This is a genomic window from Paraburkholderia sp. SECH2, from assembly GCF_030464795.1.
GTDB classification, from domain to species: domain Bacteria; phylum Pseudomonadota; class Gammaproteobacteria; order Burkholderiales; family Burkholderiaceae; genus Paraburkholderia; species Paraburkholderia aspalathi.
Window position 1 is genome coordinate 115,343 of the sequence record NZ_JALPRH010000009.1, and the last position, 57,671, is coordinate 173,013.

At 59.6% G+C, this 57,671-nt stretch carries 51 protein-coding genes (2 of these 51 running past the window's edge); 23 read left to right on the plus strand and 28 right to left on the minus strand.

Translation table 11 applies throughout. From position 1 onward, the window contains the following. The 3 genes in view from M0D66_RS17490 to M0D66_RS17500 are tightly spaced (at most 38 nt apart) and all read left to right on the plus strand, a layout consistent with a single transcriptional unit that may run on beyond the window. On the plus strand, window positions 1–657 hold the 3' portion of the coding sequence (locus tag M0D66_RS17490) for an intradiol ring-cleavage dioxygenase (RefSeq protein WP_266211078.1). It extends 228 nt beyond the left edge of the window; 657 of the gene's 885 nt are visible here — the last part of the coding sequence; its start codon lies beyond the left edge, outside the window; the stop codon is at window positions 655–657. 27 nt (window positions 658–684) lie between these two features. Further along, window positions 685–1,758: a maleylacetate reductase gene (locus M0D66_RS17495; RefSeq protein ID WP_211705458.1), complete on the plus strand. Its 1,074-nt coding sequence runs from the start codon at window positions 685–687 to the stop codon at window positions 1,756–1,758. A gap of 38 nt (window positions 1,759–1,796) precedes the next feature. After that, entirely contained in the window at window positions 1,797–2,480 is a 684-nt protein-coding gene (locus M0D66_RS17500; protein WP_093640028.1) for a TetR/AcrR family transcriptional regulator, read from the plus strand. A gap of 74 nt (window positions 2,481–2,554) precedes the next feature. On the opposite strand, the gene M0D66_RS17505 is transcribed toward M0D66_RS17500, so the two are convergent. The 8 genes from M0D66_RS17505 to M0D66_RS17540 form a co-directional block, all read right to left on the minus strand. Next, window positions 2,555–3,472, minus strand: coding sequence for a hydroxymethylglutaryl-CoA lyase (locus tag M0D66_RS17505; RefSeq protein WP_211705460.1), 918 nt, complete (start codon window positions 3,470–3,472; stop codon window positions 2,555–2,557). A gap of 89 nt (window positions 3,473–3,561) precedes the next feature. Further along, window positions 3,562–5,316: an FAD-dependent monooxygenase gene (locus tag M0D66_RS17510; protein ID WP_211705462.1), complete on the minus strand. Its 1,755-nt coding sequence runs from the start codon at window positions 5,314–5,316 to the stop codon at window positions 3,562–3,564. A 119-nt stretch (window positions 5,317–5,435) separates the two neighbouring features. Continuing rightward, entirely contained in the window at window positions 5,436–7,172 is a 1,737-nt protein-coding gene (locus tag M0D66_RS17515) for an AMP-binding protein (RefSeq protein ID WP_266211080.1), read from the minus strand. 111 nt (window positions 7,173–7,283) lie between these two features. Further along, window positions 7,284–8,072 (minus strand): enoyl-CoA hydratase/isomerase family protein, encoded by a 789-nt coding sequence (locus M0D66_RS17520; protein ID WP_211705464.1) that lies wholly within the window; start codon window positions 8,070–8,072, stop codon window positions 7,284–7,286. 64 nt (window positions 8,073–8,136) lie between these two features. After that, window positions 8,137–9,876, minus strand: coding sequence for a CocE/NonD family hydrolase (locus M0D66_RS17525; protein WP_211705466.1), 1,740 nt, complete (start codon window positions 9,874–9,876; stop codon window positions 8,137–8,139). 258 nt (window positions 9,877–10,134) lie between these two features. Further along, entirely contained in the window at window positions 10,135–11,538 is a 1,404-nt protein-coding gene (locus M0D66_RS17530) for an MFS transporter (RefSeq protein ID WP_266211081.1), read from the minus strand. An 85-nt stretch (window positions 11,539–11,623) separates the two neighbouring features. Next, entirely contained in the window at window positions 11,624–12,724 is a 1,101-nt protein-coding gene (locus tag M0D66_RS17535; RefSeq protein ID WP_211705468.1) for a porin, read from the minus strand. A gap of 329 nt (window positions 12,725–13,053) precedes the next feature. After that, window positions 13,054–13,845, minus strand: a complete 792-nt coding sequence (locus M0D66_RS17540) for an enoyl-CoA hydratase/isomerase family protein (RefSeq protein ID WP_211705469.1) — start codon at window positions 13,843–13,845, stop codon at window positions 13,054–13,056. A gap of 454 nt (window positions 13,846–14,299) precedes the next feature. Between M0D66_RS17540 and M0D66_RS17545 the strand changes: the two genes are divergently transcribed. After that, entirely contained in the window at window positions 14,300–15,058 is a 759-nt protein-coding gene (locus tag M0D66_RS17545; RefSeq protein ID WP_093640048.1) for a TetR/AcrR family transcriptional regulator, read from the plus strand. 219 nt (window positions 15,059–15,277) lie between these two features. Continuing rightward, a complete protein-coding gene (locus M0D66_RS17550) occupies window positions 15,278–15,883 on the plus strand; it encodes an FMN-dependent NADH-azoreductase (protein ID WP_200619069.1) in 606 nt (201 codons plus the stop codon). 182 nt (window positions 15,884–16,065) lie between these two features. On the opposite strand, the gene M0D66_RS17555 is transcribed toward M0D66_RS17550, so the two are convergent. Continuing rightward, a complete protein-coding gene (locus M0D66_RS17555) occupies window positions 16,066–16,770 on the minus strand; it encodes a Crp/Fnr family transcriptional regulator (protein ID WP_200654625.1) in 705 nt (234 codons plus the stop codon). 194 nt (window positions 16,771–16,964) lie between these two features. Between M0D66_RS17555 and M0D66_RS17560 the strand changes: the two genes are divergently transcribed. The 3 genes from M0D66_RS17560 to M0D66_RS17570 all read left to right on the plus strand — a co-directional run bounded on the left by M0D66_RS17560 (window position 16,965) and on the right by M0D66_RS17570 (window position 19,155). Next, window positions 16,965–17,732 carry a class II aldolase/adducin family protein gene (locus M0D66_RS17560; protein ID WP_093640057.1) on the plus strand — a complete coding sequence of 256 codons (768 nt, stop codon included), beginning with the start codon at window positions 16,965–16,967 and terminating at the stop codon, window positions 17,730–17,732. A gap of 47 nt (window positions 17,733–17,779) precedes the next feature. After that, a complete protein-coding gene (locus tag M0D66_RS17565) occupies window positions 17,780–18,823 on the plus strand; it encodes a 2-dehydropantoate 2-reductase (protein ID WP_211705471.1) in 1,044 nt (347 codons plus the stop codon). Between the two features lie 95 nt (window positions 18,824–18,918). Beyond that, the gene (locus tag M0D66_RS17570) at window positions 18,919–19,155 is read left to right on the plus strand and encodes a hypothetical protein (protein WP_211705472.1); all 237 of its coding nucleotides are present in this window, start codon (window positions 18,919–18,921) and stop codon (window positions 19,153–19,155) included. 53 nt (window positions 19,156–19,208) lie between these two features. Here M0D66_RS17570 and M0D66_RS17575 read toward each other — a convergent pair whose 3' ends face one another. Then, the gene (locus tag M0D66_RS17575; RefSeq protein WP_211705474.1) at window positions 19,209–20,063 is read right to left on the minus strand and encodes a LysR substrate-binding domain-containing protein; all 855 of its coding nucleotides are present in this window, start codon (window positions 20,061–20,063) and stop codon (window positions 19,209–19,211) included. Between the two features lie 106 nt (window positions 20,064–20,169). Between M0D66_RS17575 and M0D66_RS17580 the strand changes: the two genes are divergently transcribed. Further along, window positions 20,170–20,874, plus strand: coding sequence for a haloacid dehalogenase type II (locus M0D66_RS17580; RefSeq protein WP_211705640.1), 705 nt, complete (start codon window positions 20,170–20,172; stop codon window positions 20,872–20,874). Window positions 20,875–20,943: 69 nt separating this feature from the next. On the opposite strand, the gene M0D66_RS17585 is transcribed toward M0D66_RS17580, so the two are convergent. Beyond that, window positions 20,944–22,065, minus strand: a complete 1,122-nt coding sequence (locus M0D66_RS17585; RefSeq protein WP_211705475.1) for a branched-chain amino acid ABC transporter substrate-binding protein — start codon at window positions 22,063–22,065, stop codon at window positions 20,944–20,946. Window positions 22,066–22,377: 312 nt separating this feature from the next. Then, window positions 22,378–23,769 carry a PLP-dependent aminotransferase family protein gene (locus M0D66_RS17590; protein ID WP_244869687.1) on the minus strand — a complete coding sequence of 464 codons (1,392 nt, stop codon included), beginning with the start codon at window positions 23,767–23,769 and terminating at the stop codon, window positions 22,378–22,380. A gap of 192 nt (window positions 23,770–23,961) precedes the next feature. Between M0D66_RS17590 and M0D66_RS17595 the strand changes: the two genes are divergently transcribed. The 3 genes from M0D66_RS17595 to M0D66_RS17605 all read left to right on the plus strand — a co-directional run bounded on the left by M0D66_RS17595 (window position 23,962) and on the right by M0D66_RS17605 (window position 27,835). After that, complete coding sequence (locus tag M0D66_RS17595) at window positions 23,962–25,371, plus strand: glycerate kinase (protein WP_211705478.1); 1,410 nt, start codon at window positions 23,962–23,964, stop codon at window positions 25,369–25,371. A gap of 1 nt (window position 25,372) precedes the next feature. Then, the gene (locus M0D66_RS17600; RefSeq protein WP_266211082.1) at window positions 25,373–26,647 is read left to right on the plus strand and encodes an enolase; all 1,275 of its coding nucleotides are present in this window, start codon (window positions 25,373–25,375) and stop codon (window positions 26,645–26,647) included. A 66-nt stretch (window positions 26,648–26,713) separates the two neighbouring features. Next, window positions 26,714–27,835: a tyramine oxidase subunit B gene (locus M0D66_RS17605; RefSeq protein ID WP_211705481.1), complete on the plus strand. Its 1,122-nt coding sequence runs from the start codon at window positions 26,714–26,716 to the stop codon at window positions 27,833–27,835. 165 nt (window positions 27,836–28,000) lie between these two features. Here M0D66_RS17605 and M0D66_RS17610 read toward each other — a convergent pair whose 3' ends face one another. Further along, window positions 28,001–28,849 (minus strand): oxidoreductase, encoded by an 849-nt coding sequence (locus M0D66_RS17610; RefSeq protein ID WP_211705483.1) that lies wholly within the window; start codon window positions 28,847–28,849, stop codon window positions 28,001–28,003. A gap of 113 nt (window positions 28,850–28,962) precedes the next feature. On the opposite strand from M0D66_RS17610, the gene M0D66_RS17615 reads away from it, so the two are divergent. After that, window positions 28,963–29,904: a LysR family transcriptional regulator gene (locus M0D66_RS17615; RefSeq protein WP_244869688.1), complete on the plus strand. Its 942-nt coding sequence runs from the start codon at window positions 28,963–28,965 to the stop codon at window positions 29,902–29,904. Here M0D66_RS17615 and M0D66_RS17620 read toward each other — a convergent pair. Both M0D66_RS17620 and M0D66_RS17625 read right to left on the minus strand, forming a co-directional pair. Next, window positions 29,901–31,463 carry a class I adenylate-forming enzyme family protein gene (locus M0D66_RS17620; RefSeq protein ID WP_211705485.1) on the minus strand — a complete coding sequence of 521 codons (1,563 nt, stop codon included), beginning with the start codon at window positions 31,461–31,463 and terminating at the stop codon, window positions 29,901–29,903. The two genes, M0D66_RS17615 and M0D66_RS17620, sit on opposite strands and share 4 nt — an antisense overlap. A 160-nt stretch (window positions 31,464–31,623) precedes the next feature. Beyond that, window positions 31,624–32,067, minus strand: coding sequence for a universal stress protein (locus tag M0D66_RS17625; protein WP_266211083.1), 444 nt, complete (start codon window positions 32,065–32,067; stop codon window positions 31,624–31,626). Between the two features lie 325 nt (window positions 32,068–32,392). On the opposite strand from M0D66_RS17625, the gene M0D66_RS17630 reads away from it, so the two are divergent. The 5 genes from M0D66_RS17630 to M0D66_RS17650 all read left to right on the plus strand — a co-directional run bounded on the left by M0D66_RS17630 (window position 32,393) and on the right by M0D66_RS17650 (window position 37,448). Continuing rightward, window positions 32,393–33,493: a TIGR03118 family protein gene (locus M0D66_RS17630; protein ID WP_200654764.1), complete on the plus strand. Its 1,101-nt coding sequence runs from the start codon at window positions 32,393–32,395 to the stop codon at window positions 33,491–33,493. Window positions 33,494–33,693: 200 nt separating this feature from the next. Next, entirely contained in the window at window positions 33,694–34,767 is a 1,074-nt protein-coding gene (locus M0D66_RS17635) for a catalase family peroxidase (RefSeq protein ID WP_211705489.1), read from the plus strand. 193 nt (window positions 34,768–34,960) lie between these two features. Continuing rightward, on the plus strand, window positions 34,961–35,506 hold the full coding sequence (locus tag M0D66_RS17640) for an RNA polymerase sigma factor (RefSeq protein WP_093640102.1): 546 nt from the start codon (window positions 34,961–34,963) through the stop codon (window positions 35,504–35,506). Further along, a complete protein-coding gene (locus M0D66_RS17645; protein ID WP_211705492.1) occupies window positions 35,503–36,390 on the plus strand; it encodes an anti-sigma factor in 888 nt (295 codons plus the stop codon). The genes M0D66_RS17640 and M0D66_RS17645 overlap by 4 nt, the downstream gene beginning before the upstream one ends. 113 nt (window positions 36,391–36,503) lie before the next feature. Beyond that, window positions 36,504–37,448 carry an anti-sigma factor gene (locus tag M0D66_RS17650; RefSeq protein ID WP_211705494.1) on the plus strand — a complete coding sequence of 315 codons (945 nt, stop codon included), beginning with the start codon at window positions 36,504–36,506 and terminating at the stop codon, window positions 37,446–37,448. A 269-nt stretch (window positions 37,449–37,717) separates the two neighbouring features. Here the strand turns inward: M0D66_RS17650 and M0D66_RS17655 are convergent, their stop codons facing one another. The 11 genes from M0D66_RS17655 to M0D66_RS17705 all read right to left on the minus strand — a co-directional run bounded on the left by M0D66_RS17655 (window position 37,718) and on the right by M0D66_RS17705 (window position 49,172). Further along, window positions 37,718–38,221, minus strand: a complete 504-nt coding sequence (locus M0D66_RS17655) for a DUF3455 domain-containing protein (RefSeq protein ID WP_211705495.1) — start codon at window positions 38,219–38,221, stop codon at window positions 37,718–37,720. Between the two features lie 54 nt (window positions 38,222–38,275). Continuing rightward, entirely contained in the window at window positions 38,276–38,860 is a 585-nt protein-coding gene (locus M0D66_RS17660) for a superoxide dismutase (RefSeq protein ID WP_244869698.1), read from the minus strand. A gap of 240 nt (window positions 38,861–39,100) precedes the next feature. Further along, entirely contained in the window at window positions 39,101–39,625 is a 525-nt protein-coding gene (locus M0D66_RS17665) for a PLP-dependent transferase (protein ID WP_244869689.1), read from the minus strand. Between the two features lie 153 nt (window positions 39,626–39,778). Continuing rightward, window positions 39,779–41,377, minus strand: coding sequence for an aldehyde dehydrogenase family protein (locus M0D66_RS17670; RefSeq protein WP_266211084.1), 1,599 nt, complete (start codon window positions 41,375–41,377; stop codon window positions 39,779–39,781). Beyond that, window positions 41,310–42,188: a PhzF family phenazine biosynthesis protein gene (locus M0D66_RS17675; RefSeq protein WP_266211085.1), complete on the minus strand. Its 879-nt coding sequence runs from the start codon at window positions 42,186–42,188 to the stop codon at window positions 41,310–41,312. The genes M0D66_RS17670 and M0D66_RS17675 overlap by 68 nt, the downstream gene beginning before the upstream one ends. A gap of 149 nt (window positions 42,189–42,337) precedes the next feature. Next, window positions 42,338–43,654, minus strand: coding sequence for an MFS transporter (locus M0D66_RS17680; protein WP_093640125.1), 1,317 nt, complete (start codon window positions 43,652–43,654; stop codon window positions 42,338–42,340). Window positions 43,655–43,720: 66 nt separating this feature from the next. Further along, window positions 43,721–45,202 (minus strand): aldehyde dehydrogenase family protein, encoded by a 1,482-nt coding sequence (locus M0D66_RS17685; RefSeq protein WP_211705502.1) that lies wholly within the window; start codon window positions 45,200–45,202, stop codon window positions 43,721–43,723. Between the two features lie 88 nt (window positions 45,203–45,290). After that, a complete protein-coding gene (locus tag M0D66_RS17690; RefSeq protein WP_211705504.1) occupies window positions 45,291–46,097 on the minus strand; it encodes an aspartate dehydrogenase in 807 nt (268 codons plus the stop codon). A gap of 133 nt (window positions 46,098–46,230) precedes the next feature. Beyond that, a complete protein-coding gene (locus tag M0D66_RS17695) occupies window positions 46,231–47,139 on the minus strand; it encodes a LysR family transcriptional regulator (protein WP_211705505.1) in 909 nt (302 codons plus the stop codon). A gap of 27 nt (window positions 47,140–47,166) precedes the next feature. Further along, window positions 47,167–47,889, minus strand: coding sequence for a transporter substrate-binding domain-containing protein (locus M0D66_RS17700; protein ID WP_256455158.1), 723 nt, complete (start codon window positions 47,887–47,889; stop codon window positions 47,167–47,169). Window positions 47,890–47,972: 83 nt separating this feature from the next. Continuing rightward, window positions 47,973–49,172 (minus strand): pyridoxal phosphate-dependent aminotransferase, encoded by a 1,200-nt coding sequence (locus tag M0D66_RS17705; RefSeq protein ID WP_093640139.1) that lies wholly within the window; start codon window positions 49,170–49,172, stop codon window positions 47,973–47,975. A gap of 273 nt (window positions 49,173–49,445) precedes the next feature. On the opposite strand from M0D66_RS17705, the gene M0D66_RS17710 reads away from it, so the two are divergent. Further along, on the plus strand, window positions 49,446–50,885 hold the full coding sequence (locus M0D66_RS17710; protein WP_244179452.1) for a PLP-dependent aminotransferase family protein: 1,440 nt from the start codon (window positions 49,446–49,448) through the stop codon (window positions 50,883–50,885). 44 nt (window positions 50,886–50,929) lie between these two features. Here M0D66_RS17710 and M0D66_RS17715 read toward each other — a convergent pair whose 3' ends face one another. After that, window positions 50,930–51,823, minus strand: a complete 894-nt coding sequence (locus tag M0D66_RS17715) for a LysR family transcriptional regulator (protein WP_211705509.1) — start codon at window positions 51,821–51,823, stop codon at window positions 50,930–50,932. Between the two features lie 304 nt (window positions 51,824–52,127). Between M0D66_RS17715 and M0D66_RS17720 the strand changes: the two genes are divergently transcribed. The 3 genes from M0D66_RS17720 to M0D66_RS17730 all read left to right on the plus strand — a co-directional run bounded on the left by M0D66_RS17720 (window position 52,128) and on the right by M0D66_RS17730 (window position 56,368). Further along, on the plus strand, window positions 52,128–53,609 hold the full coding sequence (locus tag M0D66_RS17720) for a carboxylesterase/lipase family protein (RefSeq protein WP_266211086.1): 1,482 nt from the start codon (window positions 52,128–52,130) through the stop codon (window positions 53,607–53,609). Between the two features lie 347 nt (window positions 53,610–53,956). Then, on the plus strand, window positions 53,957–54,772 hold the full coding sequence (locus M0D66_RS17725; RefSeq protein WP_211705513.1) for a transporter substrate-binding domain-containing protein: 816 nt from the start codon (window positions 53,957–53,959) through the stop codon (window positions 54,770–54,772). Window positions 54,773–54,817: 45 nt separating this feature from the next. Beyond that, complete coding sequence (locus M0D66_RS17730) at window positions 54,818–56,368, plus strand: amino acid ABC transporter permease/ATP-binding protein (RefSeq protein WP_211705515.1); 1,551 nt, start codon at window positions 54,818–54,820, stop codon at window positions 56,366–56,368. Between the two features lie 33 nt (window positions 56,369–56,401). Here the strand turns inward: M0D66_RS17730 and M0D66_RS17735 are convergent, their stop codons facing one another. Beyond that, a complete protein-coding gene (locus tag M0D66_RS17735) occupies window positions 56,402–57,304 on the minus strand; it encodes a LysR family transcriptional regulator (RefSeq protein ID WP_308112687.1) in 903 nt (300 codons plus the stop codon). Window positions 57,305–57,596: 292 nt separating this feature from the next. Between M0D66_RS17735 and M0D66_RS17740 the strand changes: the two genes are divergently transcribed. After that, window positions 57,597–57,671 carry the 5' end (the start) of a class II aldolase/adducin family protein gene (locus M0D66_RS17740; RefSeq protein WP_211705517.1) on the plus strand. It continues 684 nt past the right edge of the window, so only the first 75 of its 759 coding nucleotides appear in the window; it begins with the start codon at window positions 57,597–57,599; its stop codon lies off the right edge, out of view.

The window sequence follows — 57,671 nt, forward strand, 5'->3', positions numbered from 1 at the left end:
ACGCTCGGTTTGTCGATGCTGGTTACGACGCAGAACAACCGCAAGCCGGCCGAATGCACGGAAGCAACCGTTCTTGGCCCCTTCTTTGTTGCCGGCGCCCCCGAGTACAGGAACGGTGACGATATCTCGAACGGTGCGGCGGGTCTCCCCTGCTTTGTTGCCGGCCGCGTTCGGGGTCTTTCCGGAGAACCTGTAGCCGGCGCAGCGATCGAAGTCTGGCAATCCGATGAAGACGGGTACTACGACGTGCAGTACGGAGACTCGCAGGATCCAAACGTGGAGTTTCAAGCGCGTGGTCGTTTGCAGACGCTGCCAGACGGGCTCTTTCATTTCCGCTCGATTCTCGCCGAGGCCTATCCCATTCCGCACGACGGCCCGGTTGGCCGAATGCTCGATGCGCTCGGACGCCATCCGTGGCGCCCAGCCCATCTGCACTTCTGGATCACGGCGCCAGGGTACGAGCCGTTGATTACGCACGTGTTCAGGAACGGGGACAAGTATCTCGACTCGGACGCCGTATTCGGCGTGCGCTCGACGTTGATCGTCGACTGGGTCGAGCACTCGCCGGGTATTGCGCCGGACGGCACGGCGATGGACACCCCGTTTTATACGCTCGATTACGACTTCGTTCTCAACCCTGCGGCACGCGGGTCATGAACGGGCACATTCTCGCCGGAACCCGCCATGTCACCATCTGAATTCGTCTATAACGGGCGCGGCACGCGTGTCGTCTTCGGGTGTGGCTCACGCAGCCACATCGAACGCGAATTGCACACGCTGCAAGTACGCCGCGCTCTGGTTCTGTGTAGTCACGAGCAACGCACATTGGGTGTATCGGTTGCCGATCAGTTGGGTGTACTCGCAGCGGGTGTCTTTGATCGAGCTGCCATGCACGTACCGGTCGAACTGGTCACGGAGGTACGCACGGTTGCCACGTCGCTGGATGCCGACTGCCTCATCGCCGTGGGCGGCGGCTCCGCAATCGGCCTCGCGAAGGGCCTTGCTCTCGAGACAGGTCTGCCCATTCTCGCCGTGCCGACCACTTACGCCGGCAGTGAGATGACGCCCATTTTCGGGTTGACCGAATCGGGCCTGAAACGGACCGGCACCGATCTGCGCGTATTACCGAAGACGGTTGTCTACGATCCGGACCTGACCCTGACGCTGCCGGTCAGCATGTCCGTAACCAGCGGCATCAACGCAATCGCACACGCGGCAGAAGGTCTGTATTCACGCGATGCCAATCCGCTTACCAGCCTGATGGCCGAAGAAGGCATCGCAGCGCTCGCGCGCAGCTTACCCAAAATCGTCGCACAGCCGAACGACCCATCCGCACGCGCCGATGCGCTTTATGGCGCCTGGCTTTGCGGCGCCGTGCTCGGAAGCGTCGGCATGGCATTGCACCACAAGCTATGTCATACGCTCGGCGGCAGTTTCAATCTGCCGCATGCGCCCACCCATACCATCGTGCTGCCGCACGCCCTGGCGTACAACGCAGGCGCAGTGCCGGATGCGATGGAACGGATCGCACGGGCGCTCGGCCACGACAGCGCGGCGCAAGGTCTGTACGAACTCGCGCGCGCAAACGGTGCGCCCGTTGCACTCAAGGAGATCGGCATGCGCGAAGAGCAACTCGACCAGGCCGCCGACATTGCTTGCAACAACGCCTACTGGAATCCCCGTCCGCTAGAACGCGAAGCAATTCGCGCTTTACTGCAGCGGGCATTCGACGGTAGCGCACCCATTGATGGCTTGTAGAACGAGTTTCCTTTCAACGTGTCGCAAGGTATTCGCACATGGCGTCACCTACCCTTCCAGAGGCAAGAGATATCCGGGCACGCCGCCCGGTTGAACTGAAGCGTACTGAACAGTTGCGCGCGCAGGAAACGCGTTCGGCCATCCTGAATGCGGCTCTTACGGAATTTTCATCGAAGGGTTTCGAGGCCGCGAGCATTCGTAGCATTGCAGACCGGATTGGGATGCAACATCCGCTCGTTACCTACCACTTTCGTTCCAAAGAAATTCTGTGGCAGGCGGTGGCCGAATATGTATTCGAGCGCGTCCGGCAAGAACGCGATGCAAGTCTGTCCGGCTTCGGTCCGGCTAGCGCAGTCGATCGGCTCAAGCTGGCATATAGGGCGCTATTTCGCTTCACGGTAGCGTTTCCCGAGTTCCACCGTTTCATACTTCAGGAATCGCTAGGTTCCAGCTCGCGGCTGCAATGGCTCGCCGATGCTTTTCTGAAACCGTTAATCGGCTGGTTGCTACCGCAAATCCGCGCCGCCCAGGAGGAACACGCGTTACCCAACGTCGAGCCTATTGTTTTCCACTACATGCTGATTAGTCTGACGTCGACCCTCTCGGGCTTCGGTCCGGAATTTTCGGCGACCAGTGATCTATCACCATCCGATCCGGCGCTGGCCGAAGAATATTGGCGCACTGTCGAGCAGCTCGTGTTTGGAGCATTTGCATCACGCTAGAGGGCGCCGCATCCCGCAACGCGGTATTTGCCGACGCCCGCGCTAAACGGTCGATCTCCGCTGAGACAACAACATCAGTTGAGTGCCTTGCGCGCCATCAGTGCCTTACCCGCGCGTGCGCCATTCTCCCGGCCCATTTGCTGACTCACCCAATCGCCAATCGAAACGACGGCGTCTAGGTCAATGCCCGTTTCGATGCCGAGACCGTTCAGCAGGTAAAGCAGATCTTCGGTAGCAACATTGCCGGTGGCGCCTTTGGCATAGGGGCAACCGCCCAGTCCACCAACAGACGCGTGGAACGTTGTCATTCCAACCTGAAGGGCGCCGAAGATATTGGCCAACGCCTGTCCATAGGTATCGTGAAAGTGACCAGCGAGACTCGCCAACGGAAACTCCCTGGAAGCGGCCTCAACCACTCGCTGAACCTGGCGCGCCGTACCCACCCCGATGGTGTCGGCGATATCGATTTCGTCACACCCCAGATCGCGAAAACGCCTGACCATATCGACGACGGCATCAACACTCACCGCCCCCTGGTACGGGCATCCGAACGAGCATGAAATGCTGGCGCGCAATCGCAATCCCGTCTCTTTCGCCGCACGCGCAACCGGCGCAAATCGTTCGAGCGACTCCGCGACAGAACAATTGATGTTGCGAATGGAAAACGCTTCGCTCGCGGCGCCGAAAATGACGACCTCGTCGACCTTACTCTCAATCGCGGCCTCGAGCCCTCTCATGTTGGGTGTCAGCGCGGCATACGAGACCCCCGCTGCGCGATCGATCCCAGCCAAAACTTCCGCACCGTCGGCCATTTGCGGAATCCATTTTGGCGAGACGAAGGACGCCGCTTCGATTCGTTGTACGCCGGCGCCAACGAGCCGATTGACCAGTTCAATCTTGGTGTCCGTTGGGATGAACGTGCTTTCCGCCTGCAGACCGTCTCTAGGCCCGACTTCGACAACGTGTACGCGCTTTGGAAGGCCGCTATTCATGCCCTCTCTCCAACGTTCCTGCTGATTCATTGAAAACTCCATTTCGTGGCGAGGGTCGCCTCTCCAGGCGAGACCCTCGTTTCCACTATTTACTTCGAGAGCACTTGCCCCAGTGCCCGGCGAAGTTCGACAACCGGATCACCAGGCAACGCAAGGCTACGCCAGGCAACATGATGGTCCGGGCGGGTCAATACGCAACCACTGTCGCCGATCTCACGCACGCGAGCCCAGTCGCCCGTGTGGTCCGCATAGGCCTGACGCGGACCAATAACGTGTACGTCGATCTTCAACCCCAGCTCTTCACCGACCTTTGACGCAGCCTCAACCCACGCTTCGCCGCCAAGACCGGTGAACAGTACGAACCGCCCGTGTCCTGCGAGGTCAAGCGTAGAGTGCTGCCGTCCGCGGGAATCGAAAATCCAGGCATGCGGCAGACGCGCGCCGGGCCACGTCGTCGCCTGGTAATACAGCTCACGGTCACGCGTGAATTCCGGTTCGGCTTGCCCATCGGTCACCGCAGCGCTCGATTGGTAGCGTTGATTCATCTCCACGCCCTGGGCGTCCAGTTCATATCGCTTGAACGCCAATGCTTCCCGAATTTCGTCCCGCTGTTTTTCGGCGGCCGCCGTGGATCCGCTTCGAGCATGCATATTCGCTTGCAGGACTTCCCCGTCATTCGATTTGTCGATGCCAAGCGCGCTATAGAGCGGAGCAAATTCGGCAATCGACTGGTTCGCGCGGGTGACGACCTGCTTGGCGATCGGTGCGCGCTCGACCGAATAGGTATCCAGAAGCGCTGCACCCGCGCGCCCCTTGATGACTTCCGCGAGCTTCCATGCGATGTTGAACGCGTCCTGAATCGACGTGTTGGAGCCCAGGCCGCCGGATGGCGGGTGCCGGTGGGTCGCGTCGCCCATGCAGAACACTCGCCCCTCCTGCATGCGGGTCGCGTACATGTTGTTCACTGTCCACGTATTCGCGCCCAGCAGTTCGATCTCGAGATCCGGCTTACCCACGAGTTGGCGTGCGATCGTGGTGGCCTTTGCCTCGTCCACAACCGGCGCAGGCTCGTTGATGTCATAGCCCCAAACGATCAACCACTCGTGCCACGGCCGAACCATCCGGATCAGGCCCATTCCGATACCGCCCACTTCCGCGCCCGGTTGCATGATTGGGTACAACACTGCCGGGCGATGCGCGACGAATTCAGACAGGTCCGCACGGAACCAGATGTTCATCGATCCCCGCACCCCCATCTGCCCTTCGAAAGGCAGACCTGCATCTTTTGCGACCTTGGAGTTCCCGCCGTCCGCGCCGATCAGGTACTTGGATTTGACCGTAAACTCCTCGCCCGACAATCGGTCACGGCAGCGCGTGAGAACACCCTCGTCGGTTTGCGTATGACTCAGATATTCCGTGCTCATCCGCGCTTCAGTGCCTCGCGAGCAAGCCGTTTTAAAAAGCAGCGGCTCCATGAACGTCTGCGGCAAATCGTTCATCTTCGTCGGACTCGACAATTGGCGTTCCGCTCTTGAGAGCGGATGCAGTCCCCAACTGGGCACCCGGCCAATCTCCTCACCGGTCAGGCTTTCGCAGAAAACCGTTCCGCCCATCAGATCCTGATCCGTCGCGTGCAGGTAGGCTTCCTGCTCCACCTGCTGGCCGAGGTCACGCAGGACCTCCATGGTGCGCAGGTTCGTGATGTGCGCTCGCGGCGTGTTGGCCAGCCAACGATACTGGTTGACGACCATGTTGTTGATACCGTACGTCGAAAGCAGCGCGGCACTGGCAGAGCCGGCAGGCCCCGTTCCGACGATGAGTACGTCCGTGGTTATTTCATACATTCGACACCTCCAATTGTCATGCCTTCGTGCCTCGCCGCTTCCATATACTTTGGATAACTAACTCAAGGCGAGTGTACGAGTCTCTGTTTTTACGATCCCGTCCGGTTTTCGCTAACCTGTCAGGCGGTCTTGTGCTCGGTCAGATTGAGATAGCGGATCATCTCCTCACGCATCGCGAACTTCTGTACTTTTCCCGTAACCGTCATGGGCAGTTCGCTCACGAAGCGAATATATTTGGGCACCTTATAGTGCGCGATCTGCCCTCGGCAAAAGTCTCTGATGTCCTCCTCAGACGAACCCTCGCCTTTTCGAAGCACGATCCAGGCGCACAACTCCTCGCCGTTCTTCTCATCTGGCACGCCGAACACCTGCACATTCTGGATTTTCGGATGCCTGAAGAGGTATTCCTCAACTTCGCGGGGGTAGATGTTCTCTCCGCCTCGAATCACCATGTCCTTCAGCCTTCCCACGATGTTGCAATATCCATCGGCGTCAATCGTGGCGAGATCGCCTGTATGCATCCATCCGTCAACGATGCTTTCGCGCGTCTTTGCTTCGTCTTCCCAGTATCCCTGCATCACCGAGTACCCTCGCGTGCAGAGTTCTCCCGTCTCGCCGACAGATACAGTCTTACCGTCGAAATCAACGATTTTCACTTCGAGATGCGGTTGAATCCGCCCGACCGTTGTCGTGCGCTTATCGAGCGGATCCGCGGTTCCGCTCTGAAACGACACAGGGCTGGTCTCCGTCATGCCATACGCAATGGTGACCTCTCGCATATTCATCTTTGTCACGACCTGATTCATTGTCTCGACCGGACAAGGCGATCCGGCCATGATGCCGGTGCGCAGACTGCTCAGATCAAACGATGCAAAGTCGGCGTGCCCCAGTTCAGCGATAAACATGGTCGGCACGCCGTGAAGTGCGGTACAACGCTCTTCCGAGACGGCTGCGAGGGTCGCGCCGGCGTCGAATCCTTCCCCCGGGAAGACCATCTGAGCGCCAACCGACACGCACGCCAGTACGCCAAGCACCATGCCGAAACAGTGGTACAACGGCACAGGAATACAAAGCGAGTCGGCTTCAGACAGCTTCATCGCCATGCCGACAAAGCGTGCGTTGTTGACAATGTTTCGATGCGTCAGCGTTGCACCCTTGGGGCTGCCGGTGGTGCCGCTCGTAAACTGGATATTGATCGGGTCCTGGCAAGAAAGTGTTTGCTCGACGGCTTCGATTACCTCACGCCCTTCGTCCCGAAGCATCCCCTCTCCACGCTGCAGGACCGTGTGAAACGACATGACACCGGATACGCGCCAGTCACCCACGGAGATCACCGTGCGAAGGTCCGGCAGACGTTCGACCTTCAACTCGTCCGGCTGCTGCGACGCGAGCTCAGGCGCAATGTCGAGCAACATCGAAATGTAGTTCGATGTTTTGAAGCTTTCGGCGGTGACGAGCGCCTTGCATTTCACTTTCCGCAGCGCGTACTCGAGTTCCGACACACGATAGGCGGGATTGATGTTGACCAGCACAGCACCGATGCGCGCTGTCGCGAACTGCGTGAGTAACCATTCGAACCGGTTGGGAGACCAGATGCCGACGCGATCCCCTTTTCCTATGCCCAACGACAGAAGCCCAGCGGCAAGCTGATCGACGTGATCATCAAATTCGCTCCACGTCCACCGTACACCTTGCTCCCGGAATACCACAGCTTGCTGATCAGGAAATCTGCGCGCGGTTTCCCTCAGAAACTGGCCGACTGTAGACTCGCTCAACGGAACGTCCGTCGAACCCCGTACGTAGGCAACGCCATCGGCAGGCGCTTCGAGCGTAAGGGAACCGGGTAAAGTGTGCATGAAGCCCTCCTCCATCGTTACTGCGCGTTTCCGCCGAAAATTCCGCTGTATGGCGTTATGTAGCGATTGCAATGTCGCCGGCGCATCTGAAAGGCCGACATCGAAAACGCGTTATTTCCCGTGAAAAACCATTTCACCCGGTTCTTCGTCGCGATCGAACGCCTCGGCAGTGTTGGCGAAACCTCGCGTGGCGTCCTCCGTGTTGTACAGGTCCATGCACACATCCAGCATGGCGGCATCGGCGCCGGGGATACCGCCGCTTGACCACACCTTGAGCAAGGTGCGCGTCGCTGCGTACGAAAGCGTCGGACCGTCGGAAAGCTGCGCAACCAGCTCGGCAGCAACACCTTCGAGTGCATCGGGTTCGGCCACGTGCGTTGCAATCCCGAGGTCACGGGCCACGCTGCCGGGAATCCCTTCACCCAGCATCGCGAAACGGGACGCGTTGCTACGCCCCACTCGCTCGGCCAGCCGCTGCAGCGCTCCCGCAATGGGAAGCATCGCCGTCGTGACCTCGACGCACCGGAACACGGCGTCGGTTGACGCCACAATGAAGTCGCAGTTCAACGCGAGTTCAAAGCCGCCGCCGAAAGCCAGACCCTGCACCACCGCCACCGTCGGGACGCGGAGCGCTTCGATGGCGCGATACGAAGTGTTGACCTCTGCGACGAAGGTGCGAAACCAGTTCAGGTCCTTTCCTGGCCATTCGCGCACTTCGCCACCGAGACTGAAATTCGGCCCTTCCGCACGGACGACCAGTACCCGGATGTCGCTTTCGCTAGCTTCGTGAACCGCCTGCCGGAGACACTCTGCAAACCGTGCATCGAGACGGTTGTACGGCGGATTCGCCAGAACGATATTCCCGACCTTCCCGTCGCGCTCAAAACGTATGCTTTTCATCGCCTAACCTCACTATTCAGTCAGATTCACCAAGCGTCCGTGACGCTCGGGAATGTTTCGTATTTCAGGAATTGTCTTGATTCAACGGAATGATTGGCAGAAGCAGATGTGAAGGGCGATCCGCGTCACGGTAAATCTTGTGAGTCACCGTGTTGCTGCTGGTGACGTGATACGGAATGTATTCGACGTCGGTCATCGCGCCCGTTCCTGTCGGCGCATCCATGCTGCAAATCTCGATACAGATGCGATGGCCGGCCTTGAACTGGTTTGCCGTTGCGAGCACCTGGATTTCATACTTGACGATATCGCCCGGCGTGACCGGCGCGATCGACTCTTTCGTCAACTTGTGGAACGGCTCCGCAGGCGTGGATCGGGCAGGATCCGTTGCGCGGTATGACGCTTTCAGCCAGCCACGGGTGAGTTCGCGCTCAGGCAGTGTGTCGGGAACCGACCGTTCGCCGACACGTGCAGTAACCACCGATACGTCCGGGCCCACGTCCTTGAGTACGACAATCCAGTTCGTGTCGGTCTGGTCGATCTCAGCGTAGAGCGTCAGTGAAATGGGACCCGCCACCAGTACGTCCTGCGCAAGCGGCTCAGTCATGTAACGCAGGCGCTCAACTTTGGAGGTCTTCTTGAGCGGCATCTGCGTGAAGACATCAGGTTCCCGATGCGCGTTGCCAACTTCCGCCGCAGGTCGAGGGGCGTCTGTCGAAAGCTGCTCCCAGCCCGACAGGTAGTACTTCGCCCATTGCGTCTCAGGCAACGGCCAGTCACTCCCCGTGCGCCATTCGTTGGCGCCCATCACCCAGTAACGCACCGGCGCTTCGTTCATGATGCCGGTATCGATACCCTTCAGCCAGTAGTCGTACCAGCGAATAACCTCGTCGTGATACTGATGGAATGGCCGCTCCAGATGCGCCGGGCCGGTAAAGACCAGCTTGCGCGGCTGTTTGACATTGCTGAAGTAATGCTGCGCGCCCAGCCAGTGCAATTTGTACGTGTAGGCATAGGCGCCAGAGCCGGTATAGAACGGCACCTTGATCGACTTGAAAATCTCCTCGGCTCGTTCGACCGTCCCTTCCGGCTCCCAAGGGTTCGTCATGATGTGATACATCACCCCCGTGCGCTGCCCCTTCTGCGTCAGGATGTTGTACAGGTTGATGTACATCTTGTAGTCGGGATTGCGCATGGCTGCGCGCCAGAGTTCCTCTTGCGCTTCAGGTAACGTACCCGGCACGCCGCGCGGCTCATGCACCGTGCTGAAAACGTCAAGCAGGTACGGAAACGTGTGAATGACGCCACCGGGATTGAAGTCCCGGAACCCGAACATCCCGCCGTATGCGCTACAGGCGTCGTACGGAAAGATTGCCTTGAGCGCGGGGTGGCCCTGCGCCGCCGCACGCCATTGTTCGCCGGCAAAACCCGAGATCCCTACCATGCCGACCTTGCCGTCGGACCACGGTTGCTGCGTGATCCATTCGATCATGTCGTAGTGGTCGGTATTCTCCTCGCCGTAGTGGCCTTCCGACTTGGCGGAGCCGCGCGGTTGCGCAATGACGTGCACATAACCATTGGCGATGAAACGGCGAGTGTCCCCGGCTTCTATCGGCCCGAACCAGAGCGGCGCATGCGCGGGCTGTGGGGGCAAGACGTCCGCAATATCCGGACCCTGAAGATCCTTGTTGTGCAGCGCCGAAGCGTACAGCACGGGATACTTGCCATCCGCATCCGGTCGATAGACGTCTACCGCAAGACGGGTTCCGTCCCGCATCGTTACGACGATGTCGCGTTCTTCAATCATGTCTCCTCCTTCGTTGGCCTGTTCGGCGTCAACAGACGGCCGTCTCAAAGCCGAAAATTTGCTTTACCCACCGACATGCGCATTTGCGTTCACTCATCAAGAGCCGCACGATCAGGCAGATTCCGTAATTCACTATACTGCACGTCCGTAAAGTATGCAAGACGAACGACGTGCCAAAAAATAAAAGTTTGAATCCCAAATGAATTGCGAGCCTGGAGCGACTACCTACCCATAACCTCGGGTGCTAATGCCATACCGTCACTGCGTGGTGCTGTTCGGCAACGGTGGATCATCTGTCGATCCAGCACTGATGTCCGCCACGTGCTCGGTCAGCAATCGCCGTTGTGCAGAGAGCACTCGGGCCATGACGGTCATGCATACGCAAGCCATCAGAAGCGGTATCGACAACAACGCACATGTGAGCAGGTACGGAAAACCCGATATGACGATCAGGCCAATCAACGACGAACCGACAATAGACCCCAGCCGTCCAATCGCAACGTTCCAGCCACCGCCGGACGCACGCAGCGCAGTTGGATAGAAGATGCCTGGAATGGTGTTGACACAGATAAGCGGTCCGCCAACGGCTATACCGGACAGGAAGACCACGCCCGCGTGCCACTGAGTGGTTTCGGAGATGCCCAACGCGATGACAAGCAGCGAGCCCGCGCCGAATGCCACGGAAACGACTGACGCCACGTTAAAGCGACGAACAAGGATGGCGAAAAGAACCGCGCCGCCAAGCGCACCGAACTGGAACATCGACGATACTTGCGAGGCGTCGTGCATCGATAGCCCCGCCTGCTTCAGATGGGTCGGCATCCAGCTTCCAATCAGAAAGAACACCAGATAACCTGCAAACTCTGCAAGCCACGTCAACACGGTACCGAGCCGGTATTTCGCGCTCAACAGCGCCCTGCTTCCGCTTATCGATTCACGCGTTTCCGCGATGAATAGGTGCATTCCGGTGCAGTCTAAAGACGGAAACACTTTGGCAAGAATTCGCCGCGCCTCGTCGTTGGACCTTCGACTGGCCACGACGTAGAGCGGCGACTCGGGCACTTGCCATGCAAATAGAGCAACGACCCCAAGCGGCAAAAGACCACTCAGTACCAGCATGCCTCGCCACCCCAATGTCCCGATAGCGAGAGACGTCACCAAACCAGCGGCTGCCGCACCGAAAAGAAATCCACAGTAAGTCGATGCAAGCATCGCTGAGCGTGAACGGTCCGGGCTATATTCAGCGACGATCGCCGACGTAGCGGGCATCGCCGCTCCGATGCCGAGGCCGGTTATGAAGCGCAAGGCAACAAGCTGAAATATCGACTGTGCTTCGCTCGACATCACACCCGCGATTCCAAACCATGCGATTGCCACGATGCTCACGGTTCGACGGCCAACACGATCAGCCAGCGTTCCTCCAACAATCGATCCAATCAGTAAGCCGGTGAGTCCGAAAGCCACCAGAGGTGAAAGAGCAGCGCTCGATAGATGCCAATGCTGACTTATCGCAGGCGCGATAAAACTGATCACAATGGTATCGAAACCTTCGATCGCTGTTGCGGCGAAGCAGATGAGGAACACAGTCCACTGCTTACGCCCCATCGGCATATCGTTGAAAATCTCGCGCACGTCCCGCTGGGCATAGCCTGTGCTATTCATCGCATTGTCCTTGATGATCGATCACCTGATTCCGGTGTCAATCTGGGTTCACCTGCTTCTCGACACCACCGACATCACACGTTCGTTAAAACCTGTGACGAATCCCAACTCTCAACAAGCCCTGAGTTTGTCCACTCGACGGTGATGGAATCAACGTGATCTGCGCCTGAGTCGCCGAACCCGCGGCCTTCAGCAGTTCGGCCGCAAAGTAAACGTCCGTCCGCTTCGAGAGGAAATAGTTGGTGTAGAGATCGATTGCCCGATAGATGGGCGTCGAGGAAGTTGCATCCACTTTGCCGTGCGTGTAGATGTACGCCGCACCGGCGAACAGAAACGGTGTAATGAAGTAGCCGACGCTGGCCTCGTAGTTGTCGAAGCGCACGTTACTGGCAAGAAAGCCTTTCTTGAATTGCGTCGACGTGTACTGGAAAGCAATGGAAGCGCTGCCGAGCTTGTACGATGCACCTACCCCTGCGATGGATTCGCTTTCCGCGCTCTGAACGTACCGGGAATAAATGATGTTTCGCGGTGCGATGCTATCGAATGCGGCCGCATACGGATTCTTGATGATCGTATAGGCAGCTGCAACATACAGCGGGAAGCTGATTCCGTTGTAACTCAGTCCCACCGACGTCACGCTATTCGTTGAGAATTGTCCGGGCTGCCCACCAAAGCTATAGAGCGCACCCAATGTGAAGCCTGCAATTTTCGGGCTGGCGTACTTGACCGAATTGTTGATGCGTATGCTTCCGCCAACGTTGTCGACGTCGCCGGCGTGAGCGAAGTAGACCGCCCAGTTCAAACCGGCCGCGATGGGAGAGAGCATTTCCGCTACTTCCTCGTATTGACGTCCAACCGTGAACGTCCCATACGGGCTTGAGATTCCAACGTACGCCTGACGGCCGAACAAACGTCCATTGTTCGACAGGTTTCCGCTCGACACGTCAAAGCCGTTTTCCAACGTGAAGACCGCTTTGTAACCGCCACCCAGGTCTTCAGCGCCACGCAGCCCCCATCTGGACAGTGATCCACCTCCGCTCTGAACCAACCAGGCTGAATGTCCGTTCTGATTGCTCGTGTAAGTCAGACCTTCATCCAGCAGACCGTACAGCGTCACTGAACTTTGCGCATACACCACCGCGGACGTGGCACAACACAGCGCCGCGGCCAAGGACAATCTCTTCATCTCCAGTCTCCTATGTCGTTTTTAACGCACTGCTAACTGGCACATCAGGGTTACTGGAAAGAAGGATATGTCTAAATTTTCCGTTCGTATAGTTTAATTTGGATAGGAGTATCCCCAGGTATGTTCACCTGACGAATGAAGGGAACGGGTCCCTGAATTCGCGCGGAGGTGTGAATGGGATTGAACGAGGCAGTCGATGGGGACGCCGCGCAGTAGCGACTTTACGAAGACGCCAACTGGCAAAGAAGATGGGGATGTGTGGACCGTGCGAAATAACAGCGTCTCAGTTCAGGACTTTTTGGACCTTCCTTGAGATGAGATTTTTATCTTCAGGTCGATGTGCTTCTTCGGGGCGACTCAGAGTTTGCGATGAACTGTGCGACTCGCTCGGAAAACTCCTTCGTCGACGCGCATCGCAGGAACGCTTGTTTTTCCTGTTCAAGATGGCGCTCGAGGTTATCTTCGGCCACCATCCCAACAAGCGATTTCATTTCTCTAACCGCTGCGACGGGTACGTCGATGACTTTCCGCGCAAGCGCCAGCGTGGCGTCCTGCAAGGAAGCGGGTTCGGCAATAGTCTGGACGAGCCCTAACTGCCTGGCCTCGTCCGCAGTCAACGAGTCACGCGTCAACAGGATCTCTAGTGCCCTCGCCGCTCCCAATCGACGCGCGAGATGAAACGAGAGACCACCGTCGCTGGATGTCCCCAGCTTGGCGTAGCCGACAACAAAGCGCGCCGTGTTCGATGCGACCACCAGGTCGCACGCCATTGCCAGCGAAAAGCCCGCGCCTGCTGCCGCCCCTTGAACGCTGGCGATCACAGGGATCGGCAGGCGCCGCATCGTCACAATCGCGGCGTGCAGTGCGGTAATTAGCGATTCGAGGTAGGAATCGGAACGCTGCACGCCGTCGAAGATCTGGCGAAGCTCTCCGCCCGCTGAAAATATCCTGCCCCTAGCTTGAAGTATCACCGCGCGATACTTCGACGCCCCCTCAACCTCGCGGAGGACGCCCAGCAGTTCATCGCAGAACGTCTTGTCGATCGAGTTCGCGCGCGCTTCATTCACCATCGTAACGAAGGCGATGTCGTCACTTGATGTCAGCGTGATTTTGCTTTCCATCTGTCCTTGATCCGTGAATTGCATTTGAACCCCTGGACCAACCAGGTCATCTTCATTATACTTTACGATATGTCAATTTAAAAGGAAATTGAACGGCAAGGAGCAGCGGATCGACCGAGCACGCGGCATGCGCGATACAATTTTGTCTGACGATTAGGATGCTCTTTAGACTCGTGATTTTTGCCGAGCCAACGGTATGCTTTGTTTCGTTCGGAGTTGCCGGCGCATCAGGCCAGCGGTCGTTAAAGAGTGTGTTACTGTGCCCGCCAAATCGACTGTGCTCAACGGGTTCAGCGCGGCCAGGCCTCGGCGCTGGGTGTGTGATACCGTTGCGATGCCTGCCTTCGTTGACGGTCGCGGCCTGCCAGGCCTACCCGGCGTTGGTCTGTCTGAAGGCGGAAGGCACCGGAGCACAGAAGCAACGCAATAACGAATTTCCCAATCGAGAAACCAAATGGCGGACAGCGCAGGTTCCAAGAACGTTGGTAACAAAAGCAGACCAACCGAACTCAAACGTGCGGAGCAGCAGCGGGCGCAGGAAACCCGCTCCGCGATCCTGAACGCGGCACTTGCCGAATTCGCCACGAAGGGCTTTGAGGCTGCGAGTATTCGTAGCATCGCGGATCGCATCGGCCTGCAACATCCGCTTATCACCTACCACTACCGATCCAAAGACGTTCTCTGGCAGGCGGTGGCGGAGTTTGTGTTCGAACGCATTCGCCAGGAATGGGACATCAATCTGACGGATACGCCCCCTGCCATGGCGGCGGACCGGGTAAAACTCGTGTATCGCTCGTTGTTCCGGTTCACGGTGGATTTTCCCCAGTTTCACCGCTTCATGCTGCAAGAGTTCCTCGTGTACAGCCCGCGTTTGCAGTGGCTCGCGGACACAGTGCTCAAGCCGTTGATCAACTGGCTCATTCCACAGATTCGCGCGGCGCAAGATGAAAACACCTTGCCCAAAGTCGAACCGATCCTCCTGCATTACCTCATGATCAGCCTGACATCCACGCTCTCCGGATTCGGCCCGGAGATGCTTGCGACCAGCAATGTCTCGGCGTCCGATCCAGCCGTTGTCGATGCGTATTGGCAGATGGTCGAGACACTCGTCTTCAGCAAACAGCCGGAGACGCCCTGTGCGGACAAGGCCGAACCACGTTCGGGCAAGTCCGGTAGTCAGCCCCGCGCATCCACGCGCGTGAAGAGTAGCTAAGGTATCTCGCGCTACTGCCGGGTTACCCCTCTCACTGGCAACGACTCGCGCATCCACGAGTCGTTCGCGCCCTCAACTGATCTGCCGTCACGTCGTCAGGCATACATCTACTTAAACGATGGGTTTCATCTGAAAATATAGGCTATCCAGATTGCAGGTCGGAGCCTATCGTGCGGATTTCCGGCAGACGCTTCGTCTGCCACTTCGGAGATCACTTTCATGAAACTGCTACACGTAGATTCCAGCATCCTCGGACAAGGCTCTGTCAGCCGCGATCTGTCTGCGGAGGTTGTTGCGACCTTCCAGGCCAGCCGTTCCGACCTTACCGTCACTCGTCTTGACCTCGCCGCCACGCCGATCGGCCATCTGACGGGAGCCCACCTTGCGGCCGCGCAAGGCGCTCCGGTCGACGAGGCATTGAAGGCCGACGTCGCCCTGGGACAGGTCGCGCTCGAGGAGTTCCTGGCCGCCGACATCGTGGTCATCGGCTCGCCGATGTACAACTTTGGCGTGCCCTCCCAACTGAAGGCCTGGATTGACCGCATCTCGGTCGCTGGGAAGACGTTCAGCTACGGTGAGCACGGCCCGGTCGGACTGGCCGGCGGCAAGAAGCTGGTCATCGCCTCGTCGCGCGGTGGTGTTTACAGTGAAGGCTCGCCCGCCGCTTTCTTCGATCATCAGGAAACCTATCTGAAGGCGGCGTTCGGCTTCCTCGGCATCACGGATATCACCTTCATTCGCGCAGAAGGCGTGGCGATGGGTGAAGAGACACGCAGTGGGGCCATTGCCTCGGCGAAGAAAGAAACCGCAGCGCTCGCCGCGTGAGATAGCTGCGCCATCGACGGGTTGCCAGTCGGGTTTCCGAACAGCGCCGGGTGATGGCGCGTCCGGTATCCGCTTGCACCCGCTTGGTCAAAAGCACACGCAGCCCCTGCATGACCCACTCCATCCACAACAAAAGCGCATTCATCAGCAACACGCTCACCCACACCGCACCCGCGTAACAGTTACGGATTGAGATCGCCGACACTGGCTGCCCGCAAACGATCGAAATCGAGAATCGTAATTTCCCCCGATTTCAGGCTCACTATGCGTTGACTTTCGAGGTTCCTGAGCAACTGATTGGTGGTCTGCCGCGACAGCGAAACCATCGAAGCCAGGCTGTCTTGCGAGACCCTTATCCTGCTCTGCGAGGCGTTGAGACCGCCATAACCGCTGGCGATCATCAGCAAACGGTTCGCCACGCGCTGTGCCGCGGGCAACAGGGTCATCGCTTCGGCGTTCTCGAACGAAACCCGAAGTCTTTGCGCCATCAACAAAGCAAAATCGCGCCAGTAACGCGGAGTGGAATCGAGCAGGTCCTGCAGCGCGACCCCGGGCACGTGCAGCAGCAAGGTCCTGCTGACGGCCGTGGCGTCGTTCGGCCGCGGCAGCCCGTCGAACATCGAGATCTCCCCCACCCATGCGGTCGGTCCTAGCACCGCGAGCAACGCCTCTTTCCCATCCATCCCGACTGTGCCGATAGCAAGCGCGCCGCCCAGCACGGCGTACAGGCCATAAGACTGTTCGCCACGCCGATACAGGGATTGGCCCTTTTCCAGCGTGAGCAGGCTGGCATGGCTGATCAGATAGTCCCGCAACTCGACAGGCAGGCCCCGGAACCATGGGGTCGTTTCGAGTTGTGACCGGTAGCGGTGCAGGCTGGATTCCATGGGCGCGTCGACCTGTCGGGTATCCGACAGATTTTAGGCGGGTTCGCGAACATCATGTGGATTCGCATCTGACGACGCAATGACTTTGACCCTGCAGCACCTGCTGCGTCGCAGGCGCAAAATGAGCGAATTCGCAGGGTGCTATTCAGTGTTGTTCCGGGTATTGCTTGAACCATCGAATAAGGAGTGTCGACGTGGCCTCATCTGCTGTCAGTCTGAAGAACGACGTTTCGCCCGCCGAATGGGAAGCGCGAGTCAATCTCGCGGCCGCGTACCGTCTCACGGCGCTGTTCGGGTGGGACGATCTGGTGTTTACCCATATCTCGGCGCGAGTGCCGGGCCCCGAACACCATTTCCTGATCAACCCGTACGGCATGATGTTCGACGAAATCACTGCCTCTTCGCTGGTCAAGATCGACCTCGACGGCCGCAAGGTCGTCGAATCGCCGTACGACGTCAACCCGGCCGGCTTCACGATCCACAGCGCCGTGCATGCGGCTCGCGAAGATGCCCATTGCGTGATGCACACTCACTCGGTCAACGGCGTTGCCGTGTCGGCGCAGGAGGCGGGATTGCTGCCGCTCTCCCAGCAGTCACTTGGTGTGCTGGCGTCGCTCGGCTACCACGACTATGAAGGCATTGCCCTCAATGAAGCCGAGAAGCCCCGCCTCGTTCAAGACCTCGGAAGCAACACTTACCTGATGCTGCGCAACCACGGCCTGCTGACGGTTGGCGCGGCGCCGGCGGACGCCTTCGTCGCCATGTACTTCTTTGAAGCAGCCTGCATGATTCAGGTGCGCGCCCAGTCAGGTGGCGGCAAGCTCACGCCCATCCCGCAGCAGATTCTCGCCGGCATCAAGGAACAGATCCGGATGGCCACGCGGGGCCTTACACCCGGAGCGCTGGTATGGCCTGGGCTGTTGCGTCGGCTCGACCGCCGCAACCCTGGATATGCGGACTAACACGGTCCGCTCGCAAGATTAATCTGGTAAGTCACGTGAGAACCTGTATGGCAAAGATTTTTATCTACGGTGCCGGCTCAATTGGTTGCTATGTCGGCGGACGGCTTCTTGCCGGAGGGAGCGACGTCAGTTTCATTGGACGTGCACGCGTGGCCGACCAGTTGCGCAATCAAGGCATCACGCTGTCGCGGCACGACGATAGCCGCTGGCATGCTCCGTCGGAACGCATCGACGTATCGACGGACGCGGCCAGCGCCGCTGCAGCCGATCTCGTGCTCGTCACCGTCAAGTCGGCAGCGACGCCCGCCGCCGCTGCCGAACTGGCGAACGTGTTACGGCCCGGCACGATCGTCGTGAGCTTCCAGAACGGCATTGGCAATGCGGACGTGCTGCGCGCCGCGCTGCCGCAGCACACGGTTCTGGAAGGGATGGTGCCATTCAATGTCGTCGAACGCGGTCCGGGTGCGTTTCACCAAGGTTCAGCGGGAGAGCTGGAGATCCGACATGCGCCGGCCATGCAGCCGTTCGTCGACGAGTTCAGGAGAGCGGGTCTGCCGCTGATCCAGCACGCCGATATGTTGCCGGTGCAGTGGGCGAAGCTGTTGCTCAACCTCAACAACGCCATCAATGCGCTGGCGAACCGGCCTTTGAAGGAGGAGCTCTCGCAACGCGCCTACCGGCTTTGTCTCGCGATGGCGCAGAAAGAAGCGCTCGCGCTTCTGAAGCAGGCCGGCATACGGCCAGCCAGAGTGACACCGCTTCCAAGCACCTGGATACCACGTGTTCTGAGCGTACCCGATGCGTTGTTCGAACGGCTGGGCCGCGCGATGCTGACGATCGATCCGCTCGCGCGCTCGTCGATGTCCGACGACCTGGCGGCCGGGCGCGCCACGGAAGTCGACTGGATCAATGGCGAGGTCGTGCGCCTCGCCCAACGCCTGGGGCAAGCGGCACCGGCCAACGCACGGCTATGCGAACTCGTGCGGGAAGCCGAGCGGGCCGACGTGCGCCCTTCATGGTCAGGCAAAGCATTGCTGGGTGAGATGCGGGCCGCAGCGCATATCGCTTTGCCATTGCCCGCAAAAATCTGAACGCCGGCGCACAACGCATCAGGTCGCGGCCATGCCGTCGATGGAGTAGATTGATGTCCTGGTCACGCCCCCGGCGTCTGACCTGGGAGAGAATCATGAAAAATCGCTACACGGTCTCGCTGGCAGTCGCCGCAAGTTTTGCTATGTCAATCGCATTTGCCCCGGAAGTCGTGGCGCAGACACGCGCCCCCGGGACGAAGCAGATGCAGGACACGCAGCGGAAAGCCGAACAAAAGGCGCTTGGCACAGGCAAGAAATCTCACCACAAAGACACCCCCCAGAAAGGCGCGCCTCAAAAGGCTGGGAGCGCCGGGCCGGCATCCGCGCCCTAGTTTCCCTGGCTGTCACCTGGCGCAGCCGAACTGCAGCGAGCACCTACGCGAACTCAGGCCCGTCTAACCTTCTGCGTCAAAAATTCGATCAGATCCTGCTGCACCGTGTCGAGCACGTCGCCTGCGCCGATCAGCGCCAGTTCGGTTGGCGGCAATGGCGGCATATCCGTGCAAATTCGATGCTCGGGCAAAACCGCCGACCTGGGTAACACCGAGATGGCCAGGCCTGCGGCAACGGCCGCCTGAATCCCCGTGAGACTTTGACTGCCGAACGCTACGCGCCACGCACGCTTTGCTTTGTCGAGGCTGCGAATCGCACGCTTCCGGTAAATGCATCCGTCGGGGAACAGCGCAAGCGCAACGGGCTCCTCCGAATCCCGTTTCGGCAGAACGACGTCCCGGCCCCGCACCCAGACAAGTGCCTCAGGCCACGATGCGTAGCAGTCGCCACTGCCAGGCTCGCGTTTGACGAGAGCAATATCAATTTCGCCGCCGGAAAGCTTTTGCTGCAAAACCGCGCTCATGCCCGCTAACGTTTCAAGTCGCGCATCCGGACGGATTTTCAGAAAACCGGAGAGCATCGCTGACATACGTCGCGCGTCGAAGTCTTCCGGAACGCCTATGCGCACCGGCGAAAGCTGCACATCTCGCCGGAGCGCCTCCTGCGCCTCCTGCGACAAAGCCAGCAACCTGCGCGCGTACTGCGTAAGCAATACGCCATGCTCGGTGGCAATCACATGGCTACCGGTTCGGTCTCGAAGAAGCAACGGTCGCCCAACGGATTCCTCGAGTTTGCGCACCTGCTGGCTTACTGTCGATTGCGTGCGATGGACGCGTTCACCGGCGCGAGTGAAACTGCCTTCGTCAACGACGCAAATCAGTGTCTTCAGCAGTTCGAGGTCAAACATGATTCGTCATTTACCTTTTCACTAAGGATCAGAAATTTATTTAATTTTCCAATATAGAGCATTCAGCCTATCCTGCACACATCTTCTCTACCAGACGGAGTCAATGATGTCACTAAAGGGTACGCGGCGGCCGACATGGCTGACTTTTGACTGCTACGGCACGCTCATTCAATGGGACGAAGGTCTGCTTGCTGCAGTGCAAGAGATTCTCGGCCATCGCGGCGCGACCGAAGTCGAGGCGTCCAGGTTTATCGAGGTGTACGACCGGCACGAACACGCACTCGAACAAACGCCGCCGCATCGTTCGTTCCGTGAGGTCTCTGGCCAGGGCTTGCGTCTTGCGCTGGAGGAGTTCGGTCTCGATGGCAGCGAAAAAGACACCACGGTGCTCACATCGCGAATTTCGGCTATGCCACCGTTTCCCGAAGTCGTCAGCACGCTCGAGAAGCTCAAGGCGATGGGGTTTAGTCTTTGCATCGTATCGAATACCGACGACGACATCATTGCAGGCAACGTCGCCCAGCTCGGCGGTCATATCGACCGCGTGGTGACCGCACAGCAGGCCGGCGCATACAAGCCCACACCGCGTTTGTTCGAGTACGCACACGAATTGCTCAGTGTATCGAAGGACGATGTCGTGCATATCTGCGCCAGCCCGCATCTCGACCACGCCGCGGCACGAGACATCGGCTTCCGGTGTGTATGGATCGATCGCGGTACGGGCCGGAAGCTACTGCCGGATTACACACCTGACGCCACGCTCAAGACGCTGGACGAAGTACCACAGCTTTTCGCAACGCTTGGCTGGTAGTCGTTTCGCTGAATACGGAACGAGCGGCTTCGCGCCGCTCGTTCGCCGTTCTCCAGATTTTGCAGAGCGTTAACGGATCGGATTGAGAGCGTCGCCCGACACCTTGTAGACCGTCACCGGCGCGTCGATCCACTCACCTGTCTTGTCGAAAGCCACTCTTCCGACCAGAGTCGAGAATTGCGTCTGTTTAAGCAGCGGCACGAACTTCTCAGGATCGGTTGAATTCGCGGCTTTGATAGCTTGTGCCACTACCATGGTTGCCGAATAGAACGCCGGCGAGTAGATATCGTTCTTCGCGCCAAACTTCTGTTCATATCGGGTTGCAAAATCGGCACCGCCATGCAATGTGGCCAGCGGCGCGCCGCCTTGAGCGCAATAGCCCCGGCCATCCAGCGATCCCGCAGCGAGCTTCGGCATATCGACGGAGCAGATGCCGTCGCCGCCGAGAATCGGAATCTCGAGCCCTAACTGTTTGGTCTGCCGTCCGATCGAAGCAGCCTGCGCGTAGTAGCCGCCATAGAAGATGACGTCTGGTCGTTCGGCTTTCATGTGAGTCAAGATCGCGTTGAAGTCGGTGGCCTTGTCGTTCGAATACTCTCGCCCGACAATCTCGAGACCGTTTTTCTTAGCCGTGGCGACGAATACATCGGCGACTCCCGAGCCGTATGCGGTGCGATCGTCGATCACCGCGGCCCGCTTCGCGTGAAGCACGTTCGCGGCGTATTCGGCCATGCGTGCGCCCATCACATTGTCGCTGGCGGCGAGGCGAAACACATACGGATAGTTCTGCTGGGTAACAGCCGGGTTCGATGCCGCACCGGTGATCATCGGAATGTGCGCATCGTTATAGATGCGCGATGCGGGAATCGTCACGCCGGAGTTGTAGTGGCCTATAACGGCTTTCACTCCTGAATCAACCAGCTTCTGGGCGACGGATACACCCGTCTTGGGATCCGCTGCGTCGTCCTCTGACACCACGGCGAACGTGACCGCCTCACCGTTGATGACCATCGGCTTGCGGTTCAGGTCTTCTACCGCGAGCCGGACACCCCTCTCATCGTCCTTGCCGAAATTCGACTGCCCTCCCGTCAACGGACCTGCAACGCCCACCTTGACGACTTCCGCTTGCGCAGTCATGCAGATGGTGGATAGCAATGCAGCGAACAAGGCCGAAGTCTTAATACCGTCCATGAATCTTTCTCCTCGCAGTGATCGATTGGTAACCGGCTCTCGCATCACGTGATCCGATATCCGTATTCGCTTCCATGGAACGCATGCGCTCCCGGAAGTCTGCGTATTCTTTTGGTCCAAATTGCCACGCGACATGCACACTCGCCGACACGCACCCCTACCTGTGCAGTTAGTAAGACCTGCACAGTTGCCAGGGTGTTTGACTGGAGCAGAATTACGCCGACGGGATAGAGACGGAAAAGGCTGGCTTCGCAGACGGCATTGGCTGACCGCCAATACCGTTCCGGATGGCACTACTGTGAAGCGGAAACGCTAACGTCCAACGGATTCCGCCAGGAAAGAAAAAAGCCGATCGAAGTTGCTATGTGCCACGTTGAATCGCAACCAGTTCGTCTTTACGCGCCCGCCGTAAAACAGATGTCCCGGCGCAAGCAGAATGCGTTTGTCGAGAGCACGCTCGGCCAGTTCCGCCGAATCCAGTTCGACGCCTGCCGGCCTCGCCCATACGAACATGCCGGCGCGAGGCTCGCAAAAGATCTCAAACCCGATTGCTTCGAGGCGGCGACAGACCCGTTCCTGAGCCGTTGCGAGACGCTCTCTCAACTGTTCCGTCTGTTTGCGAAAATGCCCTTCTGCCAGGATCGCGCTCACTAGCCGTTCCGTGACGGTCGGCGTCGACATACCCGACACCAGCTTCTGATAAAGCAAACCCTCGAGTATTCCAGCCTCCGCGGCCACGAAACCGACGCGCAAACCCGCACCGATTGTTTTGGAGAAACTGCCGATATAAATGACGTGTTTCAGTTGATCCATCGAAGCCAGCGTCACGTGCGAGCCTTGCACCAGGCCGGCGGAAACATCGTCTTCTACGATCAGGCAGTTGTGGCGTTCCGCGGCTTTCAGTAGTTTGAAGGCCGTCGCGGAGCTGTAACTCGCTCCGGTCGGGTTATGAAGTCGGCTATTCGTGAAGTAGACCTTTGGACGGCGCGTTTCGAAAACGGTCTCGATGGCGGAAATGTCCGGTCCGACGGGCGTCATCGGTATCCCGATGCTTTCGACCTCGCGCAAGCGCAAGGCAACCAGCAGGTCGCTATAGCACGGCTCATCGACCAGGACCGTGTCGCCCGGTTGAGTGAACTGGCGTATCACAAGGTCCAGCGACTGATTTGCGCCCAGCGTCGTCATGACCCCGCCGGCATCCACCTCGATTTCATAGTCCGACAACTGTCGGGCTATCTGTTCCCGCAACGGCTCGTACCCCCGCGCGTGCCCATAACCCAGCAGGCTTTCCGGTTGCAATGCGAGTTGTCTGAGCGCACGCGCGAGGCCATCGCTATCGAACCATGGCTCCGGAAGCCAGCCGGCTCCCGCGTAAATCGCCCCTTCATCCGCGCCAAGAAAGTTTCGCAATAGCCAGCCATTGGTCACGCTTTCATCAAGCTTTTCGGCGACTTTCCGCGGCGTGTTGAGGCTCCGCTCAGCAACGTAAAAGCCCGATCCGCGCCGCGCTTCCAGTACGCCCTGCGCGACCAGCCGATCGTAGGCCTCGACGACCGTGAAGGTCGACACGCCGTGCGCCGTGGCGAATGCGCGGATGCTCGGCACGCGCGCACCAGATCTCCAGCGCTTCTCAGCAACTTCATTCGTCACCCCGGCCACGATCTGCACGGTAAGCGGCATATCCGATCGGGAATCCAGTGTCAAAACGGGTTTCATCGTGGCCACACAGGGAAGAAATCAGACGGACGACTAACAAGGTGTAGAGGTGCTGAGACCTCTACAGCTATCTCGCGCCCCCACCAAGTGTACATGTATCTGTACAGGTCATTTGCCTAAATTGATAGCCATCCCGCCCGACTCTCTTTGTGGCGATCACTCTCACCGTCTTTCCTCAGCATGAACAAGATACGAAATGCAGACGCGATCCTCTCGCAAGGCGACTCGTCATCAAGACAAGTCGTGCTCGAGATTGCCGATCGCACACTCGAACGCCTGGACAGCTATCGGCGGATCAGAAACATCATGCGCATGGAAGGCAGCGTGTTGCATGTTGGAACCCGCTCATGGGATCTATCGCTGAAGCGCAACGTGTACCTGATCGGTGCCGGCAAGGCCTGCAATCACATGGCCATGGCGGTCGATCACGTGTTAGGGGACTTCCTCACTCAGGGAATCGCCATAGTAAAGATCCTTGAGGAAACCGATCGCTTCAACAGGACCGAAGTCTTCGTGGGTGGACACCCGCTCCCCAACGAAGAAGGTCACCGCGCCTCCAGGAAAATTATCGAACTAGTCAATCAGGCTGGGCCCGAGGATCTGTTCATTGCGGTGATCAGCGGCGGCAGTTCAGCGCTCATGTCGTGCCCGATCGATGGCATCACCTTGCAGGATGAGATCAACACCTCCGATGTGCTGCTGAAATCCGGTGCGGGCATTTACGAAATCAACGCGGTGCGCCGTCACATTTCGGCCCTGAACGGCGGCATGTTAGCGAAGCGCATTCAGAACGTAGGGGCCGAGCTGATCGGCTTCGGTATCAGCGACGCCGTGGGCTCGCCTGCTACGGGCGATATCGCCGTACCCTATGCGGCCTACAAAAGCACGCCGATCGGCCCCGACATGACGACGTTGGACGATGCGCGCGCAACGATCGTCAATCGCAATGTCGCCGATCGTCTGCCTACGAGCGTCGTCGATTATCTGATGAACGCCGGCCCCGAAGCGGAAACGCCCAAAGCGTTTCCCGACAACACCTACTTCCTGCTCAACACGCTGCCGGATTCCTGCATCTACGCCAAGGAAATCTGCGAGGAGATGGGTCTTCCGGCCATGATCGTTTCGTCCTTCCTCGAGGGCGAAAGCCGTGACGCCGGCACATTCTTCGCTTCGATAGCGCGCGAAATCCAGACGTATGGCAACCCGCTCAAGCCTCCTTGTGTGCTTCTGAGCTCCGGCGAAGTTACGACGCTGATCGACGACAACAGCGTAATCAGGGGCCACGGTGGGCCAGGCCAGGAAATGACCGTGAGTTTTGCGATCACAGCCGCGAGGACAAAAGGCGCATGCCTGTTATCGATTGATAGCGAAGGCACGGACGGAACGGCGAACGTCGCCGGTGGCATTACCGATTCCACCAGTTTCAAGGCTGCGGCCGACAAAGGAATCAGTCTGTATCAGGCACTGCGTGAGCACAGTTGCTTCGAGGCACTCGATTCGATTCGCTCTACGGTTTTCACCGGCAACACGGGCACCAACCTGTGCGACCTGAACATCCTTTACATTCCTGAGCCGAAGGCGGGTGAATAACATGGAAGACAGGATCACATCCGTGCGGGCCCAGCAGATCATCGACTGCAAATGCCGCCCCGCTGTGGAAGTCGAGATCCGCACCGAGAGCGGTGCAATCGGTCTGGGCGCCGCGCCTACCGGCACTTCGGTGGGCATGCACGAATCGTTTGTGCTGCGAGACAACGACCCGTCGACCTATAAAGGGCTCAGCGTTCATCAAGCCGTCAGCAATGCGGTGAACGTCATTGGTCCGGCGCTCATCGGCATGAACGTGTTCGACCAGCGAACCATCGACGAAAAAATGATCGCCCTGGATGGCACGCCCGACAAGCATCGCCTGGGGGGCAATACGATCTACTCGGTCTCCGTTGCAGCTTTCCGCGCCGCGGCAGCCGCGCTCTCGACTCCGCTTTACAAGCACATCGCGGGTGGCGACATTCGAACCGTGCCGGTGCCCTGCTTCAACGTGATCAATGGCGGGCGATACGACGGACTAACGCAGGCTTTCAATGAGTTTCTGATTGTTCCCTACGGCACCGATCGCGTCGACTCGTCGATCGAGATGGCGGTCGCCGTCTTCCAGAAACTCGCGGACGTGCTCACGGACTACCTGGGACATAAGCCACAGGTTGCCAGTTCCTACGGATATGCCGCGCCGTCGGACGACCCGGAGACGATCCTGACATTGATGCAGAAAGCGGTCGACGCGTGCGGCTATACAGGCAGGATCGCCTTCGCGCTCGATTGCGCCTCGAGCGAGATGTACAACAGGGAGACCAACACCTATCTGCTGAAAGGCAAATGGGTGTCATCGGACGAACTCATCGCCTATGCCAGGTTCCTGACGGAAACTTTCCCCCTTGTTTTTATCGAGGATCTGCTCGACGAGAACGATTGGACCGGCTACGTCAAGGCGGTTCGCGAACTCGACCGCACGATCGTTCTCGGCGACGACCTGACCGTAACCAATCCGGCCTTGCTTAAAAAAGCTTATGAACTCCGCGCCGTGAGTGGTTTTGTACTCAAGCCCAATCAGGTCGGCACGATCACCGAAGCGCTGGACGCTTATCGATTTGCAGAAGAACACGGAATGATCGCGGTGCCATCAGGCCGCTCCGGTGGCGTCGTGGATGACGTTGTGATGGATTTCTCAGTCGGCCTCCAGGTACCGTTTCAAAAGAACGGCGCACCGCGTTCCGGAGAACGCATTGAAAAGCTGAACTTCCTGATGCGCGCCAATGCACGCAGCCCCGGTTGCCGCCTCTTTGATATCTCGCCACTTCTTCGGTTTTGACGCGTGCTTCTGATGACAGGAACCCGCCGACATGCCACCCCACTCACTTCGAAAAGGTGAACTCAAATGTATCCGAACATCGATTTCCTCTATCTTTCAGAGCCGGACATGATCACAGCCGGCGTACTGGATGCAGCGAGTTGTGTTTCTGTCTGCGAGGAGACCTTCAGTCTTCTTGGTAAAGGCGATTACCTCATGGGCGGCGCCAATCACAACAGTCACGGCCTGAACATCGTCTTCCCGAAAGAGACGAAGTTTCCCAACATGCCGGTGGCGGGACCGGACCGACGCTTCGCCGCCATGCCCGGTTATCTGGGTGGACGTTTCGATGTCTGCGGCAATAAATGGTACGGATCGAACCATGCCAATGCGGAGAAGGAACTGCCGCGCTCGATTCTGACCATGATGCTCAATGACAAGGACACCGGGGCACCGCTGGCTCTTATGTCGGCGAACCTTCTGAGTGCGGCGCGAACTGGAGCTGTGCCTGGTGTCGCAGCAAAGCATCTGGCCAACAAGGATTCGAAGACCGTGTCGGTTATCGGCTGCGGCCCGATCAACAAGGCCTGCTTCACGGCAATCATGACCCAACTCGGCGCGGTCGAGAAAGTCATCTGCTTTGACGTCTTCCTCGCCAAAGCGAACGAGTTCGCCGGCTGGGTCGAGGAAAAATACCGTATCAGCGCCATCGGCGTCGACGAGGCGGAACAAGGCTTTCGTGATGCGGACGTCATCACGGTCGCGGCCTCGCGCCTGAAGCCGCTCTACTTCAAGGATGAGTGGATCAAGGCGGGAGCGACCATCCTGGTGTCGGGGCCGTTCAACACAGACGAATCTTTCCTGATCGATTGCAAGATCGTCTTCGATCACACGCCTCTGCAAGAGGCGTATGTCGAGGATGCCGACGCATCGGGGAACAAGGACGCCTACTACAGCGGTGTGATCGGCGGCCCGTTCTACCGGTTGATCGATGCGGGCAAACTGCCCGCATTGGCGGATTCGACTGGGCTAGGTGACGTCGTGAATGGCATTAAGCCCGGGCGCGAAAACGCGGAAGAGCGGGTCATTTTCATTGCCTGCGGCATGGCTGTTTTCGACATCAGCTGGGGTTTTGAAATTTACAAGAATGCAGTGCGTCAGGGAGTTGGCCAATCGCTGAATCTTTGGAAGCAGCCCAGCGCGTTGTGAGTTGGCCCGATAAGGTAAGCGCATCTTCAAAGGGGGCTGCCAGCCCCCAGTTCATGGCGCTCGTGCTGAAGAACGCACCGCTGCGGTTTGGCAACGATGGGGCGTAGTGGAAATCTCGACGAGCAGTTCGCCCAGACGCTTCAGCTTGCTCGTCGTGATAGGACCCTACCCCGCCTCGTCAAACGCAGTACTTCGTGAGAGCGTCTCCCACGCATCAAAATCCTTGCGCAGGGCAGCAAGCTGTTTGTGCGCAAGGTCAAGCGCGTCGGCGCCCAGCAGCAGATGCAGGGGTGGCTGCTTCGCCTTCAATGCTTCAATGATTGCGAGCGCGCCTTTCACCGGATCATTGTGTTGCTTTCCGTGCGAGTCGAGGAGCGCGTCACGTTGCTTGCCCAGTGTCCCGGCAAACTCGGGAATGCGAATTCTGGATTGCCGCATCGAACGGCCGCGAAAATCAGTCCTGAACGCGCCGGGCTCGACCACCGTCACGCCGATGCCGAACGGCGCCATCTCTTTCGCGAGGGTCTCCGAAAGGCCCTCAAGCGCGTACTTGCTCGCATGGTAGTAGCCGACGTTCGGAAAAGTGGTGAGCCCACCGATCGAGCTCACGTTGACAATATGACCTTTGCCACGGTGACGCATCCCCGGTAGCACAGCCTGCATCAAGGCAACGACGCCATGGACATTGGTATCGAACTGCGCGCGAATCTCGGCATCCTCGCCCTCCTCGATGGCCCCGATATAGCCATAGCCCGCATTGTTCACGAGTACGTCGATCCGACCGAATCTCTCATGCGCCGCTTTCACCGCAGCGCTGATCTGTGCGGACTGGGTCACGTCGAGGCCGACAGCCATCGCCCGGTCGCCGTAATGCTCGACAAGGTCGCGAACGGAAGCGGGCCTGCGAGCTGTAACAACGGCACGATAGCCGTGTTCAAGCACCTTTTCGGCCAGCGCCCGACCCAGACCGGAAGAGCTACCGGTAATCAGCCATACGGAATTATCGTTAATCATCCTTCCTCCGCTTCATTTCAGATTATCGACACCGCCTGGCGCACGATGCCTTGACCTCCAGAAAGGATAGATGCGACGATTCATTCAATCATCACGGATAATTCGCATGAGTCATGCAAGCAGATAAAACGATCTCGCATGGGGTCCTGGATGACCTCTCGGCCTTCGCCGTCGTCGCGCGGCTGCGCAGTTTTTCCCGCGCGGCCGCCGAACTGAACGTGTCCAATTCGATGCTGAGCTATACGATCAAGCGACTTGAAGATCGCCTCGGCTACCCACTCCTTCGACGAACCAGCCGCAGCGTTGCACCCACCGCCGAGGGGCAAACGCTCCTGCTGACGCTCAAACCTGCTCTCGATGCGATCGACGGCGCCTTGGGAGACCTCAGTCGAATCCGCGATCGCATTTCAGGCACCCTCCGAATCACCGCCACTCGGCAAGGGTATGAGGCCGTCATCCGTCCGGTGCTAGCCGACTTCTGCACGACCTATCCGGAAGCGACCGTCGAGGTCATCATCGACTATGCGTTCAGGGATCTTGTTGCCGGGCGTTTCGACGCCGGCATCCGGCTGGGCGAGAAACTCGAACAGGATATGGTGGCTCTGCCGGTCGGGCCGGCCCTCAGGATGGCTGTGGTCGCCTCACCGGAATATTTGTCGCGACACTCTGCTCCCAGTACGCCGGACGATCTTCAGCATCACCAATGCATCAATTACCGGATGGAAACGGCAGGCAGCCTCTATTCATGGGAGTTTGAAAACGGCGGCCGAAAATTGAAGGTAACGCTGTCGGGACCGCTGACATTCAATGAGCCGGATCTGATGCTCGAGGCCGCGATAGATGGTCTTGGCGTAGCGTACGTGTTGGAGCATGAGGCAGCGGTCGATATCAGGACTGGACGTCTGGTCCGGGTGTTGGAGGACTGGTGCCCTCCCTTCCCCGGATTCTTCCTCTATTACCCGTCGCGCAAGCAGGTTTCTCCTGTGTTGGCGGCGTTGTTGAAGCACTTGCGTTACTCAGAGAGACGACCGGATCAGCAGGCGACATCCGCTTAGGCCGCGCGCGAATCGTCCAGACGCTCGCCGATTGCTCTTAGCCTCGCCCGATCCACTTTGCCTAACGAATTACGCGGCAACTGATCAACTACGATGAGCCGCTCCGGCATCTTGTAGCGCGCCACTCTGGTGGACAGATCGTGCAACACGTCCTCGACCTGAGTCGCGGCTTCGGTCAGTTTGACGAAACCGATCACGCGCTGACCGAGGACGGCATCCGGCACGCCGATAATCGCTGCCTCGCTCACGCCGCGATGGACAGTAAGGGCGTGTTCGATTTCGGTCGGCGAGATGTTCGACCCGCCGCGAATGATCAGGTTTTTCTTTCTGGCGACGTACCAGAAATCGCCGGCCTCATCCTGGCGCATCACATCGCCGGTAGCCCACCAGCCGTCCTTGCGCGCATCGTCGATGCGCCCCGGGCCGAGCCAATAGCCGATGAACACGTTCGGGCCGCGCAGCAACAACTCGCCCGCTTCGCCGCGCCTGACGGTGTTGCCTTCTTCATCGACGAGGCGAACCCGGTCCATATCGACCGCGCGGCACACCGGCCCGGTATCGAATCCATAAGTGAACGTGCCCGCGCTTTCGCTCATCCCAAGGAAGTTGCGCATCCTGACGCCGAACACGCGCAAAAACGCCTCCTGCAAACTCGGCGGCGTCGTGTCGCCTCCGACGAGACAGGTGCCCAGTGACGCGACGTTGCGTGGCCGCGCAACCTGCTGGGCCATCGCTTCCGAATACATGAACGGCAGCCACATCAGCATCGTGCAGCGCTGCTGTTCTATCAGGTCAAGCGCGGCCGCAGGCTCGAATCGATCCATCAGGACGCAGGTGCCGTTAGTGGCAAGCGTCGCCAGCGTAGTGAACAGCCCCGCCCCGTGCATCATGGGCGTGGCAATCAACGCGACCTCGTACGGCTTTAGCGCGATGTCCTGGCATGCTTGCGTCATCGCGCACATCGTCCGCGGCGTATGCGTGACGAACTTCGGTTCGCCGGTCGTGCCGGACGTTGACAGCAGAAGCGCAGGTTCATCCACGCGCACCGGTGCGAGCGGCACCTCGTCTGCATGATGTTCGAGCAACTCGCTCCATGCTCTGGCGCGAGTATCCAGTGACGAGCCGTCAACGAGAAAGCACTTGTCCGCATCGAGAATCGAAGCATCCATGCCGGCGATCGCGCCGTATAGTTCAATCTGGCCCAGGTACAACGAAACCTGCAGCCGACGCAGTTGCGGCTCGAGTTCCGCGCGTGTGAGCCGGGTGTTCAGCGGTACAGCAATCACGCCTGTCAACATGCACGCGTAAAACGCGGCGACGGTTTCAGGTCTGTTCGTCAGGTGCAGTGCGACTCGATCGCCCGGTTTCACACCCTGAATGAGCAGACCTTGCGAAAGTCTTCTGACGTACCGCGTCAGACGATCGTAGGTCCATGCATCATCGCCAGCGATCAGCGCGATGGCGTGAGGGCGTGCTGTGGCAGATTCGATCAGAAGTTCGTATAACGTAACGAGTTGCGGCGTACTTATTGATTTAGGGCGTGTTCCGGGACAAGACATGGCGCGTTCTCTAAAGGTCGATTGGCTGTCGACGACAGGCCTATCCTGACAACAGGTAACGCTGGCAAATTATTCCGGCAGTTGCGCTGCGGCCAATTACCTTTCCCGCACCATTCCCCCCCACCCATCACAACAGCGCATCTATCCGTAGCGCCATCATCTAATCTAACGGCACTGTAATAACAGCACGCCCTGCGGCGCGTTTCACAAGCTCCGTGTGGTTGGATGGCTGGCTCCACCACGTTGCCAGTCCGCGCGGATTGCGGTGACCCAGCACAAGCAGGTCCGCGTTGAGCAAGCCTGCGTACCTGGCCATGCTATCGACCACGTTACCCGCTGCAACATATCCGCGCGCAACCGTTCCGCTCTCTCTTAGATGGTCCAGCGCTTCCTCCAGAACCTGCTTCGCCGCGCCTTCCATTTGCGAACACGCCATGTCCGACAGGTATCCGACACTGCAGCCGACAGCCGAGCCAATATCCACAACAGAGAGGACATGAACAGTGGCGGTCAACGCACATCCCAAACGGGTCACGCGCAGTAAGGCCAATCTGGATTCCGGCGATCCGTCGTAGTAGACGAGCAGATTGAAGTGGTCAGGCATAGGGTCCTCGAATCGTGTGATGAAGGGCGTTGCGGCGGTTCTGCCTTTTCCACAACACCGTTGACCGATGAGGTATTCCAGAACAACGCAAGGTTTCTTCTCGCCTGAGACTGTTTTCCGTCGTGGAATAAAAACGCAAGCCCAGACGTTCGGAGAGGGACGATTCAGAGTCAACGAGATCGGGCAATTCAATCTGTGGAATTCCTATTCCCTGGTTGCACGCCCATTCCATTGCGCGCTCCCGGATCGTTCGTTCGCGTGCATCGCAGGTGGAGAGAGACGATTGCGGCGGGCGCCACTCCGAATACAAGAGGAATCCGCGAAAATGAAACTGCGTCAAAAGACATTTATTGCCTGGTCATTCGCCGCTTGCACGGCAACGCTCACCGCATGCGGTGGCAGCAGCGACAATTCCACGCCGCCGGCTCCGGTCACTGGGCCTTTCAAAGCCACCGTGCTGGTTTCCGACGGCAGTGTGAGCGCACCGAACACAGACGCCAATCTCAAGAACGGCTGGGGCATCGCCTTCAACCCAACCGGCGTCATGTGGGTATCCGACAACAATACGAAAAAGTCGACGCTCTATGACGGCAACGGCGTCGTGCAGTCGCTCGTCGTGACGATCCCGCCCGCGGCAAGTGGGCAAGCTGCCGGTCCGACGGGCATCGTGTTCAATACCAGCACCGACTTTGCAATTAGCGCAAACGGCGCCACAAGCAACGCGCTCTTCCTCTGGGCCACCGACGCGGGCACGATCGCCGGCTGGTCGCCGAAGGTGTTGCCGACGCAAGCGGTTAACGCGCACGACGACGGCACTGGCGGCGCGGTCTACAAGGGTCTCGCCATTGGCACGAATGCCGGTCAGAACCTGCTCTACGCGGCGGACTTCCATAACGGCAAGGTCGATGTGTTCGACAAGTCGTTCAACAAGATCCAACTCGATGGGCAATTCAAGGATCCCAGCCTGCCTGCCGGCTTGTCCCCTTTCGGAATACGTGTGGTCGGTACAACCGTATATGTGACGTTTGCGAAGCTCGGTCCCGATGGACACACGCAGGTGAACGGCCCGGGCAACGGCGCCGTCGACGCGTTCGACACGGCCGGGCATCTCACGAAGCGCATTGCCCAGGGCGGTTCGCTGAATTCGCCCTGGGGTCTTGCGGTGGCGCCGGCTAATTTCGGTGCACTGAGCAATGATCTGCTGGTCGGGAATTTTGGCGATGGCACCATCGACGCGTTCGACCCGAATTCCGGTGCGTTCATCGGCGCCATGACACAAACGGACGGATCGACATTCAAACAGCCGGGTATCTGGGGCATCTCGTTCGGCAACAACGCTGCCAATCAGCCGCTCAATACCTTGTTCTTCGCTGCCGGCCCGACACCGACGACTGGCGTCTATGGTCGGATCGACGTCAGCCAATAACGAACAGGCGGAGGCGGCGGACGCTCTGACCACCGACCTCAGCCGCGATCTTCTCATTGAAGCCGTTTTATTCCGCGACGAGGTGACAGGATCCACGGCTCACGGCGAATAGATTCCATTGGGCGGCCAGGCGGCGAGACGTACCCTGCTTTATACTCGTCAGCTTTCTGGATCGGCGAGTTTCGCTTTCACGCTGCATCATGTCCCGCCCCCAGCCATCGTGGCTTGTTCTCCGATACGCCCTCATCGTGATCGTCATTGCGGCTATCGCGGGAGCGTTCGCGTGGACCGCGGACTGGATTCAATGGCCGGGCAGCGAGCCCGCACTGACGCCCGCCCGGATGATCGACGCCTTCGAGGACAGCATGGGCAGGCATGCCGGCTTTCGCCGTAATCATGCCAAGGGAGTCTGCGTGAGGGGCTATTTCGACAGCAACGGAAACGGCGCCGCGCTCTCTCGCGCGAGCGTGTTCGAGCGCGGCCGCACCCCTGTGATCGGCCGCCTCTCCGCACCGGGCGGCAATCCCGCCCAGGACGACGTCAACACGTCCGTGCGCAGCTTTGCGCTGCTCTTCTCGCTGCGCAACGGAGAACAATGGCGCACCGCAATGAACTCCGTGCCGGTTTTCCAGGTCGCCACGCCACAGGCACTGTACGAGCAACTGGTGGCGCTGCGCCCGGATGCGCGGACCGGCCAGCCCGATCCCGCGAAATTGAGCGCGTTTTTTTCGCAGCATCCCGAAACGACGGCCTTTCGCGAGTGGATCGATACCCATCCACCTTCCTCGGCTTTCTATAACGCAAGCTACTTCGGCATCGACGCGTTCCGTTTCGTCGATGCCAATGGCAACACGCGTTTCGTCCGCTGGAGTGTCGTTCCAGACACGCCCTATGCGGCGTCGAACGAGCGGACTAACCCGGCGCGCGACCCCGACTTTCTCGCACACGATCTTGACCTGCGCCTGCAAACCGGCCCCGTTTCCTGGCACCTCATGCTGACGCCGGCAGGCCCGGGCGACCTGGTCGACGACGCGACGCGCGCATGGCCATCCGAGCGCGAATTGCAACGGGTGGACGCCGGCACGATCGTGATCGAGCGCGCCGAGAGCCAGATCGACGGCGCCTGCCGGGACATCAATTTCGATCCGCTGATCCTCCCCGATGGCATCGCGCCCTCAGACGATCCGCTGCTCGCCGCGCGCTCGGCAGCCTACTCGGTTTCGTTCGAACGGCGAACGCGCGAAGAGGTGGGAGCCGGCACGCGTCGCCGCTAGAAAAGACGGCATTGATACTTTGTCGATGCATTAAGGACCACTTTCACGCGTTGTTCAGTCTCAAGTTAAACTAGGCTGTTCGAACTTCGTGGCGAAAAAACGGTGGCGAACGATAGTCCAAATATTGGTGCGAGGTTGACGTGCTCGCAGTGCTTTCGAACACGTCTCGGGGAACATGGGAGATTTTCGTTCAATGAACGCTGCAGATTTACCAGACATGCTTCCCGAAATGCTGCCGCGCTTGTGGGCGTTCGCGCTTCGCCTGTCGGGGGACCAGCATGATGCGGAAGACCTCGTGCAGCGCGCCTGCCTGCGCGGCCTCGAGCGCGCCCATCAGTTGCAGCCCGACACGGCTCCGTTGAGCTGGATGTTCTCGATTGTCCATTCGACCTGGATCAACGAGCTGCGCGCCCGCAGCGTGCGCAAACGCTCCAGTTTCGATTGGGACGACGACTTCCTCGAAAATCTTCCCGACCCCGTCGACAGGGGTCCCGAAACGCAATTGATGCACGGGCAGATCATCGAGGCCGTCGAACGCTTGCCGGAAGCGCAGCGCGTCGTGATGCTGCTCGTCGCCGTGGAAGGCCTGAGCTATCAGCAAGCCGCCGACGTGCTCGAGGTACCCATCGGCACGGTCATGAGCCGCCTGTCGCGCGCCCGCCAGGCGGTCGGCGCACTGCTTGGCGGTGAGACGCCGAAAGTGCGGCCGGCGAAGATACAAAAGGATTCAATCGCATGATGGCTGACGACGCTCAACTGCTCGCTTACGTGGATGGCAGCCTGTCGCCCGAGGATCGCAGCGCGGTCGAAGCGCAACTGCGCGAGTCCGCCGAAGCAAGGGCAAAGGTCGCGCTATTGCGCGCTTCGCGGCTCGATTTCGAGGGCGCCTTCGCGCAACAGAAGCTCCCGCCGGTGCCCGATTCGCTGAAGCTCAAGGTCGACGAGATGGTCCGCGCGCATCGCGCCCGGGAATCGAACGACCCGGTCCTGCCTCCCGGCGAAAAAGCGCCCTCCGAACCCGTGCGCTCGCGCCTGCGCGCCATGCCGGTCTGGCTTGCCGCCGCTTGCGTCGCCGGCGCTTTCGCCTGCGGCCTGTTCGTGCGGCTCGGCCCGCTTGCAAGCGGCGGCACGCAGCTGACCGCCAACGCCGACGTGTCTCCGTGGGTGGCGGCGGCGGTCGGCTATCAGAAGCTGTACACGCGCGATACCGTCGCGTACACGCAGGAAGATCCGGAGGCCGCCGCAAAGGCCGTCAGGGATATTCGCAGCGACGACCGGCTCGCCCTGCGCGTTCCGGACCTGACAAGCGCCGGGCTGACCTTCAAGTCGGTGCAACGCCTGCGCTTCAACAACAAGCCACTCGTGCAGATCGTCTATCTGCCAAAAAATGGCCCGCCCATTGCGCTGTGCGTGATGAAAGACTCGAAACCGGACCAGCCGGTCGCGACGAAGACGGTCGATGCAATGGACGTCGCGACGTGGCGGCAAGCGGAGTTGAGCTATGCGCTGATCGGGAAGTCGGGCGACGTCGATCTCGGCGCGCTCGGCAAGCGCATCTCCAACCTCGACATGGCTCCGCTTTTCAGCGATGCCTCGCCGATCGCAGCCGCCACCTCCGGGTGACGGCATGCCCGATGGAATAGTCTCAAGCCACGAGTGTTGTGTTAATAGCCCTTAAGGCGTCATGCAGGTTTGGGCAAGGCGTCCCATTCCGCGAAGAGTGAAAGACAGGCCTTATGAATCCGGACGACATCGAACTGATGGCCTACGTGGACGACACACTGCCCGCCCACGCACGCGAAGCCGTGGAGCGCGCGCTGAACGGCTCAGCCGACGCCATGCTGCGCGTCGAGAGGCTCAGGGCGTCGCGTCTGCCCTACGCGGAAGCGTTCGCGCGGCAGACTCTGCCGCCGGTGCCCGAAAGCCTGAGCGCGCGGATTGCCGGGATGGCACGCGCGGCAAAACAGTCTGCGCAAGATGCCGCTCGGAACGAAGCGCCGGGCCGGCAGGACGCGGTCGCGCCGGCCGGACGCGATGCGAGCGTCAACGATGCCGTCGTGCCGCATCCTGCCGGCGCCGAGGCGTCCGCGGCGATCCGCTCGCGCTTGCGCATCGCGCCAGCGTGGCTCGCCGTCGCGTTCGTCGCGGGGGCGTTCACCTGTGGGTTCGTGCTGCGCCTCGGAAGCGGCACCGGGCCTGCGTCGACGGCCGGCGCATCGGTGGCGTCAGTTGGAAGCGGAGTGTCGCCTTGGGTCATGGCCGCCGCCAGCTATCAACAACTCTATTCTCGTGACACGCTCGCAAACGTCGAAGCCGACCCTGCGTTGGTGGCGAAAACCACCGCGCAGATTCGCGACGACGATGGCCTCGCCATTCGCATTCCGGACCTGAGCGCTTACGGCCTCACGTTCAAGCGCGTGCAGCGCCTGCGTTTCAACGACAAACCGCTCATTCAGATCGTCTATCTGCCCAAACAGGGCGCGCCCGTCGCCTTGTGCGTGATGAAAGAAGCCAAGCCCGACGCGGGCACGGCAACGCGGCAGGTTGCGTCGATGACGGTCGTCACCTGGCGTCAGTCCGAACTCGGCTACGCACTGATCGGGCCGCCCCGCGGTACCGATCTGAATGCGCTGGGCAACAGCATTTCCACCCGCCGCACCGCGCCGCTCTTCGGGACTTAGCCCGCGCCCTTTTCGCGCGCTGTCCTCGATACGCCGTTCTTCCCCTTCCCTGTTGTGTTGAAGAGGCCGGCGTTGAGCGGCATCGTCAACATTCGAGCAACACACGTGGCTTGGCGCGGCGACAGATCTGACTCTGTCGCCGCGCCAAGGTGTCGTGCAGATTCAGGACGACAACGGCAAGCTCGTCGCTCTCGCTGTGCAGTCACGGATGCTGCAAGCAGATGAGCGACTAGTCACGCGTCTTATGGGGTGCCGTCCGCCGGCGCTTACTACTTGAAAAAAGTATAGGTGGCGATATACGGCGAGCTGCCTGTCGCGTGTTCGACGGTGCAAGGCGCTGTCGGCGCAGCGCCGCCTGCGGTCATCGTGCGTTGCACGTAGCGCACCTCGCTCAGCAGGCCCTTCACGCCTGTCGAGCGCGTCCCCAGCAGCAGTTGCGGCACGCCGTTCGGCGTTTCGCTCGGCGTCTGCGCGAGGACGTGGCCTACGATCCGGCTGCCGTCGCGGGCTTCCCAGGAGGGTCCCGCCGAATGCTCGATCACCGCGGCCCCTGCCGTATCGAACAACGTGGCGCGCGGACTGCGAAACACCCAGCCGAGCGTGTGGTTCGCATCGTATTCGCAGGAATAAATCTGGACGCCGGATGCGGCGGTGCTTAATAGCACTCGCGCATCGGGCGGGTCGATCGGCGCAGCGCCAGCCGGCGTGCCGACTACTGCCAACAACCATACGGCGCTGATTGAATGGCGCATTTTGCGTGGCAAGCGAATCATGGCGATGCTCGTTTGACCCGATACGATGAAAGCGTGAAACTGCCCCGCGTCCTGTCAGACACGGTCAAGATTGGCTGAGGCGAACGCCCAGTTCAGGTGACGCGAGACCGTCGCGACCAGATAGTCCGGTCGACGGTTCTGATAGTCCAGGTAGTACGCGTGCTCCCATACATCCACGGTTAGCAACGGTACGAGTCCACGCGTAAACGGCGTTTCCGCGTCGCTCGTCTTGACGACCGCGAGTTCTCCGCGATCGAGCACGAGCCATCCCCAGCCACTGCCGAACTGCGATGCCGACGTTGCGACGAGCGCCTTCGCGAGTGCATCGACGGAACCGAACTTGCGGGTGATCGCCGCCTGAAGTTTCTCGCTCGGCGCGCTCGGCGCCGGGCTCAGCGAGTTCCAGTAGAAGTTGTGGTTCCATGCCTGCGCGGCGTTGTTGAAAACGTCTGCGAGCGCGGGCTGGTCATGCGACTGCATGATGATCTGTTCGAGCGATGCCTGTTCGAGCGGCGTGCCGGCAAGAAGCTTGTGCAGATTGTCGAAATAGGCCCGGTGGTGCTTGCCATAATGAATGCCGATGGTGCGCGCCGAAATGGTCGGCTCAAGCGCATTGTCAGCCCATGGCAGCGGCGGCAGTGTTTGCGGCGACGAGCCGAGAAATGCCGGAACGACGCTCGTCGCCGTGCTTGCGGCGGGCCCGGCGTCGCCTGTGACCGCGCCGTAGGCAAGCTTCGAAAACAGTACGCTGAATGAGGCCATGGACCCCGCGGCCATCAGACGCCGCCGGGAAATAAGGGGGTTGAGCATGTCCGAACCTGTTGTTGTGTGGGCGACCGGTTCACCCGGGCTGCTCATACAACAGCTCGTCATTGCGATCTATTCCACTTCGCTTTGAAATTTCCCCCACGCGGCCAGCGCTCGTTGATCCGCCAGCACGGCCCGGAATTTCAACCGCACCTCCAACTGGAAAGCACGCAGCACGTTGTCAGTCAGGCGAACGTCTCGTCGAGCGCCGCCTCGATATCCGCAATCAGATCGGCTGGGTCTATGTTGAGGATGGGAAGGCAATCCCGGAAACGCTACGAAGGCAACACGCGGATCCTTGTCGAGGAATTCGGCGACCCTCTGCGCGGTAGCCACGTGCTGAGCCAAACGCAGTGGCAAGGTCACCGAGCCCCGCATGATCAGCCACGCATTGAAAGGCGAGATTGAACCGCCCACATCGACAAGCGCATCGGCCTTCAGACGGCGAATCAGCTCCGCGCGCCCGATCACGGCACCGCCCATCGCATCGCCATGCCCGTTGATGTACTTCGTCAGCGCATGAACCACGAAATCCGCGTCATGTTCAAGGCCGCGAAACATCGGCGGGGGCGTGAACGTTGCGTCGATCGACAGCATGGCGCCGGCATCGTGCGCGATCTTTGCAAGCGCCCGGACATCCGTCACCTTCGTGGGACGATCGGCGTACGGATCGCGCCCGTCGTGGCGTCAATGACGTTCCCGGCATGCACGGCCTGACTGGCGAAAGAAAGGCTTGCCGGTTCGTCCTTATCAGGCCGTTGCTGACTGTTCACGGTTGTCATATACCGCCTTCCTGATGCACACGACCTTTGGTTGAGTCATTTCCTCGTACGCAAATCTGACACCTTCGCGGCCGAGGCTTCCGTACTTGAATCCCCCGAACGGCATGGCGTCGAATCGGTAGTCCGACGAGTCGTTGATCATGACGCCGCCGGCCTCCAGCCTGTCGGCTGCCTTGAGCGCGGCATGCAGATCATTGGTGAAGATGCCGGCATGCAGACTGTATTCGGAGCTGTTGGCGAGCGAAAGCGCCTCATCCAGTGTCTCAATCCGCTGAAGAACGACAACCGGGCTGAATATTTCCTGCTTCCACAGGTCGCATTCGAAGCTGACGTCCTCAAGTACCGTCGGCGAGTAAAGCGAACCGTCCTGAGTATTGCCGCACAGCAGTGTGGCTCCCTGACTGAGCGCGGCATCCACCACGCGTCTCGTGCGAGCCGCTGACTGAGCCGTGATCATCGGCCCGACGTCCGTATCAGGCAACGCGGGATTGCCCGTCTTGAGCACTTTGGTGCCGGCAACGAAACGCGTCCTGAACGCGTCATAGATGGACGACTGAATCAGAATGCGTTGCGTGCCAATACAGTTCTGGCCCGCGGCCCAGAACGCTCCTGACACACACGACGTAGCAGCGTCCTCAAGGTCGCAGTCGTTCAGAACGATGACGGGTGCATTACCGCCCAGATCCATCGCAAGCTTTTTGAGGCCTGCGGAGCTGGCTATTCTCTCTCCGGTTGCGAATCCACCGGTAAACGAAATCATTCTGACGTCCCGGGACGAGACGAGTGCTTCGCCGAGCGCTGCGCCACCTGTCGCAACCGACACGACGTTCGGCGGCATGCCGGCCGCCACCAGATATCCAACAAGCTTGATCGCCGACAGCGGCGTGAGTTCGGAGGGCTTGAGAACGACGGCATTGCCGCCGGCGATTGCCGGCCCGAGCTTATGCGCAACCAGGTTGAGTGGATCGTTGTACGGCGTGATCGCAACGATAATGCCGAGCGGTTCCCGAGTGAACCACCCCTGGCGGTTTTCCGATCCGCCGTACGCGTCGAACGGCACGACCTCACCTGCGTTTCGACGTGCCTCATCGGCGGATAGCTTGAGCGTGTTCACGCAACGTAGCACTTCTTTCCGGGCCTGCTTGATCGTCTTACCCGCTTCCGCGACGATGAGATTCGCAAAGGCGTCGCTATCGCGTTCCACGAGCGATGCGCAGGTTTCGAGCACGCGAGAGCGTTCGTGGCGGGACAGGTTACGGCAAACGCGCGCGCCCTCCTTCGCGGTCTGTATCAGCACTTGCGCGCCTTCCGGTGGAATGTTCACAACCGTGCCGACTTCGACGCCATCGAAGGGATTGGTGACCGAGATGAAGCCGGGCGATGAGTCAATGGGGAATGCGGAATTCATTTCGAAGTGCCTGCGTCCTTTCTTGCGAATACGGAAAATGTCAGAAGCCAACGCGCAAGCTGTTTCAGCACGTCTCGCGTCCGGTCCCTGTCTAGAGCGTAAGCGAGCCCTCCACAGATGTGACGCAGGAACCACCCACGCGCACATTCCCGTTCGCATCCACGCTTACCTTGATTCGCCCGTCTCGACCGACACACCGTCCCTGAGCAGCCACGTAATCTGTTCCGCCTCGCGGCACCAGGCCGCGTTGCCACTGGAAGGCCGCCACGCTGCCGTTGCCGCTTCCGCAGACAGGATCCTCCTCCACCCCACAGGATGGCGCGAAGGTACGCACTTCGATTGCCGCATCGTCTCCATGCTCGCGCGTGCCGAATACGGTCAGGCCCGTGACACCGAGGCGGCGCTCGAGGTCCGCCAACCTCGCGAAATCCGGCTGAAGATTGAGCACGGAAGCGGCATCGTTCAGATGCGCCACGATCCAGATGGCGCCGACATTCACGACACCTGGCGCAGTCTTGAGGTCCACTTTGCACCCGAGGATCAGCTCCAGCTCCGCCACATCTGCTGCATGCAGCGGGTCCAGCTTCGCAGGTGGCAGGTTGAACGTGAGCAGGCGATCTTCGCCTCGCTCCTCGAGCGTCAATTCAACGAGGCCGATGCCGCATTGTTGAATCAATCGACCGCCTTCACGCGGTGCGACACACCCCGCTTCCACGATTGCGTGAGCACTACCCAGAGTCGGATGTCCCGCGAAGGGAAGCTCGCTACGCGGCGTGAAGATCCTCAAGAGATAGTCGGCCCCGGCTGTTGTGGGCGGAAGGACAAAGGTCGTTTCTGACAGGTTGGTCCAGCGCGCGACAGCTTGCATCGCGTCAGTGGTCAGGCCCTCAGCGTCCAATACCACGGCCACCGGATTGCCCAGAAGCGGCCTCACGGTGAAGACGTCAACCACTTTATAAGATCGTTTCATGTTCGCCTCGTCTGACTCCAGTGGACATCTGGGCATTCTTTAGATGCAAGTGCAACACATGCATCGTAGCGCGTGCCGCCCAACCGTAACAGTCACAGTTTTTCGCCTATGCAACCATTACAATTTCGCCTGACCAGAATGGCAAGCGCTCACCGGTTGACGACCCGCTTCGGCATTGCCAGCGCCAGCACGCAACCCAGCAGCAGGCAGATACCGAACGTGATGACACCCGTGCCCACGCTATGTGTCCGGTCTTTCAGCCAGCCAAGGAAATAGGTACTCGCGAAGCCTCCAAGATTGGCAATCGAGCACGCGAATGCAATACCGGCTGCTGCTGCCGTGCCGCGAAGAAACGTTGACGGAAGCGCCCAGATCACCGGCATCGCCGCCGCGGCCCCGGCGTTAGCCACCGAGAGAAGGATGACGATGGCGGGCACGCTGCCCGGGAAAAAGGCGCTTGCGATCAGGCCAAACGCTGAGCACAGCAAGGGCACGGCAACATGCCAGCGACGTTCCCGGAACCGGTCGGAACTGATCCCGGTTAGCAGAACCATGACAACCGCCAGGCCATTGGGGATTGCCATCAGCGCGCCAATCTCGATCGCACTTCTCGCGCCGGCATCGCGCAGCATCGTGGGCATCCAGAAACTGATCGAATAGAAGCAGAGCAGTACGCAGAGGTCGAGATAACCCACCACCCATACTTTCGGATTGGCAAAGGCCTGAGCCAGCCGATGCTCCTTCTTCTCCTCCCGATCGATTCCGATGTCCCGCTTTAGCCTCGCGAGTTCGGCAGCGCTGAGAAAACGCGCACCTTGGTGCGTTTTCGGCAGGAAGATATAAACGAGCACACCAAGCAGCACGGAAGGCATTGCTTCCAGCGCGAACAGCCACTGCCAGCCTCGCAAGCCATGCACGCCGTCAAAGACCGACAGTATCCAGCCTGAGAGCGGCGCGCCGATCAGACTCGACAGCGGCAAGCCCACCATGAAGAGTGCGACTATCCTGCCGCGCCGCGCGTCGGGAAACCAGTAGGTGAGGTAAAGCAGTGCGCCGGGCAGGAACCCGGCTTCCGCCACGCCCAGCAGGAAACGCACGAGATAGAACTGCCCGGGCGTCTTCACGAACATCGTCAGCCCTGAAAGCACGCCCCATGTGACCATGATGCGCGCGATCCAGAAGCGGGCGCCGACTTTCTCGAGTATCAGGTTGCTGGGCACTTCAAACAGGATATAGCCGACGAAAAACAGTCCGGCGCCGAGCCCGTACACCGTTTCGCTAAATCCAAGTGAATCGAGCATCTGCAGCTTGGCAATGCCTACATTCACGCGATCCAGAAATGCGGCAAAGAAGCATAGACCCAAGAATGGGGCGAGCCGCCATGTGAGCTTGCGATAGAGACTGCGCCCGGTCGGGGCGTCATCTTCGAGGTCACAGGAGGGGATGTTCAGGGGAGACGTCGACATGTTGGATCCTGGAAGAGGACATGGAAGACGCGTTTCGCAGCGTTCAGCGAAACGCGCGACCTGGCTTCACGAATAGTTGATCACGAGCAGCTTGATTTCCGACATCTCGTCCATCGCGTAACGTGTGCCCTCGCGGCCGGTGCCGGATTCCTTCCAGCCGCCGAAAGGCATGTTGTCAATGCGATAGATCGGCACGTCATTGATCATCAGGCCGCCCACATCCCATTTCTCCAGCGCCCGGAACGCGCGCTGCAGGTCCCGTGTGAACAGGCCGCCCTGCAAGCCATAGCGTGAATCGTTGGCACGCTCTACAGCTTCATCGAATGTGCGATAGCTATTGAGCGTGAGTACGGGTCCGAAGATTTCCTCGTCCTCGACCAGCATTCCGCGTTGGGTATCCGCCAGCACGGTCGGCTGCACGACTGCGCCGACACGCGGGCCACCGGCCAGCAGACGCGCGCCGCCGGTCAGCGCTGCGTCTATCCAGCCCTGAATGCGGATAGCCGACTTCTCGTCGATCACCGGACCCACGTCGACGCCCTCTTCCATCGGATCGCCGACCTTGCACGCACGCACCTTGTCGAGCAGCCTGGCCTCGAACTGGGTGCGTACATTCTCGTGTACGAGAATGCGCTGTACGCCAATGCAATACTGCCCACCGAACACCACGCCGCCACGAACACACCGCGCCGCTGCAAGATCAAGGTCTGCGTCTTCCGCTACGATCACCGTGCCATTGCCACCAAGCTCAAGCGCGACTTTCTTGTGGCCTGCGATCGATTTGATATGCCAGCCGACCTTGGCACTGCCGGTGAAGGTCACCATGGCGAAGCGGTCGTCACGGACCATCGACTCCGCAAGAGGAATACTGCAGTGACACACTTCCAGCGCGCCATCGGGCAGACCCGCATCGCGCATAACTTCCTGCAGCAGAAGGCTCGTGAGCGGTGTTTGCGGTGCAGGCTTCAGCACGACTGCATTGCCTACCGCAATCGCCGGCGCGACTTTGTGCAGGACAAGATTGAGCGGAAAATTGAACGGCGAGATCGCCAGGATGAGACCAATCGGAAAACGCCTTGCAATACCCACACGACGGCGCATGTCTGCCAGTTTGTCGAGATCGAGACGAGACAATTCCGTAGCGCTGCCGCTGGCATCGGTGGTCTGGTATTCGAAAACGCCCGCGTCGACATCGAGCGGTACTTCTTCACCATGACTGCGCCGTGCTTCGGCAGCCGCGTTACGCAAGTTGAAGATGCCACGCGAAACCTCGCCGCGCGCATCGTACAAGGGCTTGCCCGACTCCGCCGCGATCGTGCGCACGAACTCGTCGCGCCGTGATTCGATCAGGTCCGCCGCGCGTTGCAGAATATCCGCGCGGGTGAATCGAGGCAGTTGGCGCATGATCTCGAACGCGGCTTGTGCGCGTTCGATCGACCGTTCGACAGCGTCCGCATCGGCAATCGGCATATAACCGACCACAGCGCCGTCATAGGGGCTGCGCACGGCGTCGGTGGGTTGGGTTTGCGTCTCAATGTCATATTTCATTTGGCATCCTTATCTAGGATCGGTGTTCTTATTTATGGCCGCTCACTGCGAATCCGCGTGGGGATCCGACGAGAAGCGCTCTCGCCGGCTATGCGACGACCAGGGTCTGGTTGAGGTCTGCGATCGCACGTACGAGACTGCACGGCGCCAGCATCGAGGTTTTGGGATTGCTCGGCAGGGTCTTGCCCGTGACCGCAATGTCGATGTGGCCAAAATCGCCCTCGGCCTTGATCCGGTGCGTGTTGCCGGTGGCAAGCGGATCGACATACAGCACCACCCTGGTCCGATCGAAGCCGACGCCGGCCAGCGCGACCGCAGCGGCCACGTTGGCGTTCTGTGGAAAGAGGCGCGCCGCATCTCGCGCCGTGCCTTCATAGAAGGCGGTCGGCCGCTCGATGTCGTCGAGCACAACCAGCGCTTCGGCGTGCGTGCCCCGCCAGGCGCCCGGCGCCTTGTGCGATTCATAGCGCACCTCGCGCAGGCCGGCGAACTTCGCCGCGCCAAGCGCGTCGAGGCCGCCCAGTGCGCCGGAGGGAATGCGCAAACGCGCCCCTGCAGCGGTCGCGCTATCGATCAATAGCATCTCGAGCGTCGGATCCGCCAACGCACCGACCGAGGCGACGAGCATGTCGTGCCCTGCCGCCAGGACGGACGGCCCCAGGTTGCGCAGCGCTTCGTGGCCTGCACATTCGACGACGAGGTCGAGATCACTCTCAAGGAAGTCGCCAACGCTATCGACAATCCGGGCGCCGGCGTCGAGCGCCTTGCGCGCGCCCTCGCGATTTGTGTCCCGTTCATAGATAGCCACGACACGGACGGCGGGCACGTACCGGCTCAACAAGTCGTACAGCAGGCTACCGATGGCGCCGCATCCTATCAATCCAACATTCATCATGTCCCTCACTCGGTTCGTGGTGCCCGGGCTCGGCCCCACGTGATGAATGCATTAGATGGGATACAAATTTCCCGGGGAAGGCGTTCGAAGTGACGTCTATCGTCACAAAAACAGAACACTCGGGGGTGATTGGTCAGGGAGACTGGTGGCTTGTCCTGAGACGCCGGATCAGAAGGTCGAGGAAACGCTGTGCCGCGACCGACAGTTGCCGCCCGCGAAAACTGATCACATCGATGGTCGCCGACCCGGAATCGCGCTCGTCCAGCGGTACTGCCCGTAACCATCCGTGAGCCGTCTCCTGCTCAAGGGTGAGCGGTGGCATGAAGCTGACAAGATCCGATTGCCTGACGAGGTTCTTGATAACCTGCAGTGAGTTGGCTTCGATCGCAACCTGAAGCGCGACGTTTGCCCGCTCGGCAGATTTTTCGATCAGATAGCGAATGCCGAATGTCCGCGCCGGCAACGCAACCCTCACGTTACCCAGTTCGGACATGGCCACTGTTTTCCGGCCGGCGAGTGGATGCGCCGGCCGGCATATCATCTGCAGCGGCTGGATCGAGCGGCCATGAAGATTGATGTCGTCGCGATTGAGGACATTGAAGGCCATGCCGATCTCGGCACGATGATCGACGAGTGCGTCGACAATCTGAGCGGTTCCGCAAACCTCGAGATGGACAGCGATACCCGGGTGGTCACGCGAGAATTCCGTGATCAGGTCGGGCATGAAGCTATGGACGGCAGCTTCGACCAGCGCGATCCGGACCACGCCATGGCGCAATGAGCTCAGGTCGTCCATTGCGGCGTGCAACTGCTCGACGTGGCGCGAGTTGGCGTTCACGTAGTTGAGCAATAGCTGGCCGGCTGCGGTTAGCGTCGCGCCGCGCGGTGAGCGGTCGAACAACGCCGCGCCGAGTTCCTTTTCCAGATTGCTGATCTGTTTGCTGATCGCGCTGGGTGCAACGAAGAACGTCTCCGAAGCATGTCTTAGCGAACCCGTGCGCGCGACTTCGGCGAAATACCTGAGTGACTGGGGCTGGATCATTCCGCACAGGCTGCGCTGACATTGCGTTCAGGTCGCGCTGACGCTGTCGAGTTCCGTCTGCGTGAGCCCGTACTTCGCCATGCGGGCACGGTGATCAGCCGAACCGAGGTACTTGCGAAGTTGCTCATTCACCGCCTGCAGAAGGTCAGGATTGCTCTTGCTGAACGAGAACGCGCCGACAGGTGCTCTACCATCCTTGCTCGATTCGTGCGCCACCACTTCCAGTTCCTGATTGGCATTGGCATTGGCAAGGACACGGCTGCCCACTGCCGTGCTCGCGTAGGCGTCGATTTTTCCCGCAAGCAGCGCGTCGATCGCTTCGGTTTGGCCCTTGAACGCCACTATCTGACTATCCCTCACGCCGACCGACTTTGCAGAGTCGAGCTGAACCGTCCCGGCGACGATTCCAAGCCGCGCGTCGTTGCGCGCTGCAACGGCCGCATAGCTCGTCAGCGCTTTCGGATTGCCCTGACGAAGCAGGAAGCCGTCGCCCAGCGCCCAGACCGGCACGCTGAACGCAACGCGCTCGGCGCGCTCAGCGGTCACGAAAATGGGTACGTTCATGTCCCACCGGCCTTCCTGCACACCAGGCAGAAGTTCTTCGAACGAGGTCAACTGATGTTCGATGGAGGTCACACCGATCGCCCGAAGCACCACCTCGGCCAGTTCGATGTCGGCGCCCGTCGCCGAATGATCTTCACCCGTCCAGTAGAACGGCGGTTCCTCGAGATATGCGATTCTTACTTTCATAGCTGTGCTCCACATGTCCAGTAGTTAAGATTCCGCTCGCCCGCCCTTGGGCGTGGCGATTCATTCCAGCCTATGCCGACAAGTCACGCCGTAGCGGCGTCCATGACCGTTGAAAGTGCCGACAGTGCGGGTCCGAGACGCGCGGGCGGCAGGTAGCCAAAACCCAGCCGGAATACACGGCTGCTTTCGCCAAACCACGCGCCGGATGCGAGTTGCAAATCATGACCCGGCAGCAGATCCCAGAAACGCGCGACAGCAATGTCGTCGAATGCGTCGGCACGCAGCCGCAGGCAGCACAACGCGCCGGCATCAGGGCGCACCCACTCGATACGCTCGTGCTCGCTCTCGCACCAAAGCGCCAGTTCCTGAAGCGCAGCGGCGAGCAAGCGGCGTCGCGGTGCGAGCACGCCTTCCCTGTTGCGCAGAAGCGCTGCGGCGAGCGTCTCGTCAAGAACCGATCCCGAGATCACGGTGTTCATTTTGGCGACGGCCAGACGCTCCCGCAGATCCGAGTTCGCCACCGTGAGCCAACCCGTGCGCAAACCCGGCGCGCCGAGCGCCTTCGACACCGACGCGCCAGTGACGATACGTGGATCGAGTCCCGCGAAACTTTCGAGCGCCGCATTGTCGCCATACGAGGCCTCCCGATAGGTCTCGTCGATGAAAAGTATCGCGTCAGGAGCGCGCTTTTCCATCAGGACAAGGAGCTTCTCGACGTCGGCACGGGACGTCTGGATACCCGCCGGATTCTGTGGCGAAGCGATACTGACCAGCTTCGTTTTCGGCGACACATTTGCCTCGATCTGCTCCAGGTCTAGCCGATAGCCATGCTCGAATGACAGCTTGATCTCGCGGACGCTAACGCCGGCGCCGAGCAGGCAATCACGGCTCGGCGGAAAGCAGGGTGTCGCAAGGACAGCCTCGTCGCCGGACCGGCAAACTTCGAAAGCGAGAAGAAACAGACCCAGCGCGGTACCTTGTGTCGTGATGATCTGCTCGGCTGGAACCCTGCAGCCCTCGGCAATTGCCTCGCGAAGCGCGACCGAACCGGCTGATGTGCCATAGCCGAGCTTCAGATTGCGGATATCCTCGAGACCCGGCAGAGACAGCAGTTCGCCGAGCGTCAAGTCCTGCGACGTGCTCTCCGCCAGGTTGAACGGCCGGTTCACATTGAGAAGTGAAATGATCTCGTTGCGAGGAAATCGCCCGCGCCACGCCTCTAGATCCGATTCGCTGAGGTCGGCCTGCTGTCGTCCGTCGACGTTCTGTTGAATACCCTGCATGCTTTTGCCTTGCGTTTGCTGTGAATTGTTTGTCAGACGATCCGTTGCAAGCAGCCAGACAGCCGTTCCAGCCTGGTTCCGACAGCATTTATCGCTGTACGCAGCACCCCGGCTCCTTCAGACGCGATCGCAACGCCTGCATCGTAGCGCCCACCGGTCGACCATAACAGTCACAATTTTCCGCAAAATTGACCATCACAATTCCTCTTGGCGAGCCGCGGCGCCGGGTCGATAATCGTGGATTACACCGATTACACTGTTATGAGCCCTTCCATGGACATGGACACGCCCACTCCGTACCGCTACGAGCGCCTGGCTGAGCTCATCGTCGGCATGATCGACAATGGCGCGCTCGCGGCGGGCACGCGTCTGCCATCCGTGCGCGCCGTCAGCGAACAGCACAGCATCAGCATCTCCACGGTGTTACAGGCGTATCGCCTGCTCGAAGATCGCGGCATTCTGGTCGCGCGGCCGCAGTCAGGCTTTTATGTCGCGGGCTCGCGCCGCGGCGCGCTCGCGTTGCCATCGATCTCGCGGCCGCGCGCGAAAGCGTCGACGGTGTCGATCAGCGGCGCGGTCGCGGGACTGCTCGAGCACGTATCGAATCCGGGGCTGGTGCCGCTCGGCTGCGCCGTACCCGACGCGGCGCTGCTGCAGTCGAAGCGGCTCGACCTCGCGCTCGCGCGTGCCGCACGTCAACACGGCACGCGCTACAACATCTATTGCGCGCCGCAAGGCGACCCGCGCCTGCGCCGCGAAATCGCGAAACGGGCGATGCACTTCGGACATGCGCTGTCGCCCGACGACCTGCTCATCACGAACGGCTGCACCGAGGCATTGACACTCGCGCTGACCGCAGTCGCGAAGCGTGGTGATTCGATTGCGATCGAATCACCCACTTACTTTGGCCTCCTCCATACTCTCGAAGTGCTGGGCCTGAAGGCCTTCGAGCTGCCCACCGACCCGACGCGCGGCATCGACGTTGACGCGCTCGCCCGCCTGCTCGATACGGAACCGGTGGCCGCCTGCGTACTGTCGTCGAATTTCAACAACCCGCTAGGCTGTGCGATGGCCGAAGCCGACAAGCGCTCGCTCCTTGCGCTGCTCGCACGGCATGCCGTGCCGCTGATCGAAGACGACGTCTATGGCGATATCCACTTCAGTCGCGAACGGCCCAAGCCGTTCATCGCGCTCGACGGCGGCGCCAATACGATCTACTGCAGCTCGTTTTCGAAGAGCCTCGCACCCGGGTACCGGGTCGGATGGATCGTGGCGGGTGCTTACGCACAGCAGGTGATGGAACGCAAACTGGCGTTCAGCCTCTGCTGCCCTGTTCTGCCTCAGGTCGCGCTCGCGGACTTTCTGGAGAGCGGCGCATACGATGCACACTTGCGCGGCGTGCGGCGCATCTTCGAAGAGAACCTCGGGCGCATGACGCGTGCGATCGAGACAAGCTTCCCGACCGACACAAAAGTGAGCCGGCCGGCAGGCGGCTTCATGCTCTGGCTGGAACTGCCGAGGCGCTTCGACTCGCGCGCGCTCTTCGACGAAGCACTCGAACAAGGCATTTGCTTCGCGCCTGGTGACGTCTTCTCCGCAAGCCGGCGCTTTCGCAACTGCCTCAGGCTGAGCGCCGGGCATGCGTGGGACCATCGCATCGAAGACGGCGTCCGTCGGCTGGGAGGGCTCGCGCAAGCGTTGCTCGAGGGTTGAGTGGCTTTAGTGCGTGGACGTGGACACATATCGGGACCTGGCCGCTAGGCCGTTGTAAAGCATTCATGCAGCCACCGCGCGGCCGGCCCCAGCTCCCGGTCGCGGGAGCGCGCCGAAAACAGCATGATGGATGGCAGAACCGGTGAACGATTCCATGCCGCCACCCGCAGTCTGACAAGGCGGCCGCCGGCAAGATCGTCCTCGACCATATGCAAGGGCATGCTGCCCCAACCCATCCCGGCAAGCAGCATGGCGTGCTTGACACCGAGATCCGTGATGCGCCAGGACGATGTGCCGACCACGCCCAGATCCCGGCCTTGCGTGAATTCAGACCGGTCGCTGAGCACCAGTTGAGTATGCCGCGCAAGAACGCGCCGATCCGCTTGCGCATCATCGAGCGCAAGCGGATGGCCGGGCGCGGCCACCGGAACCAGTTGCACGTCGAAGGCAAAGGTTCGTTCGAGTTCCGCACCGAGCCCGCCGAAGTCGACGATCAAACCCAGATCCGCCTTGCCGTCCTGCAAAAGCGCAACCGATGCCCCCAGCGCTTCCAGCGTCAGGCGCAACTCAACCGTGGGAAAGCGTATCTGAAATGCCTTGAGCGATTCGAGTACTGACGACATGGGTGCGATTGGATCGACAACCAAAGACACGACTGCCTCGAGACCTTGTGCAAGCCAGTTCGCCTGCTCGCGGAATTGCCCGACCTCGTCGAGAATTCTACGGGCCCGCCCAAGGAGCGCCTGTCCGCGCGCACTCAGTTGCGGCCTGTACAGCGTCCGGTCGAACAGCTCACCGCCGATTTCCTCTTCAAGCCGCTTGACGGCATACGTAATGGCCGACTGGGTTCGGTCGAGTTTGCGTGCCGCCGCGGAAAAGCCTCCCGCGTCCACCACCGTGACGAACACGTGAAACTGATCAAGCGTTATCGCATTCATGATCATCAAAATACCAGATTGAGTTCATAAAAAAATTGCCCATTTTTTTAAGCGTAGAGGTTCGCTAAGCTAACTGCGGCATCAGAACGCGTCGTGGCATTCCGATTACCGAGGCCGGCCAGACAACATACCTCAAGGAATCCGATTCATTCGACGCGTCGACATTCAGAGAACTAAATCAATAATTGTGGAGACAGGAATGGATCGGTTTGGCTCGCTCATTGTAATTTTCACGCTTATAACGTCAGCCGCTGCGTTGACGACCGCTTGTGGAAGCAACGACGTTGCGTCGGATCCCTCCGTTGTGCAAACCGAGCAAGGCCTGGCAAAAGGCACGGTAGCCAATGGCGTCAGCGAATTTCTCGGCCTGCCGTATGCCGCACCGCCAGTGGGCCCGTTACGCTGGAAACCGCCTACCGCGGCTGCGCACTACACCGGCACCTACAACGCAAGCACCGCGCGCTCGCAGTGCGTTCAGGGCAGCGCCACGGCCGCAACGGGTAGCGAAGACTGTCTCTATCTGAATCTCTACCGGCCGCGCAATGCTGCGTCTACCTCGGCACTACCTGTCATCTTCGCCATTCACGGCGGCGGTTTCGCGGTTGGCTCGAGCGCCTTTATCGATGGGACTTCGCTTGCCAAAAACGACAACGTAATTGTCGTGTCGATCAACTATCGGTTAAATGCACTCGGGTTTCTGGCCCACCCTGCTCTGACCGCCGAAGACACCCAACACGCATCAGGCAACTACGGTTTGCTGGACCAGAATGCCGCGCTGTCATGGGTCAAACGCAATATTGCCGCGTTCGGCGGCAACCCGGACAACATCACAATCACCGGTGGTTCCGCAGGCGGTATCTCGGTCTTCACACATATGGTCTCGCCCATGTCGGCCGGACTCTTTGCAAAGGCTGCGCCGCAAAGCGGCGGCTTCACCCGCGTTCAGGCTACGCTGGCTCAGGCTGAATCGGATGGCGTGAGCTTCACGAGTCAATGGGGATGCACGACAGGTTCGTCCGCCGACATTGCAGCCTGCCTACGCAACGTGCCTGCCGCTGCGACGCTGCAGAACAATCCACCGGCATGGCTTCCCAACGTGGACGGCCGCTTCCTGACGATGTCTACTTCTGTAACATTCAGCACGGGGCAGTTCAACAAGGTCCCAATCATGACGGGGTTCGTGGATGACGAGGGCACCTACTTTGTCGCCGCGGCTTTCGACGCTAACGGGCAACCAGTGACTTCCAGCGGCTATGTCCCAACGATACAAGGATTTCTTGGCGTGGACGGCAACGCCACCGCTGCGCTCTATCCGCTCAGCCAGTACAAATCACCGAGTCAGGCGCTCGCAAGGGTGTATGGCGACTATAGGGTGATCTGCGGAATCATGCAGGACACGGACAATATCGCGCGTTTCGCGCCCTCTGCTTTTGTCTACCAGTTCTCGGAGAAGACACCGTATAGCACGAACACCCTGATCTCAACGCTGCCACCGACCAATATCGACTACGGCGCCTTTCACGGCTCGGACACCGACTACTGGTTCGCGCAAATGGTCAACCCGACGGCGAGCCAGACGCAGCTTGCTACGACCATGTCGACGTCGATTGCCAATTTCGCCAGGAGCGGTAATCCTGGCGTGACGGGTACCCCGCAATGGCAGCAGTATTCGGGGGCCAACCGACAAGTATTTAGCTTCGGCGACACGCTGAACGCCAACTTCGATGCCTACACCGCGCATCAATGCGCGTACTGGTATCAGCAGACGCCTTCGACGCATTTATAAGCGAGTATCGGCTACGACGGTTGGCGATCTGCCGCCGTCGTAACCACCATAGATAACGTTGCCGGGGCGCTCCGTGCGCCCGACCCACCCTCCCATAGCGCTGCGCTGCCTTGCGTACGCCTGCCCCAAAAAATACAGAACCGGCTGGAGAACTTTGCCCGACTGCGCCAACACGCCAAATCGGCGGATGCGGCGGCCACAACCAGCACCGACGCGGGTACGTGTTAAGTGTTCGGTTAGTTCAGATAAGCCAAAACTAATTGTTTTATTTCCATGATTTTTCATGGTCGCCCAACCACGCAACATCTCTCCGAACCAACGCCCCCAATAACGATCGGAGGATCACCATGTCTTTTAAACGAAATTCCGCCCGCATTCTTCTTGCGGTTGCGGCCGGCGCACTTGCACAGACTGGCGCCGTTGCGCAGACGACACCGCAGACACAGGTGCCAGGTCAGTTTAAGGTCGGCATGGAGATCAGCTACCCACCTTTCGAATCATACGAAGGCGACCAGGTCGTCGGCTCCGATCCCGAATTGGCACGTCTGCTTGCCAGGCAACTGGGAGCGAGCGCGAGTTTCGTCGATACCCGCTTCTCAGGCCTCATTCTTGGACTCAATTCTGGCCACTACGATGCGGTCATTTCCGGGATGTACGTGACTCCGGAACGGGTGGCCCAGGCTCGAGTCATTCCTTACGCTCAAACGGGCGCGGCAATCCTTGTGTTGGCCTCTGGGCAACTCAAGCCGCAAGTACCGGAAGCGCTCTGCGGTCTCAGTGTTGGCGTGGAGCAAGGTGCGTCATGGGCCCCGACGCTACGCTCCGTCTCGCAAAACTACTGCAAGGCGCACGGAAAGAGCGAAATCAGCGTGAGCGAGTTCCCGTCGGCACCTGAAGCAATGCAAGCCCTGCTGTCTCACAACGTGCAGGCTCAAATGGAAATCGCTGGCGCCGCACGCGCGCTGGCGGCCAAATCCTCGGGCCGCGTGGTTGTCACATCGACTCAACTGATCTATCCACAAACGCTCGGCATCTATGTGAAGAAGGACAATTCCAGTCTCTTCGATGCACTGAGCAAGGCGCTGGATAAATTACAAAACAGCGGAGAGTACGGAGTAATCCTGAAGAAGTACGACCTCGTGCCGCCCGCAAAATCCTCCTGATCTCAATGCCATTACGTCCGCGTTTCGACGCGGTACGAGGTTTCCATGCACTTCGATTTCGAATACTTCCTCTCACTGTTTTCGCGGCCAGCCTTCTGGCAAGCCAGTGTCACCGTCATGGAACTCAGCGCCCTATCCTGGGGGCTCGGCATGATTCTGGGTTTTCCGCTGGCCGTAGCGAAGCTATCCGGCAAACGCTGGCTGACAATGCCGGCGAACCTGTATATCTGGTTCTTTCGCAGTGTGCCGTTGCTGGTTGTGATTGTCTTCGTCTTCAACCTACCCCAGCTCATTCCGTCTAGCGGCGCCGCATTGTCACATCCGTTCTTTGCCGGCTTTGTATCGCTCGTGGTCACTGAGGCGGCATACATGGCGGAGATTCATCGCGGTGGTCTGCTGTCAGTCGCCCGTGGACAATACGAAGCCGGTACCGCTCTGGGTATCCGCTCTATCGGCCTGCAACGACTTGTGGTTATACCGCAGGCATTCCGCATTGCGCTGCCAACGCTGATCAACGAATTCATCACCTGCGTGAAGCTCACGTCGCTGGTTTCGGTGATCTCGCTAACAGAATTGCTGATGGTCGGTCAGCGTCTCTATGCTCAGAACTTTCTGGTGCTGGAGACTCTTCTGGCAATCGCAATCTACTATGTGCTGATTGTTACTGTTTTCGGCTGGCTACTGCAGCACGTGGAACGACGGCTCGATCTGACGCGGCGACGATCGGGAACGATCTCCGAAATGACGCTGTCGACGCTGCTCCATAGCCTTCCCCCATCGCGCGCGACGCCTGCCGCATCCCATGAAAAAGGCGTTTCAGGCGCACTTCAACTGACGAATCTCCACAAGCGCTACGGAGATCACGAAGTGCTGAAGGGCATTGACCTTGAGGTGGGCGTGGGGGAAGTCATTTCCATCATCGGCCCTTCCGGTTCAGGAAAAACCTCACTTATCCGCACCGTGAACGCACTCGAGTTCATCGATCGGGGCGAGATTTCGTTATTCGGAGAACCGTTCATCAAAGCAGGCGACCCGTCGGGGAATCGCCGCACAAGAGAGGGTGTCAGCCACATCGGGATGGTGTTTCAGAGTTTCAACCTGTTCCCTCACCGAACCATTCTCGACAATATCGTCATGGCGCCGCAATACCATGGGCGTGGCACTGCAGAGAAGCTGAGCACACGGGCGCTGTCGCTCCTGAACAAGGTGGGCTTACTCGCTCATGCGTACAAGTATCCACACCAACTATCAGGCGGCCAACAGCAACGTGTTGCAATTGCTCGAGCGCTAGCAATGGACCCGGCAATCATGTTGTTTGACGAACCTACCTCAGCGCTTGATCCTGAACTGGTTGGCGATGTTCTGAAGGTCATCGGCGATCTGGCCAGGGAAGGAATGACGATGATCATCGTGACTCACGAGATGGATTTCGCGATGTCTATCTCGGATCGGGTCGTCTTTATGGAGCGCGGTGTAATACAACTTGCTGCTTCGCCTGATTCGATTCGCAACGATCCGGCCGCAGAGCGCGTGCGCCGCTTCATCGGACTCGAATCCCCTGCTACTGACGCAATGGCAAGCACGGCGCCAGGTTGAATCCACGTTCGTTACTGCGTTAGGAGGGGCGCATCAACTCCCGAGTTGTCGCTTCAGGATGTCACGAAACTTCTGGACCAGTGGCTCCTTCGAACGTCCACGCCGTACGACCAGTGAAAAGGGGGCGTGAAAGCCAAAGCTTGCGGGCGACAACACGCGCAATCGTCCCTGGTCGACCCACGGCTGGGCGAAATGTTCTGGCAGAAAGCCTATGTACGCACCCGACAGGATGAGTATCAATTGGCCTTCCATGCTATCCACGGTTGCCTCTGTCGCCTTGAGACCATGGCGTGCGTGCTCGGCCTGATTCCAGTAAGCCCGGCCGACCATCCTCTGCTGAGCCAGTTCCGCTTCCGAAACGCGATGCGCGCCGAATAGCGGATGACTGTCGCCGCAATAGAGCCAATGCTGCTCCCGATAGAGAGATTGATACAGCAATCCATTCATTCTCAACTGGAAGGCGCCAACCGCCATGTCCAGCCGATTGCCTAACAGACTCAACTGCAATTCGTATGGACTTTGCAAGTGCAGGTAGAGGTGAACGGCCGGATACTCATGCGTGAATATACCGATCGCGCTGGCCAGTGGTAGCGACTGATCGGTTACTAGTGCGTCGAGCACACCAAGCTTGAGACTGCCGCGTAACTCTCCTTTAAGTCCGGCGGCATAGCGCTCGAATCCCTCCACTTCACCGAGTAGCCGCATCGCCTCTTCGTGAAATTCCGCTCCCTTTTGCGTGAGGCTGAAACCGCCCCGGCCTCGATGGCAAAGCACCACGCCTACCAGTGCTTCCAGTTGGCTCATGTAGGTGCTGATTGCCGAAGTGGAGAGGTTCAACTCCTGCTGAGCGCTAGCAAAGCCTTGATGGCGTACTACGCAAGTGAAAATTCGCAGCAGGCGTGCTTCGGGTATCACTGTGCTCAACGCAAACTCCACTATGAAAGACAGACAGTTTTCCGGGCATTGCCACCACCTGCATGAATACCCGCAAATTTCGAAGCAGGCAATACTTCAGAAAATCTTGAACCAAATTTTTGCCGCTACCGATTTGTTCCCGTTCGGTCAGGCGGCATGATGAATCCGTTGATGTCCGCTTGCTATAGGTGATATCCGCGAGTGCAACCACGTTCTGACCACCACCCGGATGCTACGCGACGTTTCGCGTTCCAGGTGGCGCCATAGTCCGCTGGATTCTGTCCGCATTCACTTAACTTCGATACAGACTCATATGGCCAACCCCAACACATCAGTAGCAATCCTTGACACCGAAGAGAGCCGACTGCGCGAAGAACTGGCATCGCTC

Coding starts and splice junctions, on each gene's coding strand:
- M0D66_RS17565 (WP_211705471.1), top strand. CDS start 17,780: ATGGCAAAGATTTTTATCTACGGTGCCGGCTCAATTGGTTGCTATGTC.
- M0D66_RS17635 (WP_211705489.1), top strand. CDS start 33,694: ATGTCCCGCCCCCAGCCATCGTGGCTTGTTCTCCGATACGCCCTCATC.
- M0D66_RS17500 (WP_093640028.1), top strand. CDS start 1,797: ATGGCGTCACCTACCCTTCCAGAGGCAAGAGATATCCGGGCACGCCGC.
- M0D66_RS17555 (WP_200654625.1), bottom strand. CDS start 16,770: ATGGAATCCAGCCTGCACCGCTACCGGTCACAACTCGAAACGACCCCA.
- M0D66_RS17625 (WP_266211083.1), bottom strand. CDS start 32,067: ATGCCTGACCACTTCAATCTGCTCGTCTACTACGACGGATCGCCGGAA.
- M0D66_RS17645 (WP_211705492.1), top strand. CDS start 35,503: ATGATGGCTGACGACGCTCAACTGCTCGCTTACGTGGATGGCAGCCTG.
- M0D66_RS17610 (WP_211705483.1), bottom strand. CDS start 28,849: ATGATTAACGATAATTCCGTATGGCTGATTACCGGTAGCTCTTCCGGT.
- M0D66_RS17535 (WP_211705468.1), bottom strand. CDS start 12,724: ATGAAGAGATTGTCCTTGGCCGCGGCGCTGTGTTGTGCCACGTCCGCG.
- M0D66_RS17585 (WP_211705475.1), bottom strand. CDS start 22,065: ATGGACGGTATTAAGACTTCGGCCTTGTTCGCTGCATTGCTATCCACC.
- M0D66_RS17605 (WP_211705481.1), top strand. CDS start 26,714: ATGTATCCGAACATCGATTTCCTCTATCTTTCAGAGCCGGACATGATC.
- M0D66_RS17520 (WP_211705464.1), bottom strand. CDS start 8,072: ATGAAAAGCATACGTTTTGAGCGCGACGGGAAGGTCGGGAATATCGTT.
- M0D66_RS17705 (WP_093640139.1), bottom strand. CDS start 49,172: ATGCAGGGTATTCAACAGAACGTCGACGGACGACAGCAGGCCGACCTC.
- M0D66_RS17505 (WP_211705460.1), bottom strand. CDS start 3,472: ATGAATAGCGGCCTTCCAAAGCGCGTACACGTTGTCGAAGTCGGGCCT.
- M0D66_RS17510 (WP_211705462.1), bottom strand. CDS start 5,316: ATGTATGAAATAACCACGGACGTACTCATCGTCGGAACGGGGCCTGCC.
- M0D66_RS17715 (WP_211705509.1), bottom strand. CDS start 51,823: ATGAATGCGATAACGCTTGATCAGTTTCACGTGTTCGTCACGGTGGTG.
- M0D66_RS17540 (WP_211705469.1), bottom strand. CDS start 13,845: ATGGAAAGCAAAATCACGCTGACATCAAGTGACGACATCGCCTTCGTT.
- M0D66_RS17675 (WP_266211085.1), bottom strand. CDS start 42,188: ATGAAACGATCTTATAAAGTGGTTGACGTCTTCACCGTGAGGCCGCTT.
- M0D66_RS17670 (WP_266211084.1), bottom strand. CDS start 41,377: ATGCGAACGGGAATGTGCGCGTGGGTGGTTCCTGCGTCACATCTGTGG.
- M0D66_RS17685 (WP_211705502.1), bottom strand. CDS start 45,202: ATGAAATATGACATTGAGACGCAAACCCAACCCACCGACGCCGTGCGC.
- M0D66_RS17630 (WP_200654764.1), top strand. CDS start 32,393: ATGAAACTGCGTCAAAAGACATTTATTGCCTGGTCATTCGCCGCTTGC.
- M0D66_RS17650 (WP_211705494.1), top strand. CDS start 36,504: ATGAATCCGGACGACATCGAACTGATGGCCTACGTGGACGACACACTG.
- M0D66_RS17595 (WP_211705478.1), top strand. CDS start 23,962: ATGAACAAGATACGAAATGCAGACGCGATCCTCTCGCAAGGCGACTCG.
- M0D66_RS17525 (WP_211705466.1), bottom strand. CDS start 9,876: ATGATTGAAGAACGCGACATCGTCGTAACGATGCGGGACGGAACCCGT.
- M0D66_RS17570 (WP_211705472.1), top strand. CDS start 18,919: ATGAAAAATCGCTACACGGTCTCGCTGGCAGTCGCCGCAAGTTTTGCT.
- M0D66_RS17700 (WP_256455158.1), bottom strand. CDS start 47,889: ATGAAAGTAAGAATCGCATATCTCGAGGAACCGCCGTTCTACTGGACG.
- M0D66_RS17640 (WP_093640102.1), top strand. CDS start 34,961: ATGAACGCTGCAGATTTACCAGACATGCTTCCCGAAATGCTGCCGCGC.
- M0D66_RS17655 (WP_211705495.1), bottom strand. CDS start 38,221: ATGATTCGCTTGCCACGCAAAATGCGCCATTCAATCAGCGCCGTATGG.
- M0D66_RS17550 (WP_200619069.1), top strand. CDS start 15,278: ATGAAACTGCTACACGTAGATTCCAGCATCCTCGGACAAGGCTCTGTC.
- M0D66_RS17615 (WP_244869688.1), top strand. CDS start 28,963: ATGCAAGCAGATAAAACGATCTCGCATGGGGTCCTGGATGACCTCTCG.
- M0D66_RS17725 (WP_211705513.1), top strand. CDS start 53,957: ATGTCTTTTAAACGAAATTCCGCCCGCATTCTTCTTGCGGTTGCGGCC.
- M0D66_RS17690 (WP_211705504.1), bottom strand. CDS start 46,097: ATGATGAATGTTGGATTGATAGGATGCGGCGCCATCGGTAGCCTGCTG.
- M0D66_RS17530 (WP_266211081.1), bottom strand. CDS start 11,538: ATGAATAGCACAGGCTATGCCCAGCGGGACGTGCGCGAGATTTTCAAC.
- M0D66_RS17600 (WP_266211082.1), top strand. CDS start 25,373: ATGGAAGACAGGATCACATCCGTGCGGGCCCAGCAGATCATCGACTGC.
- M0D66_RS17680 (WP_093640125.1), bottom strand. CDS start 43,654: ATGTCGACGTCTCCCCTGAACATCCCCTCCTGTGACCTCGAAGATGAC.
- M0D66_RS17710 (WP_244179452.1), top strand. CDS start 49,446: ATGGACATGGACACGCCCACTCCGTACCGCTACGAGCGCCTGGCTGAG.
- M0D66_RS17730 (WP_211705515.1), top strand. CDS start 54,818: ATGCACTTCGATTTCGAATACTTCCTCTCACTGTTTTCGCGGCCAGCC.
- M0D66_RS17575 (WP_211705474.1), bottom strand. CDS start 20,063: ATGTTTGACCTCGAACTGCTGAAGACACTGATTTGCGTCGTTGACGAA.
- M0D66_RS17695 (WP_211705505.1), bottom strand. CDS start 47,139: ATGATCCAGCCCCAGTCACTCAGGTATTTCGCCGAAGTCGCGCGCACG.
- M0D66_RS17620 (WP_211705485.1), bottom strand. CDS start 31,463: ATGTCTTGTCCCGGAACACGCCCTAAATCAATAAGTACGCCGCAACTC.
- M0D66_RS17580 (WP_211705640.1), top strand. CDS start 20,170: ATGTCACTAAAGGGTACGCGGCGGCCGACATGGCTGACTTTTGACTGC.
- M0D66_RS17545 (WP_093640048.1), top strand. CDS start 14,300: ATGGCGGACAGCGCAGGTTCCAAGAACGTTGGTAACAAAAGCAGACCA.
- M0D66_RS17515 (WP_266211080.1), bottom strand. CDS start 7,172: ATGCACACTTTACCCGGTTCCCTTACGCTCGAAGCGCCTGCCGATGGC.
- M0D66_RS17665 (WP_244869689.1), bottom strand. CDS start 39,625: ATGCTGTCGATCGACGCAACGTTCACGCCCCCGCCGATGTTTCGCGGC.
- M0D66_RS17495 (WP_211705458.1), top strand. CDS start 685: ATGTCACCATCTGAATTCGTCTATAACGGGCGCGGCACGCGTGTCGTC.